This window comes from Sphingobacterium sp. Mn56C (genome assembly GCF_049319645.1).
GTDB lineage: Bacteria > Bacteroidota > Bacteroidia > Sphingobacteriales > Sphingobacteriaceae > Sphingobacterium.
The window spans coordinates 115,344-173,014 of the sequence record NZ_JBMOUC010000007.1 but is presented as its reverse complement, the minus strand read 5'-3'; the positions used below and the strand labels follow the sequence as shown (position 1 = coordinate 173,014).

The following is a 57,671-nucleotide window of genomic DNA, read 5'->3' as shown; positions in this document are numbered from 1 at the left end:
CCATTTATAGGGTAGGTACTTGCGTGGAGCGCATTAATATTAGGTTTGGCACAGCAGCTGTCTGGTCTCCTCGCTACACCTATAGATATGAAATATAGGTAAGCGACTATTAGCTCGTAGAAAAATATCCCCTGTACACACCGCTTAGCAAGAATATTTAGTTGGGAGGTTAGCCGCCTAAATTAAGCTAGGATGTTTTAAGTTATCCACATTATGTGGATAAGCCTGTGGACAACTTAAACTGCTGCAGCCTGCAAACTGCTCCTTTAGCCATAAGTTGTATACACAGTTATTAACAAAATGTGGATAACCCATGTGTAAAACTCCCCATTTTACTGGGTTTCTTCCTCTGTATCCGCTATCTGTCCGGTTTTTTCTACAGCATCTCCTTCCGATTCTTTTTCCGGCAGGCCAGATTCCGATTGGGCAAGATACTCTGCTTTTTTGTCGGCAAACTCATCGATAAGGGTATGTTTCCATAAAGGCGTACCCGAGAAGTATGCTGCACGACCAATCATATGTGCGGCAATAGGCGACGTTATGAGCAGGAAAAAAATAATGGCGAAAGCCTTTGTACTAACCGATATATCCGGAAAGATAATGGAAGCGCATAACAACAAAAGACCAACCCCCAAAGTTGCCGCTTTAACCGTAACCGATAGGCGTAGGTAAAAATCGGGCATGCGCAGAATCCCTAAAGAGGCAAAAAATATCGCTAGCGCACCAATGGTGCTAATTACTCCTATAATTATATCAGTCATCTTCTTGTTTTTCAATGTAAAATGAAAAGGCTACCGTTCCTAAAAATGCAATAAGCGCCAAGATAATGGCGACATCGAGCAAAACTTTTTGATTGGAACGAATGGTAAAAATTGTAATAATACCAATGCCTATAGTAATAATAAGGTCCAGCGCAATAACCCTGTCGACAACCTTTGGGCCTTTTATTAAACGAATAAAGGTTAAGATCACCGATATGGTTAAGACGGGTAAAATAAAATAATCAAAGTAAGTTGCTAATGTCATCTTAGTGCTTCTAAAAGTCTACGTTCTAATCCTTTTTTGGTGTCTCTAACAAACTTCTCCGGGTCGTTTAAATACATTACATGGATATACATGGTTTTTCTATCTTCAGAGATATCCAATATCAATGTACCCGGTGTTAATGAAATCATCGTGGACAACAGGTTTATTTCCATTTCCGTTTTCGCATTCATTGGATATTTTACTATTCCCGGGCGCATAAAATACTTAGGTGTCATTACATCATAAGCGACCTGAATATTTGCGCGCAACATTTCGTACACAAAATAGAAGACCAAACTGATAATCTGTGGAACCTTATAGAAATACCTTCTATCTTCGTCGGTTCGGTTCATGATCCAAAGAATGGCAAATCCGAGCATAAACCCGAATAAGAAATTCGTATAGTACATGGATCCTGTTAGTGCTACCCAAATAAATGATAGCAATAAGTTCATTAAAAATGTTTTTATCATATTGCTAATTATTTTTTCCCAATACCGCCTCTACGTAAGGGGCAGTATCCATCAACTGATCAGATATTTTATCTACTAATTTTACGATTGCTTCGGCATTTAAACCCACATACAAGGTAGCTAAGCCTAATAAACCTATGGGTAAAACCAACAGAATCTTACGGATTAAGGGCAGTGGCTCAAACTTATTTTCTACGATTTCACCGGGGGGAACATCCTTCCAAAATACCTCGGACCACATTTTTGCGATAACAATAAGGGTAATAAAACTGCCGAAAATTAAGGCAGCGACAAAGAAATACTGCTGATGGCTAAATGCTTCCTGGAAAAGGTATATCTTAGGCCAAAAACCTGATAATGGCGGAATACCTACCAACGAAAATAAAATTAGGGCTATTAAAAGTGATATTTTTGGATATTCGGCATACAAACCGCCTAGTTTTTTCATATCCATCGTACCGCGTAATTGCCGGATTAATCCGGCAATTAGAAACATATTTGTTTTAACCAGAATATCGTGGAAAAGGTAGAAAACGGTGCCCATTAAAGCCAGTTTAGTAAACATACCAATGCCGCCAACCATAAAACCGATATGGCATACAATAAGGTATGAAAATAGCCTACGGATATTTGTTTTCATTAATGCGCCCAAAGCACCCGTAACAATAGTCAGTACGGCAAGTGCCATTAATAGATTTCGCGTAAACTCGTCGGGCACAAAGATTAAACTAAAGGTTCTGATAATGGCGTAAATACCCACCTTCGTTAATAAACCACCGAACGTTGCCGCAACCGCCGATGGAGGGGTGTGGTACGAGGAGGGTAGCCAAAAGTATAGTGGAAATATTGCCGATTTAATACCAAACCCTATCAGAAAGAAGCAGGCCGTAATTCCCACTAAAGATTGGTTTTGTACCTGTTGTATTTTTACCGATAAATCGGCCATATTCAATGAACCCGTTATGCCATACAGAATACCGATACCTGTTAAGAAAAAAGTCGATGCCAGAATATTCATGGCCATATATTTTACGGCACCTTCGAGCTGTGTTTTGCGCCCGCCTAGGGTCATTAGCACAAAAGAGGAGATTATAATTACCTCAAACCATACATATAAGTTGAAAATATCCCCCGTTAAAAAAGCACCGTTTAGGCCCATGACCAAAAAGTGAAAAATCGGAAAATACCCGTACAACATACGCTGTCGATTAAGGCCTGTAGACGAGAATATCGATACAGCTAGTCCTGCGAAGGAGGTGATAAGCACTAAGGTAGCACTCAATAAATCGGCTACAAAAACAATTCCAAATGGAGCCTCCCAATTGGCAGCATTCAAGGTTAGTATACCATTGTCGCTAACTTTGCTCAGTAGTCTTATGGCTAAAAGCACCCCCAAGCTCGATCCAATAACCGAAATAAAACGTTGGGTTACCGTTTTGCGCCAAGCAATAAGTTGTATTATGGCGGTAAAAAGCTGTATAAAGACAGGTGCTAAAATGTGGTTGTCAATCATATATCTTCTTCCTCCGGGGTGTTTAAATCATCTAAATCGTCTGAGTTTACTAAAGCGTAAACTCTTTTTAATAAAACTATGGCAAATGCCGTTAAGGCAAAGCTGATTACAATAGCCGTTAATATCAAGGCTTGTGGAATTGGATCGGCAAAAACATCCTGAAATAATTTAGCATTTTCATCGATTACTGGAGGTTTACCTTTGGTAATTCCACCCAGTAAAAAAATAAGAATGTTGGCTCCACTTCCCAAGCACATTATACCCAGAAGTAGCTTGACCATACTCCGGCGAAGGATAAGGTATACCCCGGCGGCGTAAAGTAAGCCTATTAATATTATAAGTAACAGTTCCATTAATTTTTTTCCTCCAAATTATTTAGTGAAATCGTAAATAAGATGGTCAGCACGACACCGATCACCACTAAGTAAACCCCAAGGTCAAAGAATAACGCCGAGCCTATCATACCGATTACAGGTATAGGTTCTTCAAACCATAATCCTGTCATGGGCGGCATACCAAATAATAAGGGGAAAGTCACGCTAATTGTTGAAAGTGCTAATCCAATAGGAATTAACGATAAGGGTTTCCGTTTTAGCAGCTTCATCGTCGCTTCGGTACCATTAGCGAAGCTATGTAATACAAAAGCAATAGCAGCAATTAAACCGCCAACAAAACCACCTCCAGGGTAATAGTGCCCCCGAAGCAGTAGAAAAAACGAAAACAACAATAATATCGGAAGCATATATTTTGTTGCAGACTGTAATATTGGACTTCTCATCTATTCTCTTTCTGAAGATTTTAAACGTAAACGAATTAAACTGTATACCCCTAGCGCAGCAATACTCAATACTACGGTTTCAAAGATGGTATCTATCCCCCTAAAGTCGACCAATAGAATATTAACCACATTCTTACCTTTCGCCAATAGGTATGCATTCTCGCCATAATAATCGGAAATCTCTCTATCGATAGGCTCACTCCACACCTTTAAGGCGATAAGAGATAAAATAATACCGAAGCCTAGGGATATTATGGCGTCTCGGATAATGACAACCTTACCGGTAAGATTCATGAACGGGGGTAGCTTGTAGAGTACCAGCACAAATAATACGGTTGTCAGGGTGTCGATGGTAAACTGTGTCATCGCCAAATCGGGAGCACTGTAGATCACAAAAATCAAACATATGGCATACCCGATAACACTCATGCCCACCACGGCGGTTAAGCGTGATGCGGTCGTTACAACCAATACCAATGCGCCAATTAAAATTAATACAATAGCCACCTCATAGATCTCCGGATAGTTCATATTCCAGATATCAATGTTGATGGGCCCACTCATCCATAATTTATAACCTAATACCAACTCGGCAAAAATTATAATCTTTAAATGGTAGGAACGCAAGTAACCATTGTGAAACAGGTTAGTAAACCAATCGGCAAAGCGTACAATATCATTGGCGTAGCCCATAATAATACGTTGGGGTGATATCCTATTTAATTTTTCTACAGCCGCAAGTTTCCTGGCACTAGGCTTATTTATTACATACAACAATGTACCCATTGCTAAGGTTACCAAGCTTAGTATTAATACCATATTAAAGCCGTGGTAGATAGCTAAATGGTTATCTATTTTGGCACCAAAAATACTGTTAGCCGTCTGGCTGGTCAGGAAATCACCAATAAAGCCCGGTACCATACCCAATGCAAGACCTAAAATGGCTAAAACCAAAGGCGGCAGCCATAAGGCAGGATAAGGCATATGCAGCTTTTCAAATTGTGAAGGTAATTTTCCGAAGAATGGTTTTATACCCGCCATAAACCCTGCCGCAACAAGACCTATGTTTGTAACCACTGCCAAGCCCGTTAATAGCCAGGCAAATTGGGTAAGAGGGCTATGTAAAGTAGCCTCATAAATAAGATCTTTACCTATAAAACCAAAGGTTAATGGTACCCCGGCACTCGAAATTGCCGCCAGAAAGCCTGCCAATGCAACGGCCGGCATCACACTTCGTAGCCCTGCCAATACAGTGATATCACGGGTATGGGTTTCATGGTCAATAATACCCGTTACCATAAATAATGTCGCTTTATACAAGGCATGAGCCAGGATAAAGACCGATACGGCAACCATGGCCTGTTCTGTACCCAGCCCGAGTAAAAAAGTAAGTACCCCCAATGCCGAAATGGTGGAGTAGGCTAATATTCCTTTCAGGTCAATTCGGAATAAAGCGTGTATTGCGGCATACAACATGGTTATACCGCCAACAAGCATTAAGGTTGTATTCCATAATTCCGTCTGGCCTAAAATAGGCGTAAAACGTGCGAGTAAGTAAATTCCCGCCTTCACCATTGTCGCCGAATGTAAATACGCCGATACTGGAGTTGGCGCTTTCATCGCTCCAGGCAACCAAAAGTGGAATGGAAATTGCGCCGACTTTGTAAAAGCACCCATACATAACAAGCCCACAACCAACGGGTACAAAGGGTCTGCAAGAATCACATCCCTAGAGTTTACTAAATCCGAGATGCTATACGTGCCAGCTATATTGCCCAGTAAAATAAGCCCTGCTAAAAGAAAGAACCCACCAAAACCAGTAATGCCGAGGGCTGTAAGGGCGCTTTTTCGGGAGTCGGCATTATCGTTGTTAAAACCAATCAGAAAAAATGAACTGATACTTGTTAACTCCCAGAATATAAACAATAGCAGGATGTTGTTCGACAATACAACCCCAAGCATGGCCGACATAAATAAAAAGAGATAACCAAAGAAACGATCGTAATAGGCATAGCCAATTAAATATTTACGGGCATAAATAAAGATCGCCGTACCAATTCCTGTGATAAGTAAACTAAATAATAAAGAGAGCCCATCGAGTCTGAAATCAAAGTTTATACCCAGTGTAGGAACCCAACTTATATGTTGGAGTTGCTGGTTGCCCGATGAGATAAAGGGGATGTGTATTACAAATACCAGAAATAATATTGCCGGCAATAGAGGAAGCAAAAGGCTCCACCTACTGTTTAAAAATTTGCCGAATATTACAAGTGAACATGATATTAATAATCCTGATAATACAGTTAATAGCATCTATTCTTTTATATATGGATTTATGGAAAGTCATAAAAATAACAAAAAAACCTTGTTTTTCCAGTATTTTTTCCATTTTGAAGCTATAATTCTACTACTTTAAATTGGATTTTGCCTAGGGTTTTATACGTTATTTTAGTACAAAACAAGAAGTTTAGCATTTTAGTTTTGCTGATGGTAACAAATATGTTGTAAAATTTGCGGTCTCCATAGCGGCCTGCTTTTAAGGCTTGAAAAGCTGCTGCCCAGCGTCGGGCAAAGCCTACTATTTTTCGACATAGGCGCAAGACTACATTTGCGGCAGCAGGCCTATACTGCTGGTAAGCAAAGAAATGACTAAAGAAAAACATAGGCTTTCTCAAGGGGAAAGCCTATGTTTTTCTTTAGTCATAGAGATTTTAAATCAAGGATTACGCCTGGCGTATCTTTTCTGCACCTTGAATTATAGCATCCACAACGGAAGGATCCTGCAAGGTCGACGTATCGCCTAAGCTGCTGAGGTCATCTTCTGCTACCTTACGTAAAATGCGGCGCATAATTTTTCCAGAGCGTGTTTTAGGAAGCTCATCTACAAACTGAATAATATCCGGTTTGGCGATAGCACCAATAATACGAGTTACCGTTTGTAGAATATCCTGCCGCGTTTTCTCGGCATCGATATGATGGTGAGCAATTACATAGGCATAAATACCCTGTCCTTTTACGGCATGCGGATAGCCAACAATGGCCGATTCTACAACATCGGAGTGCATATTAATAGCATTTTCAACTTCGGCAGTACCGATGCGGTGGCCCGAGACATTTAAAACATCGTCTACCCGTCCTGTAATGCGGTAGTAACCTTCAGGGCTTCGGTAACAGCCATCCCCCGTGAAATATTTATCTGCATAGGTCGAGAAGTAAGTCTGTTTACAGCGCTCATGGTCGCCCCAGGTGGTGCGCAACATGCCTGGCCAAGGGAATTTTATACATAAATTTCCAGATACATCATTTCCCTCTATTTCATTTCCATTCTCATCCATTAAACAAGGCTGCACACCCGGCAGGGGTAATAGTGCATATCCCGGCAGCTGTGGCGTAACGCCCGCAATAGAGGTAATCAAATGGCCACCGTTTTCTGTTTGCCACCAGGTATCTACAATAGGGCATTTTCCCTTTCCGATCTTTTCGTTGTACCAGTTCCAAGCTTCCTCATTAATAGGCTCCCCTACGGAACCTAAGACGCGTAGAGAAGAAAGGTCTTTTCCTTCGACAAAGGAATCTCCAAAGGCCATTAACGAGCGTATTGCTGTTGGCGCCGTGTATAAAATATTGACTTTATATTTTTCTACAATATCCCAGAAACGACCCGCATCCGGAAAGGTAGGTACGCCCTCAAACATCAAGGATGTTGCGCCCTGAGAAAGTGGACCATAGACAATGTAGCTATGTCCTGTAATCCAGCCGATATCAGCCGTACAGAAGTACACGTCGCCAGGTGCATATTGAAAGGTGTTGGCAAAGGTGTAACCTGTGTACACCATATAACCACCCGTTGTATGCACCACGCCCTTAGGTTTGCCCGTTGACCCTGAGGTATATAAAATAAACAAAGTGTCCTCGGCATCCATTTCTTCGGCAGGGCAAGGAGGGTTACCCTGCGTTTCTACCTTATTTATTTCATCTTCCCACCAAACATCACGACCTTTTAGCATCGCTATTGGCGTTCTGGAACGCGTTAGAACAATAACTTTTTCCACCGATTGGCATTGCATTAAAGCATCATCTACAATCGACTTCAGTTCCAATACCTTGGTTCCGCGGAACCCCCCATCGGCAGTGATTACTAATTTACATGTCGCATCGTTTATTCTATCGGCAATAGATTGTGCGGAAAAACCGCCAAATACTACCGAATGTATGGCGCCAATACGGGCGCAGGCGAGTACAGCAATAACCAGTTCGGGCACCATGGGTAGGTAAATACACACCCGGTCACCCTTACGTATATTGTTGTTTTTTAATACCGTAGAAAACTGTTCAACCTTATTTAAAAGTTGTTTATACGATAATATCCGGTGTGCTTCAGTTGGGTCATTGGGTTCCCAAATAATCGCCGGTTTGTCGCCGTACTGGTAAATATGGCGATCCAGGCAATTTTCCGTAATATTAACCTTCCCTCCCTCAAACCATTTTATATCAGGCTCTTTAAAGTTCCAGCTAAGCACATTAGTCCATTTTCTTTTCCAGAAGAAATTGTCGGCAATTTCTCCCCAAAACTGCTCAGGATCCTTCACACTTCTTTGGTAAGCATCTTGATACTCTTCAAAAGTTTTAATTTGAAAACTCATTATGACTGCATATAATTTAGAGGTTTATTATTTATGTTTATATTATCCAAAAAAGTCAACTATTTATTTATAGTCGCTAAATTGCATATCGTAATGCCTAATATAATTTTTTTTGAAATCAATTGCTAATTTTAACCCTTTATTCGTAGGGTCGTTTATACCTAATCCTATTCAGCACAGTGATACTGATCAAACAACTGTACCGATTTTTAGTTTTCAGCAATCTATTGATTGCCATGGCAGCTATGGCCCAATGTTTATTAACCTATGTAATTTTAGGGATGCCGATAAATTTCAATATCGTTAGTATAGAAGGTGCGGCAACGCTATTATTATATAACGTAAGTTTACGATTGTCGAAGCCTCAAAATCCACAGCAATCGCCGTATCTGCGTACCCGTTGGGTATTTAAGCATGAGAAACTTCTCTGGTTTAATAGTACTTTGGCCCTTATATTATTGAGCTATGCCTTGCTGGATGTCGACCCGTATACCTGGTTATTTTTGGGTTTTGTCGGCATGATAAGTATGGCGTATAGCGTTCCTATTTTTCGCATCAACGGAAAAAGGGGAGGGATGCGACAAATTCCCGGTCTGAAGGTGTTTCATATAGCATTGGTATGGTCTTTAAGTGGCGTAGGTTTACCTGTAGTAGAGCTATGGGCAAGTGGTTATGCTATAGATTGGTATGTGGCCAACTACCTCGGCATTGTAAAAATCCTTTTTTTAGTGATCTGTACCTTACCATTCGATATTCGTGATATGGCACAAGATTCCTATTATCACCTTAAAACTATACCCACCCTTCTGGGCGAAACAAAAGCAAAAAGACTATGTTATCTATTGCTGTTGTTGCAAAGTCTTTTCGTTATTGTTGCGCCCTATGCGGTGGTTATAAAGGTGGGCTTGTTGGGCTGTAATAGTATAGTTTTCTTTTTACTGCGCTTGGTGTTAAATAACGCCAAGCATTATCATTATGCCTACTTGCTGGATGTAAGTTTAATTCTTCAATTTCTTACGGTATATGTAATGTATTTAGTGGCTTAAATTTTCGTGTTTAATCTACGCTTATACCAGGGCGCTGTATTTCACTAATGAAAATCATTATCCAAATCGCATAACCGGCTGAAGTATATGCGGTCATTTTCGCCATGCAGGCCCGCAGCAACAGTTTTTTCATTGCCCATAAGTGTAATAGAAAGTTTAGAATCTCCAAATTCTAGTATAGCTGTACTCTTATCGAAACTTAAGGTATAGTGGTATATTCTGTTCGTTGGTTTGCCCTGCAGTGGATGTAGCCACAATTCTAAATAATCTTCACGTATAATAAGACCTGCAAAACTACTGCCCATATGCCCTTGGTAAATAGCCGGTAGATTTTTGCGTATGGCATTTTTTTGGGTTTCGCTGTAGTAAAAATTTCCCTTTTTTTGCGAAGTAATAGCAGTTTTTACAGGTGCTGGGCCGGTATAGACTTTTCTATTAGCCGCTTCGATGCTGTTTATGTAGGGGCTGAGGCTAGGGCTGGCGCTCACGCTGCCCGAGCAATAGAATGTCGATAATATACCTAGAACAGCGGCAATAGCACTAAAGTTGTTTGTTTTCATCTTATATTGTTTTTAGTTTACAATCCTTCATGGCGAAGCACTTATTATGTGTTGTGTTTAAAAAGATGGCATCCATCTTTTTAAGAATTTATACTTGGTATGGTAATCATACCTCTTTGATTAATAAGTTTAAATCTATAAAATGGTTGATAAAACAGCTAAATGTATCGTTGTTATTTTAAGACTTTTAATCCGCCGAGGAAAGATAAAATCGTAAGCTTTATCGATTTTAATATATGCGGAGACACAACAAAAAGTAAACTGCTGGTTTTATAACTGTGCCTAAAAATGTTTTTTGTAACAAAAATTAGGAAATGCAGAACTGTAAATACGCTACAGGCAAAAACAGGGAAATTAAAACGAAAGCCTGCACATCGGAGCTATAATCTCGGTTAAAGACCAATGGCATTGAATATCCTTATCCAGGAATTAAGCGGGATAAGGATATTCAAGGTAAAATAGGGTATGACAAGAAGGCTATTTACTTTTCAGTAGGTCAATAATTTTATCAGCCAGTATCTCAGATAGCTTTATATAACTCTCAAAGGTCCAGCCAGCAATATGCGGGCTTAATAGTACGTTATCGCGCTGTATTAAATCCTGATACCAGTTTTGCTCGCCCAATGCCGGAAACTTTTCTATGGGTAACACATCAAAGGCGGCACCTCGTATTTTTCCCTGGTCCATATATTTTAAAACCGATGGTACATCCACAATGGCGCCTCTGGCTCCCATTAAGAAGAAAATAGGTTTACGGAAATGGAATAAGTACTCCTCGTTTACCAAGCCTTTGGTTTCACGCGTTAGCGGGATATGAAAACTTACAATATCAGCCTGTTTTACCACCTCCTCCATAGACACTTCCGTAGCGTAGGCATCCGAGAATCCTGTTTTATACTTATCGTAAGCAATAACCTTAACGCCAAATCCCGATAATTTTTTGGCCATTGCCTGGCCATTGTTACCATAACCAATAAGCGCTACGGTTCTACCCATAAGCTCATACCCCCGGTTCTCCTCCCTGCGCCACTGGCCATGGCGTATCTCTTTGTCCCCCCGGTTTAAATTATTCATTAAACTCAAGAGCATACCAATCATATGTTCCCCTACGGCATCGCGGTTACCCTCATTCGCTGGCAGCAGTATAATACCTTTGGAGCGTGCATAATCCTCATCGATATTGTCCATGCCTGCTCCCGAGCGCCCGATAAGCTTTAACTGTGGTGCAAGGTCGATAAATTCCCGATCAACCTGGAATTTCGAGCGTATGATAAGGCCCTCAAAATCGGGAATAAGCAAGGCCGCCTCAGCGCGGGATAAGTCAGGTTGGTAAGAATAAGGTATACCCTCGTTATCAAACTTTTCAAGTAAGATGGGATGAATGTCATCGACAATTAAGAAGTTCATTATTTCAAGTTTAAAGTTGCATAAAATCTACCGAAAGGAGCTTGTTCAAATTTCTTTGTGCCAGCTGTGCCGGCAATTTCTTCATTATACTGTTGCGCAGGAAAATACCAATTGGATTTTCCCATTGGGCAACCTCTCCAATAAGCTTGGAAGTCTCTGTAATGTATTTTGTACGCTGCAGCCTTTGTTTTTCGAAGGCTATAAATGCGGTCTCTACTGTGCTGTGTTGGCTTAACACCTTTTTCAATACGGCAACATCCTCTAAAGCTTGGCAGGCACCTTGTCCCATATTTGGGGTTGTGGCATGAGCTGCGTCACCAATTAAAAGTATCGCATCGTATGCGAAATGTTTTAGCGGTTTTATATCGATAATATCATTCCATAACAGATCCTTATCTTGGGTTTGCCGTAGTATTTCAGGAATAGGATGGTGATAATCGGCAAAGTGCGTTGCTAAATCAGCAACCGAATACTGGCGGTATTTCGAATTATTAGCGGTTGAATTAATACAAGCATACCAATAAATTCGGTTTCTAACCAAAGGCGTCATGCCAAAACGTCCCTGCTTACCCCAAGTTTCACTGCCTGTTTTTAGCGAAATATTGCTGTTGTCGATGGTAGCACGCCAGCAAGTATAACCCGAATATCGTGGCACAGCAGCAGGCAGCAGCTGCTGCCGTAATGGCGATTTTACGCCATCAGCGATGATCAGATAGCGTGTCTTATGCTGGCTGCCATCTTCAAAGAATAAGGTTATGCCATCGTTATTTTTTTCAAAACGTACAGCCTTTTTGTTCAGCTGTAAATGGTCAGCCTGAATCTTGTCAAGCAGATACAGGTGTAAGTCGGCACGGTGTATGGCAAAATTTTGTTGGTTGTATTTTTTGCTAAGCGCCTTCGTATCCGGAGCAACCAGAATACGGCCTTTTTGATCCAAGATATTATAATGCTGAAGATGCTGGCCTATAAGCTCGACCTCTTTGCGGAGGCCCAATATCTCTAAAGCCTGCATCGCATTGGCTGCAAGGCCGAAGCCCGCGCCAATTCCAGTAAGGACCTTGCTTTGTTCAAACAGCAAGTAATTACGGCCCAGTTGTTGTAAAGCAATAGCGGTGGTTAAACCCGCTACTCCCGCACCAATTATCGTAAACTCGCTTTGAACCTGCATAAGTTAAATATGGCTAATCTCGTTGGTAAGGGTCACAAAATCAGCAACGGTTAAGCGCTCGGCGCGCAATTCATACAGCGGATTGTCGGTCATTTTATCCTTAGGAAGAACGGCAGAAAGTGCGTTGCGCAAGGTTTTGCGGCGCTGGTTAAAACCCGCTTTTACGACCTTCCAGAATAACTTCTCGTCGCAATCCAATTCTTTGACCGTATTTCGTGTCATGCGCATAACGCCGGATAATACCTTTGGTGGTGGGTTAAAGGCTCCTGCTTTTACTGTAAATAGATACTCTACATGATAATAAGCCTGTAGAAAAACACTTAATATCCCATATTCCTTAGCGCCTGGTTTGGCGACACAGCGCTCAGCTACCTCCTTCTGAAACATCCCCGTCATTTGTACTACACGATCTCTTTCGTCTAATATTTTAAACAAGATCTGCGACGATATATTATACGGGAAGTTACCGATTACCGCCATTTTATCGCTAAAATATTTCGAGAAATCCAAAGCCAGAAAATCGCCATGAATAAGTCGGTCTCCGAGTTGTGGATACTTATCGGCTAAAAATTCAATCGATTCATCATCCACATCGATGAGGTAAGTTTCATATTCTGTTTTTTGTAGTAAAAAATCCGACAAGACCCCCATGCCCGGACCTACCTCTAGAACCTGCTGAAAACCTAATGAAGTATCCAAGGCATCAACGATACGTTGTGCTGCATTCTTGTCGTTCAGAAAGTGTTGTCCCAGGTGTTTTTTCGCGCGTACTGTACTCATATATATAGAAATTCATCAAAATTAAAAATTTATAAGCAATTCCGGCGCATTCATCCGTATTAGAATAAACATAAGCTAGCATTGTTCATAGATCTGCCGTAGGGAGGGGGATAGCTGTTATTTAATTGTTGTATCCTATAAATTAAAGGAAGGAGTATACGGCCTTTTCCTAAAAATTGTTATTTTTGGTAACGCAAAGCTAAAAAGACGATGAGTGAAAAATTAAAAATAGGTATTACCACAGGTGATCTTAATGGAATTGGTATGGAGGTTATTATTAAGTCCTTATTGGATAATAAGGTTTTAGACTACTTTACACCAATTGTGTACGGTAATACGAAGAATGCTTCATTTCATCGTAAAGCAAATAACATTAATGATTTTAGCTTTAATGTGATAACCGATGTAGAGCAAGCAAATCCCAAACGTGCCAACATGATAAACTGCTGGCAGGAGGATGTGAAAATTTCTTTGGGCGAGGAGAATGAATTAGGCGGTAAATATGCTTTCATCTCTTTGGAAAAAGCAGTTGAAGACCTTAATAATGGGAAAATTGATGCTTTGGTTACGGCGCCGATAAATAAACATAATATTCAGCAAGAGGGGTTTGCGTTTCCTGGGCATACCGAATACCTACAACATAAAGTTAACGCGGATGATGTATTAATGTTTATGCTATGTGAAGACCTTCGCGTTGGGGTAGTAACGGGGCATATTCCTGTAAAGGATGTTGCAGCACAGATTACCGAGGAAGCGTTATTAAAAAAATTGCGCCTGATGAACAGCAGCCTTAAAAATGATTTCTGGATTCAGAAGCCTAAGATTGCTGTGTTGGGGTTAAATCCACATGCCGGCGATAATGGGGTGATTGGTACAGAAGATGATGCGGTAATTCGTCCGACATTAGAAAAGGCTAACGCCGAGGGGATGTTATGTTTTGGCCCTTTTCCTGCCGATGGTTTCTTTGCGTCGGATGCCTACCTGAAGTTTGATGCTGTATTGGCGATGTACCATGATCAAGGATTGATCCCTTTTAAGCATATAGCCCAACGTAAAGGGGTAAACTACACCGCAGGTTTGCCAATTGTGCGCACCTCTCCAGACCACGGTACTGGGTATGATATCGCGGGTAAAAACCTGGCCTCCCATGAATCCTTTTTGGAAGCCTTATTTGCCGCAGTTCATATCGTAAAAAACCGCCGTGAACAATTGGAGTTGACAGCAAACCCATTACCATTCCGCAAGCTTTCTAAGGATAGAGATTAAGCCTTCCTACAGAATAACCTTTAGGTATGCTATAATATTCCTTTAAAATAAGTAATTTTGCGACTTGTTAGACCTTTGTAGGTCTACATGCGAGAGCTATGACAGAACATTTGCAACATCCTATATTTCCTATAATCCGTGATTTGGCTGATAAGACAAAAACGGAATGTTACGTTATTGGCGGCTATGTACGGGATAGGATTATGGAGCGTCCCTTTAATACAGATGTCGATATCTTAGTTATTGGTAGCGGAACGGAGTTTGCTACCCAACTTGGGGAGATATTACATACAAAGGTGGCCGTATATAAATCTTTTGGTACAGCTATGCTCGTATACGATGGCTTGGATGTAGAGTTTGTAGGGGCAAGAAAGGAATCTTACCGAAGAGACTCACGTAAGCCTATCGTAGAAGATGGTACCCTCGAAGATGACCAAAATCGCCGTGATTTTACCATTAATGCTATGGCGTATTCCCTTAATGCCGAAACATACGGGCAGCTGGTGGATCCTTTTAATGGTGTAGATGACATTTTACATCGAATCGTGCGTACGCCGTTGGAAGCGGAAGAAACATTTTCAGACGATCCACTGCGTATGATGCGTGCCATACGCTTCGCTACCCAGCTTAACTTTAAGATTGATATTAAGGCGATTGATGCTATTGTAAAAACCAAAGATCGCATACGTATAATATCCAAAGAACGTATTGCCGATGAACTCAATAAAATAATTTTAGCTCCGAAACCTTCCGTAGGGTTTAAGTATCTGTTTGATACAGGGCTGCTGCAGTACATCTTTCCGGCAATGTGTGATTTGCATGGTGTCGATGTAATTGATGGGCGAGGGCATAAGGATAATTTCTACCATACGCTGGAGGTTTTAGACAATGTCGCGGCACTATCGGATGACCTGTGGCTGCGCTGGGCGGCTATTATGCATGATATCGCTAAGCCTGCAACGAAGCGCTTCGATAAAAAAATTGGCTGGACATTCCATGGGCATGAGGATAAAGGCGCACGTATGGTGCCCAAGTTATTTGCCGACTTGAAGCTTCCGCTAAACGAAAAAATGAAGTTTGTGCAGAAATTGGTGTTATTGCATTTACGGCCTATTGTGTTGGCACAGGATATTGTAACCGACTCGGCCGTGCGTAGGCTCTTGTTTGAGGCGGGTGACGATATTGATGCGCTGATGATGTTATGCCATGCCGATGTAACCACCAAGAATGAATATAAAAAGAAAAAATACCGGGATAACTTCGAGCTTGTAAAACAAAAGCTTCAGGATGTAGAGGAGCGCGATCATCTACGCAACTGGCAACCTCCGGTTTCTGGTGAGGATATTATGCATGTGTTTAACTTAAAGCCTTGTAGGGAGGTAGGTGTTATTAAAAATGCTATTCGCGAAGCTATTTTAGAGGGTGATATTCCAAATGAAAGAGATGCGGCCTACCAATTTATGATAGAAAAAGCACAGGCTATGAATTTGAAACCCAAGCAAACATTGTCTTTATAGACAGCGAAATTATTTTTATTTTTATACCCGATAATTTAATACTTATCTTCAATTTAGAGATATGGCAATATATAGATTTAGAGTGACGTTTGAGGATTACGAAGATGTATACAGAGATATCGATATGGTTTCTAAAAGTACTTTTTTAGATCTTCACGAAGCAATTCATAAGAGCACGGGTTACCCTACAGATGCATCATCTTCTTTTTATGTGAGTAACGATCAATGGAAAAAAGGTACTGAAATTGCCTTGGCTCCGGCAAAACGTAAAATAGATAGTGGTGTATTATTGATGGAAGATATCCGGTTAAGTAAATTTATTGATGACCCACATCAGAAGTTTTATTATATCTATAATTTCGAACGTCCTTATGATTTTCATGTGGAGTTGATTAAGATTTTAAAAGAAGAAGAAGGCAAAGAATATCCTTCGATATTTAAATCTGTAGGGCAGGCGCCGAGGCTTATTGCAGCAGCAAACTTCCCGACTTCATCCGATGATGACGACGACGATGAGGATATTATTGAAGACGATGGTGCTGAAGAATATGGCGTCGATGCGGAGGACGATTATAGTTTAATGGAGGATGATGACGAGGAAGATTCGGAGCAAGGCGAGGAAGATAATAACGAGTTTAACTCGGGAGATGAGGACTATGATTAATAGTCCTTCCTTATTTAAAATACGCTGTTAATTCATTTCTTGTAATTATTGTATGTCAGAAAAGACTTTAATCGTAGTGGTAGGGCCTACGGCTGTCGGAAAGACTGCCGCAGCTATAGAAATTGCCAAACGGTATAACACAGAAATTATCTCGGCCGACTCGAGACAGTTTTATCGGGAGATGACTATCGGTACCGCCAAACCGGATGCCGCAGAATTGGCCGCCGTACCGCATCATTTTATAAATTCCCACCGTATTGACGAGGAGTATTCTGCGGGCGATTTTGAAAGAGATGCGTTGGCGAAATTACAGGAACTATTTAAAATCCATGATGTTGTCGTTATGGTGGGCGGCTCCGGGCTTTTTGTGCGCGCGGTATGCGAGGGTTTAGATAACCTTCCAAAAGCAGCAGATGACGTACGAGAGCGGTTAAATGCCCGTTTCGCTGCCGAAGGGTTGGAACCCTTGCAGCAGCAGCTGCAAGCGGTGGATCCGGCCTATTACGCGACAGCGGACATCGCTAACCCACAGCGCGTAATACGGGCGCTGGAGGTGTTTGAAGCATCGGGTAAACCCATGTCATTTTTCCAGAAAAAGGATGTAGATAAAAGGCCTTTTAAACAAATTACCATTGGCTTGAATAGGGATCGTGCTGAATTGTACCAGCGTATAAATCTTCGCGTTGATAAAATGATCGAGGCAGGGCTCGTTGAAGAGGTGCAGGGGCTCGTAAAACACAGGCATAAACCTGCCATGTTGACGGTAGGTTATGTGGAGATATTTGATTTTCTGGATGGTAAAATTACCCTAACCGAAGCTATAGATAAGATAAAACAGAATTCGCGTCGCTATGCTAAACGACAGATTACCTGGTTTAAAAAATATGGTAATACCCAATGGTATACAGCAGAGGAAGTCTCAGGTTTGGATTTTAATTAAACTCCAAACCTACTCTTTTTAGGCTGTTAATTCCTTTCTTTGTCGCTGGATATTTACTTTTTTAAAGTATCCATATTCCTTGCCCCCTATATTCAAATTCTCCCCATTTTTTGATTTGTTTTTTCTGTAACTTAGGTGCTACTAAACATTTTAAATTTAATTATGATATTCATGCAGATTAACGTTCCCATGGGGAATGGTGAGGAACTATTTAATAGTGTTCAATTATTGTTAATACAGCTAAAAGTTACGGCTATCGGATATGCACCGAAAATTGTGGGCGCCATTATTGTCTACCTAATAGGGCAGTGGGTGATATCTTATATAGCCAAGCTTTCCCAGCGGATGATGAAAAGCCGCAAGTTTGATATATCCCTACAGAAGTTTTTGGTATCCTTAATAAAGGTAACCCTTACGGTATTGATGTTTCTGGCCATTATAGGCATGCTAGGGGTCAATGTTACTAGTTTTGCTGCACTCTTAGCCGGCGCAGGGTTGGCCATTGGGGCCGCGTTAAATGGATCCTTGGGAAATCTTGCTGGCGGTGTTATGCTGATGATATTTAAGCCCTTTAAAGTTGGCGATTTAATTGAGGCTCAGGATAATGTCGGAGTTGTTACCGAGATTGGGATATTTAATACCGTTATATTGTCGCCCGAAAATAAAACCGTTATTCTCCCCAATGGTGCCTTGTCGACCGGAGTGATCACCAACTTCAATACGCATGGAAATTTGCGTGTGGATTTAAAAATTGCTGTGGCCCTGGATGTAGACCTCGATAAAGCGCGGCAAGTGGCTACCGATGCGATGCTTACGGTGCCAGAGGTATTAAAATCGCCAGCGCCTGAGGTGCATGTATTGGAGGTAGGAAACGGTATGACAACACTAGCTATTCGACCTTATACCATACAAGATCATTACTGGAAGGTATATTTTGAGGTTCAGGAAGTGGTGAAAAAAGCCTTCGATGAGCAGGGTATAGCTGCCCCAGTTCCAACGCGTATAATTATCAATAAAAGCTAATTAAAATGAAGAAGGTGCAATTTTCATTGCACCTTCATTACTTTTATATTTATACAATAAAATTCCATCCGTAAGGATCTGTGATTTTACCGTAACGCAATTCATTTAAATACGTCAACACACGGTTTGAAAAGTCACGTCCTTCCACCGCTGGTAGGGTATAATCCTGACCTTCGAAGCCAATGCGGTCGATATGTGTAATGGTAGCGGCGGTACCTGCAGCAAAGGCTTCGGTAACCGTTCCTGCTTGGATGCCATCAATTAATTCCTGTACAGAAACTTTACGTTGTTCGGCTTTAAATCCCCAAGCTTCGGCCAGTTCCATTATTGTACGACGGGTTACCCCATGTAAAATTGTGTCTCCATGTGGCGTAATAATAGTGTCGCCAATACGGAAAATTAAGTTTGCCGTACCCGCTTCTTCAATATACTTATGCTCGTTAGCATCCGTCCACATAATCTGATCGTAGCCTTCATTATTCGCAAGCTGTGTAGGGTACAACGATAAAGCATAGTTACCCGCATTTTTCGAAAAACCTACACCACCATCTGCGGCACGGGTAAAATGTGTTTCCACTTTTAATGAAATCGGTTTGCTGTAGTATGCCCCAACAGGACAGGTAATAATTATAAATTTATACGATATGGATGGGTGTACGCCTAATGCTGCTTCTGTCGCAAACATAAATGGGCGTATGTATAAAGAGGTGCCTTCTTTAGAAGGAATCCAGTCTCTATCCATATCCAATAATTTTTTTAAGCCACCTAAAAAGATCTCTTCCGGAACTTCCGGCATCTGTAGGCGTGCTGCAGATTTATTAAAACGCTCCCAATTTTTTTCGGGGCGGAATATGCTTACTGTACCATCTTCAAATTTGTATGCCTTAATACCTTCAAAAATAGATTGTCCGTAGTGCAGGGCGGATAAGGAAGGACTAATTGTTATATCCCCGTAAGGGACCAGACTAAGATCAGTCCACTGGCCATTGTTGTATTCAGCCACAAGCATGTGGTCTGACATTATTTGTCCAAATTGTAAATTGTTGAAATCTACCTGCGAGAGTCTTGACTGTTTTGTAGGCTCTACGCGAAATGAAATTTGTTCTAACGCGCTCATGTCAAAATATTTGTCTATGTGTTGCAAGTTAATAAAAAACTTCTAGAGCTGAATGATGTTGGGGCTTTAAATTTTCAGTTTCACCTGTTTTTTACTGTATATCGCTGCTATGGTTTTGGGAAAAAAATGCTATTTTTATAGGGTAAGTTAGCCAATTTTATAAAGATAAACCTAGGAATACACATCCTATCTTAACATGCAGGTTCTGTTGAAGTTGTGTGGCCATAATACATGCTGAAATAATGCCTGTTAACGGCTTTTCATAGGAGATAATCGCATGGGCTATCTTTCTTCTAATATAGTTATATAGTAATATAGTGTAATTGATTTTTATTGAGAAAGGTCTAATGGAAAAACATTCAGAAAGGATTCAGGAATATATTGACGGTCAGTTAGGTGGTGATGAGCTCCGTAGTTTCGAAGCGCGGTTGGCCGTAGATGTGGAATTAAGAAGCATGGTGGCCTTACAACGGGAGGTTTATGCAATTTTATGTAATGATCATGCATTCCATGCACCTAAAGTGCGTATGTCACTGAAAGAGGTAAATGAACAATATCGTATGGCGGATGCCTCCCCAACATTTAACAAGCGCAAATGGTTGCCCCTTGCACTGCTACTTTTCGTGGGTATAATGGGGAGTTTATTTTTCTTCCATACCAACGAGGATTTATACGCGTTGCCCGCTATGCGGTCTGTTATTGTGCGCGAGCCTATTCGGGAAGTATCTTATAAAGATGCGGTAGCAGCCTATACAAAAAAGTCGTATGCCGAGGCCAGCCATATATTGGAGCGCTTGTTAGCCAAGCAACCCGAGCAGATGCAGTATAAGTACTACCTTGGGTTAAGTTATATGGGGCAGGAGCGTTGGTCAGATGCCATTTCTCGCTTACAAGCTGTGGCTGAAAGTAGCACCTGGTTTGCCGATGATGCAAAATACTACCTTGCCGTTATATACATTAGCAAGGAAGAGCGGTCAAATGCTAGGCTTCTATTGGATGATATATCGCCTAATAGCAAGGTAGGCGTTAAGGCAAAGCGATTATTGCATACGTTGAAGTAAGTGCAAGGAAGCAGCAGTACATTACGATGCCTGTATAATTTGCAATAATGTATCCAGATACTCCCGGTTATTGGCCAGGCGCGGCACCTTATTTTGTCCACCAAGTTTACCCCGAGACTTCATCCAGTTGTAGAACGTGTTTTCCGGCGCAATATGAACTATAGGCGGATTTAAAGCCATGTTTTTATACCTTTTCGCATCATAGTCGGAATTTATGTCGCGAAGGGTGTCGTCTAAGATTTTGCAGAAATATTGAAAATCATCTGGTTTCTTTGCGAATTCAATGACCCATTCATGTGCACCAGCATCGGTATCTTTAAAATAAACAGGTCCTGCCGTATAATCCTTAATCGCCGCCGATGTTAATAAGCAAGCCTTACTCAATGCCTTGTCGGCATTATCGACAATAACCTCTTCCCCGAAGGTGTTGATATAATGTTTGGTACGTCCCGAAATCTGAAAACGGTAAGGAGCCAGGGAGGTAAACTTTATGGTATCACCGATTTTATAACGCCATAATCCAGCATTGGTAGAAATAATCAACGCATAATTTTTGCCGATCTCCACCTCATGTAGGGCTAATGTTTTCGGATGATCTTCATTCAGGTTCTCGAAGGGTAAAAACTCATAATAAATGCCATAGTCCAACATCAGCAATAAGTCTTCCGCATCCGACTGGTCTTGAAGGCCAAAATAACCTTCAGAGGCATTATAGTTCTCCAGGTAATACATCTCGTCGGAAGGAATAAGTTTCTTAAACTGGTCCCGATAGGGTTTAAAACTTACACCACCATGACCATAAAATTCAAGGTTAGGCCACACCTCCAGGAGGTTGTTTTTACCGGTAATTTCCAGGATACGGTTTGCCATAACAATATTCCATGTAGGAACGCCAGCAAGGCTTGTAACGTCTTCCTTAATTGTTATCTGCGCAATTTGGTCTATTTTTTCTTCAAAATTTGGGTTTAGGGTAACCTCCAAGTTAGGTGTTCTTTTAAATTCTGCCCAGAAAGGAAGGTTACGGATAAGAATGGAAGAAAGGTCGCCGTAATACGAATCGGGGCTAAAATTATTTATCTGCGACGATCCCCCGATAACCACCGATTTACCCGTAAAAACCTTGTTGTCAGGTTTGTTGTGGCAGTAGATAGATAACATGTCCTTACCGCCTTGGTAATGACACTCCTCTAAAGCCTCCATACTAACCGGAATAAATTTACTCCTATCGGCCGTTGTTCCTGAAGATTTGGCAAACCATTTAATATCCGAAGGCCACAGAATATTCTGCTCGCCTTTGATCATACGGTCTATATACCCCTTAATATCGTCGTAATCGCTTATAGGCACACGGTTTTTATAATCTTCGGGGGTAAGGATACTTTTATAATCGTATTTTTTGCCCCATTCTGTCGCTTCGGCAGTAGCGATAAGATTTTGGAACCATTCCTCCTGCACATCATGCGGATATTTCATAAAAAGCTCAATCTGATGAATGCGCTTTTTCATAATCCAGGTGAATATAGAATTTAGTATGGCCATGGCTTACTCCTTAAATTAGCGATTATTACAGTTTTTTACGGCGTAAAACAAAGTTCTGTCCGAGGTAGAATTTACGGGCTAACTCACTATCCGCAATCTCTTCCGGAGTACCGGTCAGCATTATTTTACCCTCCGCCAATAGATAGGCTCTATCTGTAATCGATAAGGTTTCCTGTACGTTGTGGTCGGTTATTAAAACACCGATATTTTTTGCTTTAAGCTTGGAAACTATAGATTGTATCTCTTCCACCGCAATAGGGTCTACACCAGCAAAGGGCTCATCCAATAAGATGAAGTTAGGGTTGGCAGCCAGCGCACGTGCAATTTCCGTACGTCGGCGTTCTCCACCCGAAAGCAGGTCACCCCGGTTTTTGCGTACACGGTGTAAACTGAACTCCGTTAATAACTCCTCCAGTTTTTCCAATCGTTCCTGTTTATTAGGGTAATGTATTTCTAAAACTGCCAGAATATTATTTTCTACCGATAACTTCCGGAATACGGAGGCTTCCTGTGCAAGGTAGCCAATACCACGCTGTGCACGTTGGTACATGGCATCCTTAGTAATCTCTTCCTCGTTCAAGAATACCTGTCCATCATTGGGTTTTATCAACCCTACAATCATATAGAAAGAGGTGGTTTTACCCGCACCATTGGGGCCTAAAAGGCCTACAATTTCACCCTGCTCCACATAAAAGGAAACATCATTAACAACGGTACGTTGTTTATATTTTTTTATTAAATGCTCAGCCTTAAGTATCATACTTCTTTTTTCGCTCTTTACAAATATATTTTAATATCGTATTGCTTTGATATTTAATTGTAAATTCTTTTTCCCTCTCCAATTATTTTCTTCTATGCTAAAGCAGATATCAAAGCTAGCACCGCTGTTTATAGGGTTGGCAAATTCGGCCAAACCAAAGGCTATACAATCAAAACTTGGTGAACCAGGTTGGAAGGTTGTAAATTTCAGATGATTTGTGCCTACAATAAATGCAGGGCCCAACACCTTCACCTGCCTGGCAACAAAAATTGGCGCTTCATTCTGCGGGCCAAAAGGTTCAAACTGCCGTAAAATCTTATAAAATTTGGCATCAATACGTGCCAGCTCAATTTCCATATCGATGGAAATCTCCTGCTGCAGCATTTCAGGTTTTATACGCTGCTGTACCACCTGTTCAAAACGATCTTGAAAAAGGGGGATATTCTCCTCCCTCATGGTTAACCCGGCCGCATATTTATGCCCCCCAAATTGCTCCAAGAGATCGCTACATTCGCTTAATGCTTCGTAAAGGTCAAAACCTAAAACAGAGCGGGCAGACCCCGCAATATGTCCGTTTGTTTGGGTTAAAATAATCGTCGGGCGATAATATTTTTCCGTAAGCCTAGACGCTACAATGCCGATAACACCTTTATGCCAATCCGATTTATAAAGAACCGTAGTTGTACGCGATTTATTACGCTGGCTACTTTCTATCAAGGCTAAAGCTTCCTCCGTTATTCGGAGGTCGAAGTCTTTACGCTGATTATTTTGATCGTCTACAGCGGCAGAATAGTTTGTCGCCTCTTCCATGGATTTGGAAATAAGCAAATTAACAGCATCTTTCGCATGGTCTATCCTTCCGGCGGCATTTATACGCGGACCAATCTGGAAGACGATATCATTAATAGAAAACACGCCACTTTTATTCGACGAAAGGTTTATTAAAGCTTTTAATCCTACAGAAGGATTAGAATTTAGTTTCTTCAGGCCGAAATGTGTTAACAGTCGGTTTTCGCCCGTTATGGGTACAATATCCGAAGCAATGCTTACCGCAACAAGATCCAAATACTGGTAGGCCTGTTCCATATGCATATCGTTTTTAAGGATAAAGGCCTGAATAATTTTAAAGCCAATACCACAGCCCGAAAGTTCTTTGTATGGGTATAAACAATCTTCGCGTTTAGGGTCCAGTACGGCCACAGCCGCCGGAATAGTATCGCCAGGAAGGTGGTGGTCGCCAATAATAAAGTCAATACCTTTGCGATTTGCATAATCGACCTTTTCTAAGGCTTTAATACCACAATCTAAGGCTATTATTAAGGAAAAATCATTATCAGCGGCATAGTCAATGCCCTGCGTGGAGATGCCGTACCCCTCGGCATACCGGTCGGGGATATAAAACTCAATACGGGAATGGAAAGCTCGAAAGAAACTATAAACTACCGATACGGCCGTGGTACCATCCACATCGTAATCGCCATATATTAGAATCTTTTCATTATTACCTATTGCCTTTTCAATACGCGTAATGGCAACATCCATATCCTTCATTAAAAAAGGGTCGTGCAGATGTTCCAATGCGGGGCGAAAAAATAACCTGGCCTGCTCAAAAGTTTCGACTCCTCTACTCACCAATAAGTTTGCAACAATGTCGCTAACACCTAATTCTTCTTGTAGTTTGCTTACTTTATTGCTATTATTTTTTGGTTTTAGGACCCACCTTTTTTGCATATCTTTGCACCATAATTTGTATGTAAATATACATTTTATAGGTATTGTTACCTAATGTTGTACGGGGTATTTAGATGGTAAAGGTCTAACTATCATATTTACAAGATAATAAAAGATGATACAAGCACACGCGCTATTCGAAGGATCTTTTTCCGTCGATATTACCAAAAAATTTGTTCCTTTTGATCCAGCTGTAGACGACCCAAAGAGTCGTCCGGGATCGCTGTTTGTTCATGTACACCCCTTCCTATTGGAAACAAGTGCCGGACTAGTGTTGTTGGATGCGGGTTTAGGTGGTCGTACTGCTGATGGTGAATTGATAATACGGCATAACATTAAAAAACTCGGCTTTGATCCAAACGATGTGAAGTATGTGTTGATGTCGCACTTACATAAAGATCATACCGGTGGTATGGTCGACTTTAATCACGGTGTAGGGCGTGTAGCCTTTCCGGAGGCTGAATATATTATTCAGCGAGGGGAGTGGGAGTCGGCTTACAGCGGCGAGTCACCCTCTTACCGTACGGAGGTATTTGATGTTTTACAGCGTAGTGGCAACCTAACTTTGGTGGAAGGTGATGGTATGGTGACCAACGAAATCCGTTATGAGCTCAATGGAGGGCACACGGAATTTCACCAAGCTTTTCATATCGAAACCGGTGCGGAGCATTATTTTTTTGGAGGTGATGTTCTTCCCGAGCCTGAGGAGCTTTTTAAAAACTTTATTGCCAAGTACGATTTTGATGGAAGAGCCTCGCGTGATAAAAGAATTGCCTATTGGGAGCAGGGGGCGCCGGAGGGATGGATATTTATGTTTTATCATGGTAAATCGATTTCAATCGGTAGGCCACAATTGCGCGACAACGGGCATTACATATTGGTCGATGCCTCAAATTAAATACTATTCAGTATATTTGTTAGTTATATTTTTTACATTATAAATAAAATAATCATGTCGATAGTTAGAGAAAGTGATCTTATTGGCATAGGTAAGAAATACCAGATTGAAACCGAGGCTGGCGACAATATGGTAGTGGTGATTCATGATGATGGTAAAAGAGAGCTGTATCGCCACGAGAACCTAGAAAACGAAACACATTGTGTCATGACCTTATCCGATGAGGAGTCGCGTCAGGTTGCAGGTATTTTAGGCGGTCTTTCTTATAAGCCGAAAGCATTAGAGACGATTGAGGTCGCCCTGGATGATCTGCGCATCGAATGGTATAAGTTCGAGGCTTTGGATGATGAGGTAAACAAGACCATAGGGCAGCTTGAAGTGCGCCAGCGAACGGGGGTTTCCATTATTGCTGCTATTAAAGCGGGGGATACCGTAATTAACCCGGGGCCAGACTATGTTATTGAGGCAGGGGTTACATTGGTTATTGCCGGTAAGGCAAAAAATATTAAACTATTAAAAGAGATACTATTATAAAAATATGACGCATATTGTAATATTAGAAATTGGAATAGCTGTATTGTTGGTGGCAGGTGTAGGTTTGTTGGCCAATAAGCTTAAATTTTCGGTTATCCCTTTTTTTATTATTATAGGTATGTTGTTGGGAAACCCAGCTTATCCGGAGTTTTTAACTTCTTTTTTAAAGAAAGTAGATAATGCGTCGGTAAGTGCTGCGGTAGACACGGTGTGGACTTTTTTTACGTTTACGGAAAGTAAGCCATTTATCGAATTTATGGGGCGTTTAGGCGTTCTTTTTCTGCTGTTTTACTTGGGTTTAGAATTTTCGGTCGGTCGTTTAATAAAGTCAGGGAAATCTATCGTTACCGGCGGTTCATTATATGTATTGCTGAATTTCCTCTCCGGTTTAATGATCGGTTGGTTAATGCAGCTCCCACTGAAGGAGATGATGGTGTTGTGTGGGTTAATGACAAGCTCTTCTACGGCGATTGTGGCTAAGGTGTTAACTGATTTAAAGCGTACTGCAAATCCGGAAACCGAGGTTATTATGGGTATGATAATGTTCGATGACCTTTTTATTGCCATGCATATCTCTTTTCTATCGGGTTTAATACTGGCGGGTGGCACATCCTTTATGTCGGTGTTAGGTACCTCATTGCTGGCATTAGGTTTTATTTTGACCTTTTTAATTTTGGGTCGTAAACTTATTCCTTTTATAGATAAGATCCTGCAGGAGAAGTCTTCCGAACTTTTTATTCTCATTATCTTTAGTTTACTATTTGTTATTGCGGGTTTTTCCGAGACAATCCATGTTGCAGAGGCTATCGGTGCATTAATGGCGGGTTTAGTGTTTGCCGACTCTAAGTATATTAAAAAAATTGAGGCCATGGTTTTGCCCTATAAAGACTTCTTTGGGGCCATGTTTTTCTTTAGCTTTGGTCTATCGATAGATATTTACACCTTGGGAGGGGCTGTTGGCTGGGCTACACTGGCGGCAGTGGTTACTGTAATTGGCAATGTGGCATCGGGTTATTTTGCGGCGCATTTTTCGAAAATGAAACCGCGTACATCATTCGATATCGGCTTTACGCTATCTGCACGTGGCGAGTTTTCGATTATTATGGCCAATATTGGGAAAGCTGGCGGATTAAATCCTATTCTACAATCTTTTGTTGTGGTTTATGTGCTAATATTATCCATCGTTTCTCCGTTGTTAACCAAAGAATCCCGGAATATTTGGAATGGCTTGTTTGGAAAGGAAAAAGCAACCTCCAAACCTAAAAAAACATTGGCTGATTTGGAGGCTAAAGGGGCCAACAAGGACGGATCTTTATAGAAATCCGAGTTCTAATTTTGCTTCTTCACTCATCATATCGCGATTCCATGGCGGGTCGAAGGTAAGTTCGACTAAGGCTTCTTTTACCTCTTCAATAGCGGCAACCTTGCGTTGTACCTCATCCATAATTTCTCCTGCTACAGGGCATCCTGGTGCGGTCAGCGTCATAACAACCTTAGCTATACCACCTTCTTTGGTAATAATTTCATAAACTAGACCCAAGTCTATGATGTTTGCCGGTTTTAATTCCGGGTCATATACCGTTTCCAATTCTGCCTTTATTTTAGGCGCCAACTGCAACGGATCAATAATTATTATACTCATCTTATTTATGGTTATGTATTGCCGATAAATACAGCTTCTCCAGGCTCTTAATATTTTCTTCAGCAGTATAATTACACGTATAAACCTCCTTACAATTTTGGCTGATACGATACTTCGTTGTATTATCTACCTGCACCCAACTGTCTAAGGTGTTTTGTATGCTTTCTTCCCGGTAGGGATCAAAATGCATGCCTGAATACAAAGGTATAACCATTTGTTGTAATATTCCAAGAGCGCTGCATAAAACTGGCGTTCCTATGGCAAAAGCTTCGATAATAGTCATTGGCATGCCTTCGTAACATACCGAAGGAACGACCAAAGCGCTGCATGTTCTTAGCTCCTCTCTAAGCACGTCCTGCTGCTGGAAGCCCATGTATTCAATGTTTGGAAATTGCGCAGCTAAGGCTTCCACTGCGGTTTGCTGTGGGCCAGTTCCAAATACTTTTATGCGGTGGGGGCTATGGCATATTGCTTGTAACAAGGGTATAATACCCTTTTCAGCAGATAGCCTACCTATATAGACGAAATAATCACCGAATGTTTTTTCGCCAACAGTAACTGGAGGTAGGAAGTTCGGTTTTATGCTGTATTTTTCTGCTGCCAATCCAAGCGGTGATTTTAGAAAAAGTTGGCGTGCAAAATCAGATAATAGCAGGTACTGGTTTACCTGCTGCCAGGTACCTATTTTGCGGTGCCACCAATAGGTGAAAGCAGTGACAAAGGTTTTTAGGGTAGAGCCATCCAAGACCTTATTTTTCACTGCAGACCAGGGGAAATCTTGTTTCAGGCTGTCTAAAAATAGCCGGTCGCCGTAAAATAAAGTGGCAGAAGGGCATATCAATCGGAAGTTGTGTAAGGTCATTACCACCTGGAAGCCATGTTTACGCAAGGCACGTATCAGCCAAGGGCCGCTGGCATAATGAAGGTTGTGGATATGAACAATATCGGCTTTAAATGCCTTAGCCGTCTTTACAACGCGCTTGGCATAGCTCCAATTAATGGCGTACAAACTGAACTGGATTAATCCTTTAAGGCCTTTTTTGTTTTGGATCGTCAGTAATTTAACGTCGTGATTTTTGCGAAGTTCCGTTATTTCCATTTTTACAACGCTATCTTCACCACCAGCATGCTGGTAAAAATTATGGATTATAAGGATACGCATAGATTTTGTTTTTACAAATATATCATTTCCTTTATGCAATCTGTTACCGGTTCAGGTCTAGAATAATATAAATGCGTATCTTCGCCTATTATTTGTTGAAACATGATGTTTGGAAATCCCCTTTTTGCACAGATTATCGATAGCGCACTCGCACAAAGCAGTTTCCCTGCTAAGCCCGAAAACTTATATCAGCCTATTGCGTATATTCTTTCCCTTGCGGGTAAACGAATCCGTCCACAATTAGTTTTACTGGGTGCAGACTTGTTTGGCTATAAAAATATAGAGGCAGCAGTTCCTGCTGCATTAGCGATTGAATATTTTCATAACTTTTCGCTTATACACGATGATATTATGGATAAGGCACCTATACGCCGTGGAAAAGCTACTGTTCATCAGCATTGGAACGACAGTGTAGCTATTTTGTCGGGCGATGCTTTGTTGGTAAAGGCTTATGAGCAGTTGAGCAATTGCCCGGTTAACACCATTGCGCCCTTATTAAAGACCTTTAACCGTATTGCTTTGGAGGTATGTGAAGGGCAGCAGCTGGATATGGATTTTGAGCTGGAGGAGCAGGTTACGGAGGCGCAGTATATTGAGATGATCCGTTTAAAGACCTCTGTACTTCTAGGTGGTGCACTAGCCTTGGGTGCGATTATTGCAGATGCGGATGTCGAGGAACGCGAGAAAATCAATGCTTTCGGTGTCAACTTAGGGATAGCCTTTCAATTACAGGATGATATTCTTGATGCATATGGCAACCCCGATACCTTTGGGAAGCAGGTTGGTGGGGATATTCTAGTCAATAAAAAAACCATATTGCATATATTGCTAAAACGTGTTTTAGATGCTGCGGATAGGCCGAAGTTTGATGCCTTATTGGCCTTAAAAAATGAGGAGGGCGATAGAAAAGTGCAAGGGATGAAGGAGCTGTATAATGCATATGCGGTACGCGAACTTGCTGAGGCATTGAAAGAGCAATACATGGTTAAAGCTTACCAGTATTTAGCGGATGTTACAGTAGAAGAGGGCCGAAAAACGGATTTATATCAATTAGCGGATACATTAATGCATCGTGCTCGTTAACCCTGTACTTTTATAGGATAATTTATTTTTATTTATTAAATTCGGCTAATCTAAAGATTGTATTTTATTCATGGAGCCCATAAAAATCACCGTATTTCAAGCTTATCTATTCTGGGAGAATGCAGAAAAAAACTTACAGAATCTACGCTTACGCCTTTCTACGCTGAAAGAAAAGACAGATTTAATATTATTACCCGAGATGTTTAATACGGGTTTTACTATGAATGTTCAGAAGTGTGCTGAACGTATGGATGGGATGACTATGCGGTGGATGTATGAAACAGCAAAATCGTTTGATTGTGTTGTTGCGGGTACGTTGATTATTGAAGAGCATGGACATTATTACAATCGGTTTATTTGGATGTCGCCAGATGGTAGCTTTGTACATTACGACAAAAGACATCTGTTTGGGTTAGCCAAAGAAGATCAGGTGTTTACGCCGGGGAATTCCAGGATATTATTACAGCTTAAAGGATGGAAGATATGCCCGATGGTATGTTATGATTTACGGTTCCCTGTATGGTCGCGAAATCAGGAAAATGGTTACGATCTATTGGTGTATACAGCAAGTTGGCCTGATAATCGCTCGGCGCATTGGCGTACATTAATCCCAGCACGGGCGTTGGAAAACCAAGCCTTTGTTGTCGGCGTAAACCGTGTAGGGCATGATGGCAATGAGATTTATTATTCTGGAGGGTCCATGTGTATATCGCCGTTAGGAGATGTGGTTTATTATAAACCAGAAGATGAAGATCTATATACCTTTACCTTAAACCCAAAAGATCTGGAGGATGCGCGGAAGCATTTTCCTGTTTTAAAAGATGCCGATAAATTTTCTATTATCTAATAAAAAGACTCCCTATACAATACCCTGTCGGCCGACAGGGTTTTGTATAGGACCTATGCTTAACCGCTGTTTTCAATTTAAATTTACCGCTTCCCATACTGCCTAGCTTCTTCCATTCCTATTGTATTTCATTGCTGATATTACAATGTTTTATTGATATAAGGTTACTTTTCTTATTAATTATATTAACAATAATTTTATTTTTAACATAATTTTTAAGCTTTAATTGAAATAAACATAGAACGCATTTCCTTTACTACTATTTTACGATATTAATTTAATAATTAGTTGTAGGTGAATTCTTTATGCCTGGAGATATACCATAAAGAAAATACAGGATCGTATACGGAACACTGGAAACTTGTTACGCTATTGTATTAGGCACGATATGGCTTATTATTTATAAGGTCTTTCTAAGATAATAGACTGAATAACAGCTTGACGCAAATCAAATGTTGTATTTGTTTTTTCTGTATTGCTTGTAGGTGCTGCTTTTACCTCCGCTTTTTTCTTTTGTAACAATTGCTGTTCTCTTTGTTTGCGGATTCGTAGTACCTCATCGGGTATTTGTGCCTGGTTTGTGGGTTGCTCTATGCTATCCCAAGTATTGTATTTCGGGTCTTGTGCAATGGGAGGCGGTATATTGGCTTTTGGGTAAATTGTTTTAGCTTTATCAATTGTGGTTTTGCCTGCCGGTGGATACTGTGGGCTGCGTTTTGCAGCAGCGGCTTGCTCTTTCTTAAAATTCGTATAAATTTTATAGATAATAGCAACGACGAATACGAGGACAACCAAGGCATTTTCCATATCCTAAAAATATAAAAAAAGACAGTAAAAGGAAAAATTATCGATTATTATTTGCAAAATATAATCCAATTTAGTTAATTGCAATAACAACCTTAAATTAAACTAACAATGAACCTACAATCTAACATTGCAGAGGACTTTTATTCTTTTCTTTCGGGAAAGGCAAGTTCGGCAATTTCGCGTCGCTTACAGCGAAATTTAAAAGAATTGGAAATTAACATTACCGCAGAACAATGGAGTGTGCTGTATTGTTTATGGCAAGAGGAGGGACTTACCCAGCAAGAGCTGGCGAATAAAACTTTTCGCGATAAACCCTGTATTACACGCCTAATAAACAATTTAGAAAAGATGGATTTGGTAATCCGTGTAAACGATAAGAACGATAGACGTTCCAACCTTATTTATTTGACGAAGGAAGGGCGCCGTTTGCGTGATAATGGCATGAAACAGGCTACAAAAACCATAACAGAGTCTTTAGATGGTATTGATCCGGAGAGCATTAAAATTGCACAGGGCATTCTGGATAAGGTGTTTTTAAATTTAAAACGTTAAGTATTGAAGCTGTAATAACGTTATATAAAGTATAAAACTATAAAAGTATAAAACTATAAAAGGCCTTAGGTGTATATACCTAAGGCCTTTATGTTTTGTCTGCTTTTGCTTAGTCCAAGAACTCTTCCCTGGCGAAGGTGTTTTCCTTCTTATTAAGTTTGCCTGTATGCTTAAAATAAATATCCTGGAAACTTAAGGTGGTGATATTATCTACCTTACGGAAGAATTTATCTGCAGTTACATCATCCAGCGTTTTAAAACCACAGGCCTCCATTATTTCTACAGTTGCGCGTAGCGTATTTCTATGGAATTGAGCGACCCTAACGTATTTATCCTCTACATCCAACCCTTTGTATAAGTGTGGTTTTTGTGTTGCAACCCCAACCGGACAAACATCCTCATTACATTTTAAGGCTTGAATACAACCCAAGGCAAACATCATTCCACGGGCGCTGTAACATGCATCTGCACCCAAGGCAATGGCTTTTAGCAGGTCGAAACCTGTTACCACGCGACTGGAAGCTATTAATTTAATATGTTTCTTTAAACCGAAGTTTATTAAAGTCGTTGTTACAAAGGTCAAGGCATCATACAGTGGCATACCTAAGTTGTCGGTAAATTCTAATGGTGCCGCCCCTGTACCGCCTTCCGAACCGTCGATAGAAATAAAGTCAGGAAAGATTTGAGTCGTCTGCATGGCATTACAGATATCAATAAATTCCTGTTTATCGCCGATACAGATTTTAAATCCTATAGGTTTACCATTGGAAAGTTCGCGTAGACGTTGAATGAAATACATCATTTCCAATGGGTTCTTAAAGGCGCTATGTGCCGGTGGCGACATAACATCTGTGCCCGGTACGACATGGCGTATAGCCGCCACTTCTGGAGTATTTTTGGCTGCAGGAAGAATACCTCCATGACCAGGTTTTGCGCCCTGGGAGATCTTTAATTCCACCATTTTAACGTAAGGTCTATTTGCTTTTTCGGCAAAAAGCTCATCGTTAAAATAGCCAAAATCATCACGACAACCAAAGTAACCCGTTCCCACCTGCCAGATTAAATCTCCACCGTTGATATGGTAATTACTAATTCCCCCTTCACCGGTATTATGTGCAAAGTTCTGTAAGGCTGCGCCCTTGTTTAAGGCTGTAATTGCAGTTTTACTTAAGGCACCATAACTCATCGCCGAGATATTGTATACACTCAAATCATACGGTTGTGCGCACTGGCTATTTCCAACACGGGTACGTAAATCGTGGTTTTCAATGTGCGTAGGGAACATTGAGTGTGCAATCCATTCATTGCCGATAGCCTGCGGATCAGTTTGCATACCAAAAGCAACGGTTTCACGTTGATTTTTTGCACGTTGGTAAACAATGGAGCGTTGTCTTCGGTTAAAAGGGCGCCCATCGGTATCCGACTCCCAGAAGTATTGCCTTAATTCGGGGCGGATGGATTCAAAAATATACCTAAAGTAACCCACTAAAGGATAGTTTCTTAAAATCGCGTGGTGCGTTTGCGTACTATGGTAAATCGCAATGCCAAGTAAAGGTGCCGGTATTAGCAGCAACCAAAACCATTGAGGGGTAAAAATAATACCAAATGAGATGATAATTAAGTTTACAATAATAATCGATACTAGAATTAATTTTCTAACAGCCATGATTCCTAATGTAGTTATTCTATGAACAAACGTAATACCTTTAGGTTTGTTTTTATTTACAGCAAAATTAGTAAGTTAATTGGGCTTTAAAATACAGGAATAAATTTTTATATTTTTTGTAAGCAAAGCGCTATTTATCTCTGCTTTTAATAATGAAATCTGTTATACATTGATAGATTTCGGTAACTGTATTTGAATAAGCTAAGAAATTCAAATGTGTATTTATCGTATTCCTGTCATTTCGCTGTGCCGGCCCTGTTTGAACCTGCTTAGGAAGGTTGTTTTGGACTTTTTGCGCTGTCTCTAAGATAATTGGTCGTAGCAGATCGAAGGGTAGATTTTCTTTTTCCAGTACTTGTTGTGCTATCTGGTATAAGGCATTGGGAAAATTATTAACAAATACGGCGGCAATATGCAATGCAAGGCGTTGCTGGCTGTTGCAAGCAAAACTTTGGGGAGCAATAGGCTCCATAAACTGTTGTAGGCTATCTAAATTGGCTGCTGTATTTGCTTCCAGCGCAAAGGGTATACCCGATATATCTGCTGCAACGGTTTTATTCAAACTTTGTGGGGGATAGATAACCCCATAATTTCTAAATCTATCCAACACCGTCATGGGGGTGGCCCCAGAGCAGTGTACGACCATTCCCTGTAGGTCCGGAGGCAAGCTATTGGAAAGTGTCGTAATCGCCGAATCGGAAACCGCAATAAGATAGAGGTCAGCCTTAGGGTTTACATCACTAATATGCGCTAAGGATACGGCAGAAACTGCATCAGCCAATGCACGGGCATTGGCTGATGTTTTACTGTATACCTGCAGGATATTATGTCCTGCACTATGGAACGATGTTGCTAAATGTGTCGCAATATTACCACTGCCAAAAACAACTATATTCATTTTTATACCTGTTTACTATGGGCAAGTTTCGCATCCTTTATTCGGCGTATGATGGCCATAATAAAGCCAAGGGTCATGATAATTGTTCCAAGCCAGAAGAAATTAATGTATGGAAATTTAATTGCCTTAAATACAATCCATTTCTTTTCGGGTAATGGCTTTTGGTATACCATGATTTCCAGTTTATCTTTTTGCGGTAAAATATTAGTAAACCTGAACTTCAACCCCTGTTCGTTGACATCCTTATTGAAGTCGTAGGCATGACCATCCTTAAGCAAGAATGTAGGCTCTGCCTGATACTCCTTTTTATCTGCGGCAATAACCTTGATTTTTAGGCCTACCAACACATCATTTTCCTTTAACGGGATTTTTTCCAGCTTCGCATTTTTATTGATACCTTCAATTACAAAAACCCCGTTTCTATAGCGTAAGGTATCACCAATATTTACCTGATAGGTAGCAGGCTCATCGTAATCTTCAAAGCCTGTTTTATCGTCTGCATTGTCTTGCGGTGTTACAGCAGCCTGCGATTCTGCTGCTGCTGCCGTAATCAACGTATACACATCATGTGATACATAATGTTTCGTTGCTGGCGTACCTATTAATCCACCCATCTGGGGGTTGTTTTGAGCAAAAGGACTTAGCGTAAAATGCTCTTTTACCTTACCACTTTCCTCATCCAAGCGCTCGTATTTAATATGATAGTAAACATTAGGTGCGACAGCACTATCACCCATATAGGTAATTCTATATTCCCCCATTTGCACCGGCTCGCCTTCGGTTAAGAAAAGATTCTCGCCTGGGTCTGTAAATTTATCACCATCCTTACCAAAGCCCTGCACGCCGATATAACCACTATCGTTTACCGATATCACCTCGTTTGTGGCTGCGGCAATAAGTGCGCCCAACAGCAGCAAGCCAAAGCCGATATGCGAAACTGCAGACCCTGTAAGGCGCCACTGTCCTTTAATGGCATCGCCTAATATTTTAAGGTTTGCAATAACACAGAAAATTGCTGTGAAGGCGATTAAAATAAACATAACATTGGTGTACACCTTCGTAAAGTAAATGGCAATTGCCGATAACAGCAAAGCCATAACAAAAGACGCTAAGGTCGAAGCCCAGAATTTTTTACTTGTAGTACGTTTATATTTTAAGAACTGTGTAAAAGCCGTAAGTAATAAGATTACCACTGCAAAAGCACCCTGCCATTGGTTGTAATGCGCAATAGGGTCTAATGGAGGCGCTACTTTGGTGCCAAATATCGCATTGAATACCGGAATGGAGGTTGTAGCAATCATCTGCACACAAGCCACAGTAAGCACCAATGCTCCGATAAACATCCAAAACTCTCTGGAATAAATATCCTCCTCTTTGCTGGTACGCGGCATATCTTTTCGCCGCCATACCAATAAAGCGATGGCAATAGCGAGGAAAGCCAGGTTAAAATAAATCAACTGCCCAGACATACCTAAACTCGTAAACGAGTGTACAGAGGTTTCCCCAAGAATACCACTCCGCGTAAGGTAAGACGCATATATTACCAATACGAAACTCACCAGCGATAGTAATGTTGCGGTAAAGTAGCCATGCCCAGAATGTTTAAAAGCTATAATAACGTGTACAGCAGCAATTAAGGTAAACCATGGGATGATGGATACATTTTCTACCGGATCCCAAGCCCAAAAACCACCAAAGTTTAAGGCTTCGTAAGCCCAGAAGGACCCCATAATAATACCAGCACCCAAGATCATAACTGCGAATAAGGCCCAAGGTAAACCCGGGTTCATCCATTCTTTAAAGCGTTTCTGCCATAATCCTGACGCAGCATAAGCGAAAGGAACGATCATAGAGGCAAAGCCTAAAAATAACGTAGGCGGGTGTATGACCATCCAATAGTTCTGAAGCAGCGGATTTAACCCCCTACCATCAGCAATCATGGATAGATAATTAGGATCTTTAAGGATAGGGAAGTCCATGGCATCGCGTAATAAGATGAAAGGAGAGCTCCCCAATCTATAACCAAATACCTCCACACCCAATAACATGCTGGCTAAAAACAGCTGGCATAACATCACAAACGTCATAACCGGCGTTTCCCATGATTTTGCGCGGAACACTAAAATGGATCCTAAAACCGCTTGCCAGAATGTCCATAGCCAAAAACTTCCTTCCTGTCCTTCCCAGAAAGAAGAAATAATATAGTACGTAGGAAGCGATCGCGAAGAGTGCGACCAGGCATAGTGGTACTCGAAAAAGTGGTTGTAAATAATATAGAAGAGTGTAGCACCAATTACTACGACAGATGTTGCGTTCAGAAAAAATCCAATACGACCCAACTGTTTCCAATATTTCTCTTCCGGATTCTTTGTTGCAAAGAAATAGCTAATAAGTGAGAGCAAAGCAGCGCCAAAAGATAGCACAACAAAAAATTGTCCTATTTTTCCCGGTAGTAGGTGCTCTCCAATGTAATTAATATCCATTTATATGTGTTAAAAGTAGTGCTTATAAAGCAGCGTTTGTTGCCGTAACTTCCGAAACTTCGAGCTGATCTTTATTGTATTTTGAAGGGCACTTCATTAATATTTTTGTTGCATGGAAAACATCGCCTTCCATTTTTCCGGTAAGCACCAGTTTCTCCGATCGTTCGATATCCTGAGGTTTAGAACCCAAGAAAACAACTTCACACTCTTTACCATCGTTGTCAAACATAAAAAAGGAAAAATGATTGGCATTTTTAACCGGATCATATACCAATGCCTTCTCCTTATTCAAGACGCCTGTAACATAAAGCTCCGTCTGTTTTTCCTTTGCTTGTGCAAAAGTCGAATAGGTACTCGAATCGGTGTAAATAACTAAAATCATCGCTATGGCTATAGCAATAATAACAATTAAGATAATTGAACTTTTTTTCATACTGTGATTGCACTAATTCAACCGCAAAATTACAAAATGTGTGCTGAAACAAGGAATTTACCAAACTATACTGTCTATTTAGAGCCAATCTAAATAGTTTTAGTTTGCTTGTTAAGTGGCTGATTCATAGTTTTTAATAAATAAGATGTTCTAGGGAAAAAGACGCATATGCAGGTTATTATCAGAATAAGCCTATAATCATGTAAAATTTATGAGATATAGGTTTAATAATTTGACTTTTCCCCACTGAAACGTTGTACAAGTAATGCCGCCATTGTATCGCCTGTTGCATTTAATACTGTGGCTAAAGGATCCACCAGTGCGCCAATAATTAAAACCGCAGGAATAGCTTCATTCGGTATACTGTATACCGAAATCATTAACATTTCGCCAATGAAACCACCATTGGGGATCCCACCCGCCACAATACTGACGAGTAAGGTGATACCTACAGCTGTAATCAAAGTTGTAGGTTCAAAAAAATTCCAGTTTAAAATGGCGAAGGCCACATAAATCTTCAATATAGAAGAAATCGAAGAGCCATGTTTATTCAAGGTGTTGCCGAGCGGAATAACCACATGCGCCACGGTATCAGGAATACCCATCTTTTTGGCGGCAATAAGGTTGCTGGGTAGGGTAGCGAGGCTGCTGCAGGTGCTTACAGCAGTTAGTGCAGGGGTGATGTTATACCTCCAATAGGTTGCAGGCCCCTTCCTGCCACGTGCAATAAAGGCATAAAAGCTAAACATCAGTACAAAAAATATAAATCCGAAGATATAATAAAATGCCAATGGCTTAACATAAAAGCCCATAATTTCAGGACCTAAGGTATGGATCTGATAGGCAAAATAAGCACCGAGACCCAGGGGAGCCAATTTCATAAGGATTGCCAGCATATTTTTCATAACCTCATTACCTGCTATAATAAAGTTCAAGAAAGGCTTAGCACTATCGCCACTTTTGCGTATGGCAATACCCATTAAAAATGAAAAAATAACAAAAGCCAGAATATTTTGTCGGCTAAGGAGGTTTACAAATTCGCCTACCGACACAAAACGTACAATTCTGTCGCCCCAACTCTCGTCGTTAATATTTTTAAGCTCCGCTGTCAGTCCGTCGCCACCGGCAACCGCTGTAACCGGGTATATGGCCAGTGCGATAATCGTTAACAGTGCCGTTAAGCTAATGGTAATTACAAAAACTACCGACATTACAAAAAGAATTTTACCCAGTTTACCTTGATCCTCTATACGGGCAATAGCGGCGGTAATAGCAAAGAACAATAAAGGGATAACAGCAACAAATAATAAATTTAGAAATATATCACCTATTGGCTTTAGCCATGCAACAGCTTGTGGAATATATACACCAACTAAGCTTCCAAGACCAATACCTAAAAGAAGTAAGATTATGCCGCTATAATTTTTTAAGATGCTGCTCATAAAGCCTAATTGGGTTTTACGAATTTACTTTTTTTATTTTAGATTTGACCAAAATATAAGCGAATGGATATAGTAGTAACAGCTGATGGGTCGCGCACCCTGTACCACGCAGCAGTGGGCGAAAATTATCACTCTAAACATGGAGCAGAGCAGGAAAGTAAGCATGTGTTTCTGAAATCGGGATTGCAATTTTTTCTCACTAAAGATAAGGTATCCAAGGCTGCAATATTAGAAGTCGGTTTTGGAACAGGTTTAAATTTTATTTTAACAGCCGAATACTGTATGGCACATAATATACAGTTGGACTACTGTGGTATTGAAGCTTATCCATTACCGCTGGAAACTATATCGCAGTTGCAATACAGCGATTTAGTGCCCGAAAATATAGGGCTGGATTTTCAAAACGCCTACCCAAAGGCACTGCTGCAAGAAACGGTAGTAAACCATAATATACAGCTGCAGGTTGCACATACCCTGGTTATGGACTTTAATAGCTCCAAGCAATTCGATGTAATCTATTTCGATGCCTTTGCTGCTGTCCATCAGCCTGAAATGTGGTCCGAGGAAACCTTGACGCATGTTACCAAGTTTTTGAAGCCTGGCGGTGTTTTTGTAACCTACGCTATTACCGGAAACCTTAAACGCGCTATGAAGGCACTAGGTTTTACCATAGAAAAAGCGCCCGGCGCTCCTGGAAAAAGGGAAATGTTACGCGCCATAAAGCTCTAAGTTATACGGGGATGGCAACAGTCCCCCTTTTTTATAAGCTTAACGTATGCTTAACAGCTTCTTAACGCTATAGTTATATTTCGTTTACATATTTGTAGAATGAATGTTAAGCATAAGAAGTACGTTTTTTACTTTCCGTATCTTTTCTTCATACTGGCCCTAAGCTCCTGCAGCAGTAGCGACCATTCCATAAAGATGAAAGGATCCGATACGGAGGTAAATTTGGCTGTAAATTTGGCTGAAAAGTATACCCCATTAGACCCTTCCTTTAGCATTGCTATCTCTGGTGGTGGTTCTGGATTGGGTATCACCTCCCTTTTAAATGGGCAAGCAGATATTGCCAACTCCTCCAGGCCCCTATCTGAAAAAGAAGCTGCCGCATTTAAGACCAAAAATATTACCTTAAAAACCATTATTTTTGCGGAAGATGCTACAGCATTCGTGGTACATAAGGATTTACCTATCTCGCAGGTAGATGTCGCTACTTTGGGGCGCATTATGCGTGGGGAGTATAAAAATTGGTCTGAAATTATTCCCGAGGTAAACTTACCCATTAATATTTACGGCCGACAAAGTAGCTCGGGTACCCATTCCTTTGTCAAGAAAAAGCTAAACATAGAATTTGCAAATACCGCGAAAGAAATGACGGGCAATGCCCAGATCTTAGAAGGTATAAAATCCGATAAGTCAGGGATTGGTTATGTCGGTGCTGGGTACGTAAGCAGTGATATAAATGCCCGGCAAGGGGTGAAGGTGTTAAAAATTAAAGGCCCCACAGATTCCCTCTATTATTCGCCCTTAGATCCTGTGGTAATCAACCAAAGTCTATACTACTTCCAACGGCCCTTATACCAATTTGTGGTCGCCGATTCCTGGGAAAAGGTAAAACCCCTTATAGATTTTGAGCAAAGTGAAGCCGGTCGTCAACTTATTCGGGAGCACGGCTATTACATCATTGAAAACTAATTGTATGAAATATCAAGCACGCCTCTCTCTGGATGTACTGTTCAAGTTTATCTTTAAAATTACCGGTTTACTGGTGTTGTTATTATTGGGCGGTATCTTAACCATGTTGGTATACAATTCCTTTTCTTTCTTTTTGGATGTTAAGCCCTTGGATTTTATTACCGGGTTAGCATGGAATCCTACAGGAAGCTCCCCCACATTCGGGATGTTGCCTTTAATACTGAGCACTACGCTCGTTACCATCGGCGCAATGTTGCTAGCTATACCAATAGGCATTGGTACGGCCACCTTTATTTCCGAGTATGCTAGCCCAGGGGTTAAAAATATATTGAAGCCTGCAATCGAAATACTGGCGGCGATCCCCTCTGTGGTAATTGGTTTTTTAGGTATTGTTGTATTAAGTCCCGGATTGGCCAATCTTTCCAATCTTCCCAATGGCTTAAATGCGTTAAATGGTGCTATTCTATTGGCTGTAATGGCATTACCCACTATAATCACCGTCGCTGAGGATGCGATACATGCGGTGCCGAAGTCGTATAAAGAAGCCAGTTATGCCGTCGGAGGAACCAAATGGCAAACGGTATATAAAGTTAGTATTCCTGCTGCTGCACCGGGTATTATTGCGGCGGTGATGCTGGGAGTCGGGCGTGCAATTGGCGAGACGATGACTGTCCTGATGGCCACAGGGAATGCATCGATGATGCCTACAGGATTTTTTGATTCTGTAAAAACCATGACAGCAACTATTGCGATAGAAATGGGCGAGGTGCCTTACCAGACAACGCACTATTATGCCTTGTATGCTATTGCTACTGTTCTATTTTTTATGACGCTGTTGGCAAATCTTTTAGGCGAGTTTTTTATTAACCGTTTCCGTAAATATCATGCAGCATAGAAGATTTAGACTTAGTTCGGTTATCGAATGGGGAACGCTGTTGTTAAGCACCTTGTTGGTATGTTTTTTTCTCGTCGTTATTGTTGGCGATATTATCGTGAAAGGCTTGGGGATGCTGTCCTGGGAGTTTATTACGGAGGTTCCGACCCATGGCATGACTCAGGGGGGTATCTTAACTCCGATTATTGGGACTGTATTACTCACGCTATTGACGGCATTATTTTCTATTCCCTTTGGGGTATGCTGTGCCATATACCTAAACGAGTATGCCGAGAATACCTGGCTTACACGCACTATCCGAGCTTCTATCCGTAACCTATCGGGCGTCCCTTCTATTATTTATGGTCTATTTGGTTTGGCGTTGTTTGTACAAGCCTTAAATTTTGGTACCTCCTTATTGGCCGCTGGATTAACATTAGGCTTATTGTCGTTACCCTATATTATTACGACCACAGAAGAAGCGCTATTGCGTATTCCTAACAGTACACGGGAGGCCGCACTGGCGGTGGGGGCCACCAAATTTGAGACGATTAAAGATGTGGTTATTCCGTCGGCGATGTCGGGGATATTAACAGGGGTGGTGTTAACCTTGTCGCGGGCAGCAGGTGAAACGGCGCCCATATTATTTACTGGAGCAGCATTTTATATCAACGGAAGTACAGGCTTCTTAAACCAGGAATTTATGGCACTGCCTTATCACTTATATATGCTATCCACGCAACATCAATCTATCGATGAGGTACGTCCTATTGCCTATGGAACAGCCTTGGTGCTTATTATCGTGGTATTCCTTTTAAACTTAACCGCATTTTATATCCGGTATAAATACAGAAAAAATGAAAACTAAACTTTCGGCAGAAAACTTGGCCATCAGCTTTGGCAGCAAACAGGTGTTAAAGGGGATAAATATTACATTTGCAGCCCATGAAGTTACCGCCTTAATTGGTCCTTCCGGATGTGGAAAGAGTACCCTGCTTCGAAGTTTTAACCGTATGCACGACCTTTCACCCGATGCCAAAATTACAGGGACCCTGCGTTTAGAAGATATGGATTTGTATAGCCGAAATGTTCCGGTAACTGAAATACGTAAACGTATAGGGATGGTTTTTCAGAAAGCTAATCCATTTCCGAAGAGTATATATGATAATATTGCCTATGGCTTGAAAATAAATAATCTCCCCGCGGGTAAGGAAGTTATAGAAAAGGCACTTCGTGAAGCCTTTCTTTGGGAGGAGGTAAAAAATGATCTTAAAATGCCGGCCACGCGGCTTTCTGGGGGGCAGCAGCAGCGGTTATGCATTGCGCGTGCTGTAGCATTACGGCCTGAGGTAATTTTGATGGACGAGCCTTGCTCGGCATTGGATCCGGTGAGCACCCTGAAAATTGAAGAGCTTATTGTACATCTGAAAGAAAAATACACCATTGTTATTGTTACGCACAATATGCAGCAGGCACAGCGTATTGCTGATAAAACCGTGTTTATGTATCTCGGTGAGGTAAAGGAGGAAGGAGACACTGATCAAATATTTAATAACCCCAAGCATGAGATGACCGCGAATTATGTGAACGGTCAGTTCGGGTAGTATCCAAAATATAAAATGTAGAGCCTAAAAAAAAGGACAGCCAAAAACGAATTAGGTTGTCCTTTTTTAATGTATTAAAAGTTACGAAGGCTTAGTGCGCTTCGTTTCCGTCGATACCATGTGCATGACCGTGAGAAAGTTCCTCTTCAGTAGCTGGGCGAACCGCTAAAACTTCGATATCGAAGTTTAAAGTTTTACCCGCCATAGGGTGGTTTAAGTCTGCAATTACAGCTTCAGGGCTCACCTCGATAACAACGGCACGGAATTGGTTTCCTTGGTTGTCTTGTAAAGGAAGGATTTCTCCAACTGGAGGAATACCCGTTTCTTGGAACATTTCAGCAGGCAATTGAGCAACAGCCTTATCGTCACGCTCGCCATACGCATCAGCAGCAGCCAATTCAAAAGATGCTTTATCACCTACATTAAGGTGCTGTACATTTTCTTCAAATTTAGGGAGCATCATACCAACACCAAATAAGAAAGTTAATGGGTTTTCGTTTGTTGTTTGCTCTACAAAAGTTTTCTCACCATTTTCTTCCACAGTGTGAAGGATGTAGTTTAACGTTACTACGTTGTTGTTTTCTATTGCCATTTTCAATTGTTTTTGGGAAAGTATTCCCGTTATTGTTTAATTAATTCAATAAGCTGTGCAATCGACGGTTGAGGAAGACTGCAGGTTTTGTTACGACAAAGGTAGGCTTTTGAATCCAAACCTTGTCTATTTGCTAACAAAGGAAGTGTACTTTTTGTTCCGCCCAATGTAACTTTATTGGGTAAATATACGCTGCGGTCCAGCTCCTGCCGCCAGGCTTTAGCATTTTCGCCAGTCAGAGCAATCTCATGTACACCATAATAATGCGCTAAAAGTTGTATAGCCCAGTTAGAGTAGGCTGATCCATAGCTTTTAATATGCGGAAAAACATTCGCGAATACCTGATCTGCAATAGCGGTAAAATCATTATTATCCCCTAGTAAACCCAATCTATAGAGCTGCCTTACGAGGGTAGAAGAGGATGCCGGGATAACATTATCCATAACCTCACTTTTGCGGGCAATTAAAGTTTCCGCCTCCGTGCTGGTGTAATAAAATGTTTTGGCTTCCGTATCGTAAAATAAAGCGATAGTCTTATAGGCTAAATCCCTAGCTTTAAAAAGCCATTTTTCATCAAATGTCGCTTCATATAAATCTATCCATGCCTCCATGGTAAATGCATAGTCGTCGAGAAAACCTTTTATCTGCCTATTATTGTCGGCAGGTTGATGTAGTATGTTTCCCTCAAACATACATTCTGTTTCGATAAAGGCAGCAATCTGAAGCGCTAATGCTAAATAATGCTCCTTATCAAAACTTCGGTAAGCATCCAGCAACCCCTTAAGTAAGATAGCATTCCAGGTCGTGAGCTGTTTGTTGTCCAAACCCGGACGTATACGTTGCGCTCTATAGTTTAAAAGCGTAGCTTTTATCTCTTTTAGTTTTTCGGCCCAGGCTTCAGGGCTATATCCGGCCTGTTCAACCGCTATTTTGCTCTGTGCGTTGACCAAAAGGATATTGGTTTGCTCTTCTTCCCAGTTTCCGGCAGGGGTACAGTTATAGTATTGTTTAACCAAAGCTGCCTGTTCACCAAGTATATCTAACTCATGTTCTTCGAAAGTATAAAACTTGCCCTCCACACCCTCGCTATCGGCATCCAGCGCACTGTAAAAGCCACCGTTATCGGCACGCATTTCCCTTTCCAGCCAGGTAATGGTCTCTTCGACTACAGTTTTATACAAGGGCTTCGGAGTCTGCTGGTAGGCCTCACTATACAGGGAAATCAGCTGCCCATTATCGTAAAGCATTTTTTCGAAATGAGGCACATGCCATTGTGCATCCACGGCGTAGCGTGAAAACCCACCACCGATATGGTCATAGATACCACCATTTGCAATTTTTTCCAGCGTGAAGTGTACCTGATCCAAACAATCGCTATCGTTTGCCAGTACAGCATACCGCAAAAAGAACAACCAGTTGTTCGGTAGCGGAAATTTTGGCGCTCGGCGGTAACCGCCATCGCGGAAGTCAAACTGCTCTTTCCACGGTAATACTATTGATTTTATATCCGAAAGGGTATATTGTTCCGGAATTTCAGTAATCGGTAAGCGTTCTGCTTTATGAATTCCTTCGGTTAGTTTTTCGGCATAGTCAAGTGCAGTTTGTGGGCTCTCTTCCCACATCTGCGCGATTTGTAACAATATACTCTGCCAATCCTGAGGTTTAAAATACGTACCTCCATAAATGGGTCTTCCGTCGGGTAAACAGATTACATTCAAAGGCCAGCCACCCGCATTCGTCATCAGCTGTACCGCGATCATATAAATCTGATCAATATCAGGTCGTTCCTCACGGTCTACCTTAATGGAGACATAAAACTTGTTCATGGTTTGTGCTATCGCCTCGTTCTCGAAGCTTTCACGTTCCATAACATGGCACCAATGGCAGGCAGAATATCCTACACTGATGATGATAAGTTTGTTTTCGGCTTTGGCTTTCGCTAAAGCTTCATCAGTCCAGGGCATCCAATGTACCGGGTTGTGCGCATGCTGTTTTAAATATGGAGAGCTTTCGGCTTGCAGTTTATTTCCCATAGGGAGTAAAGTTACGATTTTAGGCTGTTAAAATATTTTTCAAATGTGCGGTGCCTCCAGAAAGTTCACGGAAATCTAGTCCCTCCTCGAGTTCAATGCAAGCCACATGTGCTGTTTTTAAGTCAATGCAGGTATCGCATATATAATTGGATAGATCCGAAAGCCCGGGGTTATGGCCAAAGACAAGCAGGTTTTCCACAGTGTTAGGAACTTTGTTGATAACTTCGAGTATGGTTTTGTAATGTGCCTCGTAAATGGATTGTTGCTGTTGTATATTCTCCAAGGGATAGCCTAAAATAGTGCCGAATAGTTCTGCTGTTTGCAGAGCACGGTTTGCCGTTGAAGAAATAACAAGTGTATTTGCCGTTATTTTAAGCCTGTTTTTAAGGTCTAAAGCAATTTGTTGGGCGCGTTTAATCCCTTTATCCATCAGGTTCCGGTCGTAATCGTCCTTTAACAAAGAGGGGAATTCTGCTTTAGCATGGCGTATGATATATAAACGTTTCATATTTGCTACATTAAAAGATTGTATAGGATGTTATTTTTTAACAGCCTTGTGCAAACTATATTATTACACTAATTTAGCCAAAATTATTAACGTAAAATAATACGGACTGTAGCATAAAATCCCTAATACCCGTATAATAAATTATTTTAGTACAATACGTATGCACATAAAGCTTATCCTAGTTATGTTTATTACCCCATTCATAAGAGCTGCTGGAAAGAAAATCTTTGATTGTATAACCTGTAATCAAAGCGCTACAATTTTCCACTTTTATAAATTCGGACTCCCAATACCAGCGTTTTCTATAGCGTTGAACAGAACCTAGCTATACTAGCTATACTTGTGTTAATTGTTTTTTGGAAATTACCAAATTTTAGTTTTTCAATTGATGATATACATCTTACGCTAAACGGCATTTCCTTTGGGGAGTTGAACAGGAACAGGGAGAAATGAAATGGGCCAATTTCATTTAGATTAATATTTGGTGTTGAAAGTTATAAAATTGAGCATATGATTCCATTGGTAAGTATTGTAATTCCGGTGTATAATGTTGAGAAATATCTTAAAGAAACATTAGAGAGCTTATTAAGTCAGCATTTGACGGCTTTTGAGGTCATTTTGGTGAATGACGGTAGTACGGATAATTCTGCGGAAATTGCGCTGTCATTTGTACAGAAAGATGAGCGTTTTAGTTATGTATACCAAGATAATAGGGGCGTATCTGCGGCAAGAAATGAGGGTTTACAAAGGGCTAAAGGTACTTTTGTTTTTTTTATGGATGCCGATGACACTTTAGATGTTAATTTTCTTCAAAGTAGTGTAGATGTTGCCCAAGCGGGTGCATATGATCTGGTGGTTTTAGGGGAAAATTTATCTCATCGCATACCTAAACTTACGGCATTGCCTACATGGGGGCAATTCTTGAGGAAGGAATTTTTAGATCAACATCCTGATGTTTTATTTCCAATCGGCATTCAGCCTGCGGAGGATGGTCTTTTCTCCCATCAGTTATTAGCATTTTCTCCTAAAATTGGTTGTAATAAAAAAGCGATATATCATTATCGTTCGCATGAAGGTCAAAATACTAAAATGATCTTAAAGGATCATTGGAAGGTTTTACATAGTATCCAAGGATGGTTTGATATATTAGTAGATTTCTATACACGGCATGCTATGTTGGAGGAAAAAGCCTTACACTTAGCCAGGTTTATTGAACACGAACCTTTTGAATTTAGGTATTTGAAAACAGAATTGGATAGTGCTCAAAAAGATTACCTTTTTAAGCTTATTCATAATTTTTGTTCAATCTACGTACTTCCCTATCTTCAAGCAAGTGATCAGGATAAGTTAAGTGAGCGCTTTCGTACTTTTCTACAGGTGGAAAATCACCAAGAGTTTGACACCTTTTATCTACAGTATACAATGCGGGTAAAAAAAATGCTAAAACTGAAGTTGCTGCTTGCGAAATTTATTCCTATTTCTAGCCTTCGTCGGCAGGTTAGATATAATTTGAACCTAAAATATGGAATATGAGGAGTCTTTTGTGTAGGCACGATAGGTTGTTAGATAGTTCGGGAGGACGCGGAAAGAATTTCATGATCACGCTTGAAAATGTCGATGGTAAGGTCATGTTTCCTTTGGAAAATGGGGTGAAAGTGTAAGCAATTTATAACCCTAAAATTGTTCAAGAATAGATGAGAATCTTGTTTGTTTTCTTAGGACGAAATCCATTTTTATGGGGTAAATATAAACGGATTAAATAATGGATACGCTACCATAACCATAAGTTGTTAAAGAAATTTAAGGATTTCCCTGCTATGGTTTTATTTACTATGGGGAAAGGGCAAAGTGTACAGCAATAAATTAAAAAATTTACAGCAGAAAAGGTGTCACAAGAATGGATGAATTTTTGTGAAAGAGACAGTCGAAGAATAGAAAAGTAAAATGAATAACATTACAAAAAAAAGAGTTTTGTATTTTATGCCTGATAATCCTGTTGCGAGTAAAGGCGGAAGTGTGACCCGTACTACACAGTTATTGGATTATTTTGGTCAGCATGCTGATGTGTTGGAAGTTGATTTTTCCTCTAAAAAATATTGGAATGAATGGACCGAAGAGGATATCAAGAACTTTAAAAATAGGTTTCCTAAGATAGGGTTGAAGATTATTGATCAACGGATGAAACCTAAGGATTTATTTAATTATTTGAAATATTATAAGATTCCAAGACTTTGTGCTCGTATATTTCCTAAAAAAAAACATATTGATTCTTCTTGTTTGGTTTTTAAACATAGGATGCGAAAGCTTATCAAGGAAAAAAAATACGATATTGTTATTATAAGTTATGTATCCTGGGGTAATTTTGTGAATAAAAATCTTGATGCTTATTTTATATTAGACTCTCATGATTTTATGACTGTTCAATATTTACAGAAGGAGGCAATCGGGAAAAAGTTGGATATCGGTCGTGAGTTTTCTGCTGAAATCGATATCTTAAAAAAATTCAATGAGATTTGGACCTATTCGATTGAGGAAGAGTATATTTTTGAGCAATTTACAGGTAAAAAGGTAAATCTTATTCCCATATCATTTAAAGCGGATGCAATAAATAACTTCGCTCAAGCCAAATACCCTGTTGTGTATGTTGCCGGGAATAACCCCCATAATGTGGTCAGTGCAAAATGGTATGTTGATCAAGTTGTACCGCTATTGGGTGATATAAAGACCTATGTGGTAGGATCCATATGTGATAAAATGGATGATCATCCCAATATTGTGAAATTGGGAATCGTTGAAGATTTGGATGCCTTTTATAAACAAAGTAAAATAAGTATTTGTCCGATGCTAACGGGAACAGGGGTTAAAATTAAAGTCTTGGAAGCTTTATCCTTTGGCATACCTGTTGTGACGTCTCGTCGTGGGGTAGATGGTTTGTTAAACAAGACACAGAATGGCTGTTTAGTGTCGCAGACGGAGTTTGAATTTGCCCGGAACATTAAAAATTTGTTGGAAGATGAGGCATACCACAGAGAAATAGCTGCACAAGGCTATAGTTATTTTAAAGTTAATCACGCAGAAGAAAAAGAAAGAAAATTCTTAGATGCTATTTTTTTAAATAATAACGATTAAGGGAAAGTAGAAATGAAGAAAAAAAAGGTTTTATATTTTGTGCCTGAAAATCCTCTAGTAGGAAAGGCAGGAAATTTAACCCGTTTCAAAAAATTACTATACTATTTTATCGATAATAAGGCAGATTTTGATATCGATCTTTTATCGGTAAGGTATTGGGATGATAATGGAAATTGGCAGCCAGCGGATTTGGAGCTATTCAAACAGCAATTGCCTGAGGTTAATTTACATATCTTTAATAGAAAGCCTCCGAAAACTCGTTTTTTTCAATACCTATTTAACTATAAATTACCCTTATTATGGCATACGCTATTTGTGAAAAAGAAAACATTGGATGTCACCACGTTTTATTTTAGAGAACAGATGCATAAATTATTGCAAACGCAAAAATATGATGTAATTATTTTAAGTTACGCTAATTGGGCCAATTTATTGAATAGAACCCCGGATAGCCCTTACCTGATTTTGGATACGCATGATTTTCTTACTCTTCAACAAAAATTCAACACCCCTGATTTAGGGGATGTAATTTTTACAAGTTTACAGGAGGAGATCAACGAATTGAAAAAATTTGATGAAGTCTGGTCTTATTCTACCGAAGAGCAATATATATTTGATCAATTTACAGAGAATCTTAACGTGAAATTTTTTCCGGCTTCTATTCCGGTAGCGAAATGTCGAAGGACTGAAACGAACAAATATGACCTGCTCTATGTTGCGAGTGATAATGGGCATAACATAAAAGGTATTAATTGGTATATTGAACAGGTATTACCCTTTCTTCCGGACGACGTAACCACTTATATGGCAGGAGCGATATGTACTAAAATCGGTGATCATCCGAGGATAGTTAAATTGGGGGTAGTTGAGGATATTGACACCATTTATCAGGAAACAAAGATAGTCATCTGTCCAATGTTGACCGGAACAGGGATCAAGATCAAAGTGTTAGAGGCTTTATCCTATGGTATACCAGTGGTAACGAACCGAAGGGGGGTAGATGGTTTATTAAATAAGGTGCAGAATGGCTGTTTGGTCATGGATAAGGCTGAAGATTTTGCCCAAGGGATTTTAGCGTTGTTAAATGATGCTAATTTATATAACAAACTCGCAGAACAGGGCAAAACCTATTTTGAACTTAACCATAGCCCTGAAAAGGAAAAAGAATTTTTAGACTCCGTATTCTATAAGGTATCGTAAAAAGAATTTTGTGCCCGTTGTCTTTTAATTTCTTTTGGGTGGTGTAAACAATAATCGTAATTGTTTTTCGGAAGTTTTTTTCGTTTTTTGAAGTTAGTCAATACTTCATGAACTTTATTTTTCCAAGTAATTTGTCCATTTAGCTTAAAGATACGTGGTTGGTAATCTGGGAAATTGATGTAGTTGTCTGCATTTATTTTCCAGTTCCATTTCTGTACATCAGCCTCGGTAATACCCGCTACCGTATTGATGCGGGGAACAAGAATCGCATCGGCAAACCAACGGGTAAAGAGAAACCATTTTAATTTTTTAATTAAAGTAATTTGCGGATATTCGTCGGCATCAATCTGAAATAAGTATTTTTTTGAAGCCTGCTTAATGAGGTTGTTCTTAAAGTTTGCAAAATCACCATTTAACTGTGCTTGAATATGTTTAACTGTTGAATATTGGGCTATCAAGTTGCTTACTTCTTGATTTTCTACAGTTATATCTTGAAGAATAAGTATTTCATCTTCTGCATCGATTAATGGCATTAGAGTTTGTAAAAGATGGGTTAATTCATTTACTTCGTTACATACTGTAATACCATAGCTAATTGTAGGCAGGGCAAATAATTTTTTAATCATATTGTCTTAGAAAATAAATGAGATTTCTAGATTAATCCGTACAAACGTTATGGTGTTAAACCAAAGTCCGTCCAAACCGACTTGTTCATTTTGGTCTGCTCACGGATAGATTTATTGTTGGCCAGATCCGTATCGTTTACATAGGAGCGGGCATGATCGAGGTGTATACAAATAGCTTTATACCTAACCTGCAGGCCTCGTAAACCATTATTCATTAAGCGTTCTCCCAGCTCGCGGTCCTCACCACCATATTTCATGCGTTCATCAAAACCATTTACAGCAACGATATCTTTTCGCCATCCAGAGGCATTATGCCCGTTCCAGGTGGGTTTGGTGGTTGTAAATTCATTTAAAAAACTCGTTACCGTTGTATTTTTTGATAATTTGCTATTTTTAAAGGAGTTATTAAGACCATTTTCCTTTAACCAGGAAACATCAAAACAATGTTGCATTTGTATATCCGCTAAGGATATCAATTGGGAAATATCCATCGGAAGCTTAAAATATCCGCCAGATAAGAAACAGTTTTCCCTTCTATTTTGTAAATGAACGGCTACAAAGTCTTTCCTCGGAATGCAATCGCCATCGGTAAAAATAAGATAAGGTGAGGTGGAGGCCAGTATGGCTTTATTTAAAATCTGACACTTCTGAAAACCATTGTCGGGGTGCCAGATATGCTTAAGCGATTTAAATATAGGTTGATATTTTTCAATTAACGTTTTTGTTTCTGCTGTTGAACCATCATCGGCAATAAGGATCTCAAAGTCTTGATTCGTCTGTATAGAGAAACCGATTAAAACTTTCTCTAACCATAGTGGAGAATTGTAAGTGCTAATTATTATTGAAGCAAGCATATATGGGCTTAATTTAAATATTTATCAATACCGTTAGGGATAAAGGTAATATTAAGGTCTACCGTTTTTCGATAAATTGATTCATTTCTGATTTCTTTTTCTTTTGATGCCGAATAGTGCCAAATATGATAAACAATGCCAGCGAATTTTAAAAACTTTTTACGACAACCCCTTTGTATCATGCGAGCAAAGAGTTCTTTGTCTTCACTTCCCCAGCCTGTCATATCTTCATTATATCCATTTACAGCGATAAAATCTCTCTTCCAATAGGCCATGTTACAACCTCTGGTGAAGTCCCGGTGACGACCTTTCGTTTTGTAATGGTTAGCAAAAATAGCGCTAAACATAGGAATATGTAAACTGTTGAAGTAATTTGTACTATTGAATTGTATTGCTCTAAGACTAGGCAGAATGCCGGATACTAAAATATCTTGGGAAAAAGCCTTGTCGCAATTGACCCTACTACCAGTTACAATGTTTTCGGTTTGTGCAATTGCAAGATGGTCTCCAATAAATGCGGGATGTAACATAACATCTCCATCAATTTGAATAATATAAGGAAACTGAGCTTTGGCTACGGCCTTGTTACGGATTTGTGTTAGTCTAAAGCCATTATCTTCATGCCATACGTGAACTAAAGGTACCAAAGATTTCTGTTGGTAGCTGGCTATAAGTTCCTGTGTTTCTGCCGTAGAACCATCGTCTGCAATAATAATTTCATTGGGCAAAACATGTTGTTTCATAATACTCTGTAAACATAGCTCTAATGCTGCTGGCCAATTGTATGTCGATATTATAAGGGAACATTGTACGGTCATTCTCGAACTTGTTACTATGGATTATTATGGTCAGATTTTTGCTCTATATTATAAAGCAAAAATACATAATAGTTTGTTGGATAAGACATATTAATGGCGAATTCATTGAATTTATTTTTCGTATTTTTGGTTATTATTTGCGATATATTATATGGGATTGATGTGTTCTTTACTTGTTTCTACCTACAACTGGCCAGAGGCGTTGGAGTTATGCCTTACCAGTGTATTGAAACAAACTGTCTTGCCGGCTGAAATTATTATTGCGGACGATGGTTCTACAGATGATACACGTGTGCTTATCGCTAAATATCAGTCGATTAGCCCAGTTCCTATCAAACATATATGGCATGAAGATCAGGGATTTCGTAAGTGTCTTATTCTTAATAAAGCGATTCATCAGGTAAGTAAGGATTATATTGTACAGATTGATGGAGACATTATCTTAAATCGTAATTTTATAGAAGATCATATTGCTGTTGCTGAGAAGGGATGCTTTGTTCGCGGCACACGTACGCTGATTACGGAGGCAATGGCTACTGAGGTTTTAAGTAACAAGAAAATTGATTTTCACTTTTATTCAAAGGGTTTAAGAAATCGTTTTAATGCCATTCGAATTCCCTTTTTAGCTGGACTTTTAACCAAAAGACTCTTATCTGGTGCCAATGTTCGGGGATGTAATATGGCCTATTGGAAAACAGATTTTATAAAGGTTAATGGTTACAATAATGACCTACAGGGATGGGGGCATGAAGATGAGGAACTTGCTATACGGCTCGTAAATAGTGGTGTCCTAAAAAAGGCTATAAAATGGCGATGCATTCAATATCATATTCACCACAAGTTAGCCTCGAGAGAGCAGGAATTTGTCCATCACCAGAAGTTAGATGCTGTGCGGGTAAAAAGACTTATAGAATGTGAATTTGGGTATAAAGAATCCGTATTTTAGCTTAGAAAACGGAGCTGATATTGCAGGCATCTTGACTTTTAAATTTTCTTATATTTTTTAGCCTTAAAACCATATCTTCTTTGAAGTTTATTGAAGTTCAGCTAGATAAGAAAATTCTTGCCTGATTGGTATAGAGGGAAAGTTAGCTAGCAATGCATTTGTGCTTATACATGGCATGGCTTTCTCTTTATAAACATATACTGAAATGTAATTAAAGGTTTTATAATGTAGTATGTATTTACTAAATAAGGTCTAAACTTAAAATAAACCACAGGATATTTATTTTAAGTTTAGACATAAAATAGTCATAACTATTATAAAAAGTAGATTTTTATTTAAATGCACTTTTATTATCAGTAGAGAGGGAACTATTGTTACGCTATTTTTATCTAGTCTCTCCTACAAAATGGGTCTATTTTTTTTGTTTTGCGGCACAAAAGTCTACATCCCTTAATTATTTTCCAAAAGCCACGAAGAATTTATTACATCGAATCGATTAGGATCTTTAATCGATTTAAGATATTTGGCCAATGATAATTTGTTTTTACATAATTTTTGGCCCTTTCTTTATTTTTTTCTATCAGTTCCGGATTGTCTAAATATTTATTTAGTACTTTCTGAAAATCCTTTTCTTTAAGATAATACTCCGTTGCAAATCCACTTTTAAGGGCATGACCTTTCATCACATCGGATTTACTGTTCACAATTACCGTTTTTCCGAGGTTCATGGCTTCCAATAATAGGAGAGAAAGACTTTCATTCTTTGACGGATTAATAATCAACGTTGCATTTTTTATAAGAACAATTTTCTCTTCATCACTGACAAAACCAGTATACTGTATGTCGGGTAAATTTACTTTTTTTTGGAAAATCCTTCCCGTAAGAACCAACTTGATATCGCTTGGATATTGTTTTTTATAGTTTACAAACCAAGGGATAAGTTTATCCATTTTAGAATCACATATCCTCCCGAAATAATGGATATAACGAGGTGGCAAATTAAATTTCTGGCGGATACTATCCTCAGATACCGTTTGCTCAAAATCTGTTTCAATTCCTACGGCAACAATACTGCTTGCCGACATATGTTTGCCATAAATATTTCTAGACAAATTTTCCTCTTCTTCGGTATTAAAGGCAATATGTTTTACCGAGGTAAAAAGTTTCGTTTGTATACCACGAAATGCATCACTCTCATTATGTATCGTAGGGATTAGAATGGTTTTCTCAGGGGCAATCCTAGATCCAAAAATAGCATGTGGATTATGGTAAGAGATCGGTATAATAGCTTTGTACTTATCTTTATTTTTTTCAAGATATTCTAGCATTTGAGGTGAATAAAAACCGTGGTGCTTTGCTAATTCTTCTTCAGTTTTTAAACCCCAAGACCAAATCGGGAAAAGATTTGCTACATATTTTAGTATACCCATGCGAAATAAGGTACGCCGGAATTTTCTAGTAATTTTAGTTTTCTTTTTAAAGTTCTTGAACAGTTTATCATTGTAAGGTTCACAATCAAAACGTATAATATTGACACCATTAAGCATCTCATTATTATTTGAATAAAAAGGCTCGAATGAATGGTAATTTATCATTTTACTGGTTAATACATCAACATGATAGTCATCTTTTAAGCGTTCGGCGAGCATTCTACAATGGTATTCCGCACCACCATTCACTTCCATCCCGTATTGACAAACTAAAAAACAAATTCTTTCCATATAAATCTATTGGTACTGATTTTCTTAATTTAAAGTTATGGTTTAATAAATAAATTTGGTGTTGTTAATGATAAAGTAATTATCTGCTAGATAAAATTTTATCAATCACCATTTCCGGGGTTACCAAATCTATAGCCTCAACACCGTCGCATAAGCAGGGTTTATTGCCATAGATAGAACTCGGTCTGTTGGGGTGGTCAACCTGTATACAGTCGTCGAAGGACTGCCCATAGCCCAGGAAACCGGTATATGGATGCGTTGCTCCCCAAATCGACAGACAGCGAATGCCGACTAATGATGCCATATGCATGCCCGAGCTATCCATACTAACCATGAGGTCCAGATTTGCTATTAAATCCAGTTCCTGTTGTAAAGGAATGGTTCCTATGGTATTTACAACATTTTTATATTTTGCACACCATTTATCCACGATATCTTTTTCCTGCTGTCCGCCGCCAAAAATAAAAATATTAAAACGCTGAGCAGAAAGATTTGCTACAACCGCTTCCATTTTTTCTAACGGAAAAATTTTGTAGCTATGCTGTGCAAAGGGCGCAATACCAATTTTTTTACTATCGTTGGTAAAGAAATGCTGGTACAGAGCCGGTAAAGGGCGTTCCGCTTTATGGAGTTTATGTGCTAAGGTCAAATGAAAACCCAACTTCCGGAATACATCCGCATACCGTTCTGTTGTAGGCTTTAGCGGTATTTTCCGCCTACTGCGCTGTTTTAAAAACTGCTCTTTTTCCTTTCTGCCTTTAAAGAGAATAGCGGTTTTAAACCCCCAAAGTTTAAAGAAAAAGTCGAGGGTACGCGAGCGTAAATTATTATGTAAATCAGCAACATAATGCGGTTTATAAGCACTCAGTTCTTGGAATAAGGCAAATAATCCTTTTACCCCTTTGTGTTTACCATGTGGGTCCAGCTCATGAAACCTGAGGCGAGGAATACCATCAAAGAAAGCTTTAAAAAGTTTTCTCGATACCATAATAATCTCCAGGTCAGGCTGCTGAGCTTGCAGTTCCTGAAGAACAGAAGCCACCATGGCCACATCGCCCATAGCAGAAAAGCGGGTTACGATGATACGCTTCATTTCGAGATAACTATTTTTGGACGCCGTATAGAACAGGATTTAAGGAAGGATCATTATACATTTTCATCTGTTTGTATACCTTCATAAATTTCCTTCCCGAAGCAATATCTTCCAAAAGCTCATCAATACTTTGAGAAAGGTCCTTCCGTTGTTCCAATAAAACATTTAATTTTTCCTGACAGGCAAGTATATGCGCCTGCTCCACATCCTGGCGTAAGGTTTCTTGCTCCATATGATACACCTTTAAAGCTAATATCGATAACCTATCGATAGCCCATGCAGGGCTTTCCGAGTTAATTTTGGCATCAGCAGCAGGTCGCACAGCAGAAAATTTCTGCAAGTAGTAGCTATCAATAAATTCGACATTATCGGTTCTTACCTGGTTTTGTTTGTCGATGCGTCTTTTCCAATATAAACCCTGTGCCGGGTCAATATCCGGGTTACGCACCACATCTTCCATATGCCATTGTGCCGTATCAATCCAGCATTTCAAGTACAATAAATGTTCTAAAGAGTCGC

General features: G+C 40.0%; 56 protein-coding genes (1 of these 56 only partly in view). 23 read left to right on the top strand and 33 right to left on the bottom strand.

The features are described 5' to 3' along the window. Window positions 1-332: 332 nt before the first annotated feature. The 8 genes from mnhG to acs form a co-directional block, all read right to left on the bottom strand. Window positions 333-761 carry a monovalent cation/H(+) antiporter subunit G gene (mnhG, locus tag ACL9RF_RS15700; protein ID WP_422801586.1) on the bottom strand — a complete coding sequence of 143 codons (429 nt, stop codon included), beginning with the start codon at window positions 759-761 and terminating at the stop codon, window positions 333-335. Next, complete coding sequence (locus ACL9RF_RS15695) at window positions 754-1,026, bottom strand: monovalent cation/H+ antiporter complex subunit F (RefSeq protein WP_422801585.1); 273 nt, start codon at window positions 1,024-1,026, stop codon at window positions 754-756. The genes mnhG and ACL9RF_RS15695 overlap by 8 nt, the downstream gene beginning before the upstream one ends. Continuing rightward, entirely contained in the window at window positions 1,023-1,499 is a 477-nt protein-coding gene (locus ACL9RF_RS15690) for a Na+/H+ antiporter subunit E (protein ID WP_422801584.1), read from the bottom strand. The genes ACL9RF_RS15695 and ACL9RF_RS15690 overlap by 4 nt, the downstream gene beginning before the upstream one ends. 4 nt (window positions 1,500-1,503) lie before the next feature. Continuing rightward, a complete protein-coding gene (locus tag ACL9RF_RS15685) occupies window positions 1,504-3,012 on the bottom strand; it encodes a proton-conducting transporter membrane subunit (RefSeq protein ID WP_422801583.1) in 1,509 nt (502 codons plus the stop codon). Then, entirely contained in the window at window positions 3,009-3,365 is a 357-nt protein-coding gene (locus tag ACL9RF_RS15680; RefSeq protein ID WP_422801582.1) for a Na+/H+ antiporter subunit C, read from the bottom strand. Before ACL9RF_RS15680 ends, ACL9RF_RS15685 begins: the two co-directional genes overlap by 4 nt. After that, window positions 3,365-3,790, bottom strand: a complete 426-nt coding sequence (locus tag ACL9RF_RS15675; RefSeq protein WP_422801581.1) for a Na+/H+ antiporter subunit B — start codon at window positions 3,788-3,790, stop codon at window positions 3,365-3,367. Before ACL9RF_RS15675 ends, ACL9RF_RS15680 begins: the two co-directional genes overlap by 1 nt. Next, complete coding sequence (locus ACL9RF_RS15670; protein ID WP_422801580.1) at window positions 3,791-6,103, bottom strand: putative monovalent cation/H+ antiporter subunit A; 2,313 nt, start codon at window positions 6,101-6,103, stop codon at window positions 3,791-3,793. 410 nt (window positions 6,104-6,513) lie between these two features. Next, a complete protein-coding gene (acs, locus tag ACL9RF_RS15665; RefSeq protein ID WP_422801579.1) occupies window positions 6,514-8,433 on the bottom strand; it encodes an acetate--CoA ligase in 1,920 nt (639 codons plus the stop codon). A gap of 179 nt (window positions 8,434-8,612) precedes the next feature. On the opposite strand from acs, the gene ACL9RF_RS15660 reads away from it, so the two are divergent. After that, window positions 8,613-9,479, top strand: a complete 867-nt coding sequence (locus tag ACL9RF_RS15660; protein WP_422801578.1) for a hypothetical protein — start codon at window positions 8,613-8,615, stop codon at window positions 9,477-9,479. Between the two features lie 44 nt (window positions 9,480-9,523). Here the strand turns inward: ACL9RF_RS15660 and ACL9RF_RS15655 are convergent, their stop codons facing one another. From ACL9RF_RS15655 to rsmA, 4 genes are all read right to left on the bottom strand, one after another. Further along, window positions 9,524-10,039 (bottom strand): hypothetical protein, encoded by a 516-nt coding sequence (locus ACL9RF_RS15655; protein WP_422801577.1) that lies wholly within the window; start codon window positions 10,037-10,039, stop codon window positions 9,524-9,526. Between the two features lie 477 nt (window positions 10,040-10,516). Beyond that, complete coding sequence (locus tag ACL9RF_RS15650; protein WP_422801576.1) at window positions 10,517-11,446, bottom strand: NAD(P)-dependent oxidoreductase; 930 nt, start codon at window positions 11,444-11,446, stop codon at window positions 10,517-10,519. Window positions 11,447-11,456: 10 nt separating this feature from the next. Beyond that, window positions 11,457-12,614, bottom strand: a complete 1,158-nt coding sequence (locus ACL9RF_RS15645) for an FAD-dependent monooxygenase (RefSeq protein WP_422801575.1) — start codon at window positions 12,612-12,614, stop codon at window positions 11,457-11,459. A gap of 3 nt (window positions 12,615-12,617) precedes the next feature. Next, on the bottom strand, window positions 12,618-13,394 hold the full coding sequence (gene rsmA / locus ACL9RF_RS15640; protein ID WP_422801574.1) for a 16S rRNA (adenine(1518)-N(6)/adenine(1519)-N(6))-dimethyltransferase RsmA: 777 nt from the start codon (window positions 13,392-13,394) through the stop codon (window positions 12,618-12,620). 210 nt (window positions 13,395-13,604) lie between these two features. Here rsmA and pdxA point away from each other — a divergent pair, with 210 nt between their 5' ends. The 5 genes from pdxA (at window position 13,605) to ACL9RF_RS15615 (ending at window position 18,804) form a co-directional block, all read left to right on the top strand. Beyond that, entirely contained in the window at window positions 13,605-14,660 is a 1,056-nt protein-coding gene (gene pdxA, locus ACL9RF_RS15635) for a 4-hydroxythreonine-4-phosphate dehydrogenase PdxA (protein ID WP_422801573.1), read from the top strand. A gap of 98 nt (window positions 14,661-14,758) precedes the next feature. Next, window positions 14,759-16,177 (top strand): CCA tRNA nucleotidyltransferase, encoded by a 1,419-nt coding sequence (locus tag ACL9RF_RS15630; protein ID WP_422801572.1) that lies wholly within the window; start codon window positions 14,759-14,761, stop codon window positions 16,175-16,177. A 61-nt stretch (window positions 16,178-16,238) separates the two neighbouring features. Next, window positions 16,239-16,841 carry an IS1096 element passenger TnpR family protein gene (locus tag ACL9RF_RS15625; RefSeq protein ID WP_422801571.1) on the top strand — a complete coding sequence of 201 codons (603 nt, stop codon included), beginning with the start codon at window positions 16,239-16,241 and terminating at the stop codon, window positions 16,839-16,841. Between the two features lie 52 nt (window positions 16,842-16,893). Next, window positions 16,894-17,781, top strand: a complete 888-nt coding sequence (gene miaA, locus ACL9RF_RS15620) for a tRNA (adenosine(37)-N6)-dimethylallyltransferase MiaA (RefSeq protein ID WP_422801570.1) — start codon at window positions 16,894-16,896, stop codon at window positions 17,779-17,781. 171 nt (window positions 17,782-17,952) lie between these two features. Further along, window positions 17,953-18,804, top strand: a complete 852-nt coding sequence (locus ACL9RF_RS15615) for a mechanosensitive ion channel family protein (protein ID WP_422801569.1) — start codon at window positions 17,953-17,955, stop codon at window positions 18,802-18,804. A gap of 49 nt (window positions 18,805-18,853) precedes the next feature. Here the strand turns inward: ACL9RF_RS15615 and ACL9RF_RS15610 are convergent, their stop codons facing one another. Beyond that, window positions 18,854-19,921, bottom strand: coding sequence for a branched-chain amino acid aminotransferase (locus tag ACL9RF_RS15610; protein ID WP_422801568.1), 1,068 nt, complete (start codon window positions 19,919-19,921; stop codon window positions 18,854-18,856). Between the two features lie 347 nt (window positions 19,922-20,268). Between ACL9RF_RS15610 and ACL9RF_RS15605 the strand changes: the two genes are divergently transcribed. After that, entirely contained in the window at window positions 20,269-20,982 is a 714-nt protein-coding gene (locus tag ACL9RF_RS15605; RefSeq protein WP_422801567.1) for a tetratricopeptide repeat protein, read from the top strand. 21 nt (window positions 20,983-21,003) lie between these two features. On the opposite strand, the gene ACL9RF_RS15600 is transcribed toward ACL9RF_RS15605, so the two are convergent. The 3 genes from ACL9RF_RS15600 to recJ are packed head-to-tail and all read right to left on the bottom strand — an operon-like array spanning window position 21,004 to window position 25,012. Then, window positions 21,004-22,521: a GH3 auxin-responsive promoter family protein gene (locus ACL9RF_RS15600; protein ID WP_422801566.1), complete on the bottom strand. Its 1,518-nt coding sequence runs from the start codon at window positions 22,519-22,521 to the stop codon at window positions 21,004-21,006. Between the two features lie 25 nt (window positions 22,522-22,546). Then, window positions 22,547-23,281, bottom strand: coding sequence for an LPS export ABC transporter ATP-binding protein (gene lptB / locus ACL9RF_RS15595; protein WP_422801565.1), 735 nt, complete (start codon window positions 23,279-23,281; stop codon window positions 22,547-22,549). Window positions 23,282-23,311: 30 nt separating this feature from the next. Beyond that, window positions 23,312-25,012 carry a single-stranded-DNA-specific exonuclease RecJ gene (gene recJ, locus ACL9RF_RS15590; protein ID WP_422801564.1) on the bottom strand — a complete coding sequence of 567 codons (1,701 nt, stop codon included), beginning with the start codon at window positions 25,010-25,012 and terminating at the stop codon, window positions 23,312-23,314. Between the two features lie 115 nt (window positions 25,013-25,127). On the opposite strand from recJ, the gene ACL9RF_RS15585 reads away from it, so the two are divergent. The 3 genes from ACL9RF_RS15585 to ACL9RF_RS15575 are packed head-to-tail and all read left to right on the top strand — an operon-like array spanning window position 25,128 to window position 27,762. Further along, complete coding sequence (locus tag ACL9RF_RS15585; protein ID WP_422801563.1) at window positions 25,128-25,910, top strand: MBL fold metallo-hydrolase; 783 nt, start codon at window positions 25,128-25,130, stop codon at window positions 25,908-25,910. Between the two features lie 54 nt (window positions 25,911-25,964). After that, window positions 25,965-26,444 (top strand): cation:proton antiporter regulatory subunit, encoded by a 480-nt coding sequence (locus ACL9RF_RS15580; protein WP_422801562.1) that lies wholly within the window; start codon window positions 25,965-25,967, stop codon window positions 26,442-26,444. 4 nt (window positions 26,445-26,448) lie between these two features. Further along, the gene (locus tag ACL9RF_RS15575) at window positions 26,449-27,762 is read left to right on the top strand and encodes a cation:proton antiporter (RefSeq protein ID WP_422801561.1); all 1,314 of its coding nucleotides are present in this window, start codon (window positions 26,449-26,451) and stop codon (window positions 27,760-27,762) included. On the opposite strand, the gene ACL9RF_RS15570 is transcribed toward ACL9RF_RS15575, so the two are convergent. Next, the gene (locus ACL9RF_RS15570) at window positions 27,757-28,071 is read right to left on the bottom strand and encodes a metal-sulfur cluster assembly factor (RefSeq protein ID WP_422801612.1); all 315 of its coding nucleotides are present in this window, start codon (window positions 28,069-28,071) and stop codon (window positions 27,757-27,759) included. The two genes, ACL9RF_RS15575 and ACL9RF_RS15570, sit on opposite strands and share 6 nt — an antisense overlap. Before the next feature lie 16 nt (window positions 28,072-28,087). Continuing rightward, a complete protein-coding gene (locus tag ACL9RF_RS15565; protein ID WP_422801560.1) occupies window positions 28,088-29,248 on the bottom strand; it encodes a glycosyltransferase family 4 protein in 1,161 nt (386 codons plus the stop codon). A gap of 102 nt (window positions 29,249-29,350) precedes the next feature. Here ACL9RF_RS15565 and ACL9RF_RS15560 point away from each other — a divergent pair, with 102 nt between their 5' ends. Together ACL9RF_RS15560 and ACL9RF_RS15555 are read left to right on the top strand one after the other, a co-directional pair. Beyond that, on the top strand, window positions 29,351-30,331 hold the full coding sequence (locus ACL9RF_RS15560) for a polyprenyl synthetase family protein (RefSeq protein ID WP_422801559.1): 981 nt from the start codon (window positions 29,351-29,353) through the stop codon (window positions 30,329-30,331). A 70-nt stretch (window positions 30,332-30,401) separates the two neighbouring features. Then, window positions 30,402-31,178, top strand: coding sequence for an amidohydrolase (locus ACL9RF_RS15555; protein ID WP_422801558.1), 777 nt, complete (start codon window positions 30,402-30,404; stop codon window positions 31,176-31,178). A 396-nt stretch (window positions 31,179-31,574) separates the two neighbouring features. Here ACL9RF_RS15555 and ACL9RF_RS15550 read toward each other — a convergent pair whose 3' ends face one another. Then, window positions 31,575-31,985 (bottom strand): hypothetical protein, encoded by a 411-nt coding sequence (locus ACL9RF_RS15550; protein WP_422801557.1) that lies wholly within the window; start codon window positions 31,983-31,985, stop codon window positions 31,575-31,577. A gap of 108 nt (window positions 31,986-32,093) precedes the next feature. Here ACL9RF_RS15550 and ACL9RF_RS15545 point away from each other — a divergent pair, with 108 nt between their 5' ends. Beyond that, complete coding sequence (locus ACL9RF_RS15545; protein ID WP_422801556.1) at window positions 32,094-32,537, top strand: MarR family winged helix-turn-helix transcriptional regulator; 444 nt, start codon at window positions 32,094-32,096, stop codon at window positions 32,535-32,537. Between the two features lie 109 nt (window positions 32,538-32,646). Here ACL9RF_RS15545 and ACL9RF_RS15540 read toward each other — a convergent pair whose 3' ends face one another. The 5 genes from ACL9RF_RS15540 to ACL9RF_RS15520 all read right to left on the bottom strand — a co-directional run bounded on the left by ACL9RF_RS15540 (window position 32,647) and on the right by ACL9RF_RS15520 (window position 39,459). Then, window positions 32,647-34,203: an FMN-binding glutamate synthase family protein gene (locus ACL9RF_RS15540; RefSeq protein WP_422801555.1), complete on the bottom strand. Its 1,557-nt coding sequence runs from the start codon at window positions 34,201-34,203 to the stop codon at window positions 32,647-32,649. Between the two features lie 130 nt (window positions 34,204-34,333). Beyond that, window positions 34,334-35,101 carry a Rossmann-like and DUF2520 domain-containing protein gene (locus ACL9RF_RS15535; protein WP_422801554.1) on the bottom strand — a complete coding sequence of 256 codons (768 nt, stop codon included), beginning with the start codon at window positions 35,099-35,101 and terminating at the stop codon, window positions 34,334-34,336. A 2-nt stretch (window positions 35,102-35,103) separates the two neighbouring features. Further along, entirely contained in the window at window positions 35,104-37,584 is a 2,481-nt protein-coding gene (ccsA, locus tag ACL9RF_RS15530; protein ID WP_422801553.1) for a cytochrome c biogenesis protein CcsA, read from the bottom strand. Between the two features lie 22 nt (window positions 37,585-37,606). Further along, window positions 37,607-38,017, bottom strand: coding sequence for a cytochrome c maturation protein CcmE (locus tag ACL9RF_RS15525; RefSeq protein ID WP_422801552.1), 411 nt, complete (start codon window positions 38,015-38,017; stop codon window positions 37,607-37,609). 224 nt (window positions 38,018-38,241) lie between these two features. Beyond that, complete coding sequence (locus ACL9RF_RS15520; RefSeq protein ID WP_422801551.1) at window positions 38,242-39,459, bottom strand: dicarboxylate/amino acid:cation symporter; 1,218 nt, start codon at window positions 39,457-39,459, stop codon at window positions 38,242-38,244. 63 nt (window positions 39,460-39,522) lie between these two features. Here ACL9RF_RS15520 and mnmD point away from each other — a divergent pair, with 63 nt between their 5' ends. The 5 genes from mnmD to pstB all read left to right on the top strand — a co-directional run bounded on the left by mnmD (window position 39,523) and on the right by pstB (window position 43,632). Next, entirely contained in the window at window positions 39,523-40,188 is a 666-nt protein-coding gene (mnmD, locus tag ACL9RF_RS15515; RefSeq protein WP_422801550.1) for a tRNA (5-methylaminomethyl-2-thiouridine)(34)-methyltransferase MnmD, read from the top strand. Between the two features lie 99 nt (window positions 40,189-40,287). Then, a complete protein-coding gene (locus tag ACL9RF_RS15510; RefSeq protein ID WP_422801549.1) occupies window positions 40,288-41,154 on the top strand; it encodes a substrate-binding domain-containing protein in 867 nt (288 codons plus the stop codon). A 4-nt stretch (window positions 41,155-41,158) separates the two neighbouring features. After that, complete coding sequence (gene pstC / locus ACL9RF_RS15505) at window positions 41,159-42,049, top strand: phosphate ABC transporter permease subunit PstC (protein ID WP_422801548.1); 891 nt, start codon at window positions 41,159-41,161, stop codon at window positions 42,047-42,049. Continuing rightward, entirely contained in the window at window positions 42,039-42,896 is an 858-nt protein-coding gene (gene pstA, locus ACL9RF_RS15500) for a phosphate ABC transporter permease PstA (protein WP_422801547.1), read from the top strand. The genes pstC and pstA overlap by 11 nt, the downstream gene beginning before the upstream one ends. Further along, window positions 42,886-43,632 carry a phosphate ABC transporter ATP-binding protein PstB gene (gene pstB / locus ACL9RF_RS15495; protein ID WP_422801546.1) on the top strand — a complete coding sequence of 249 codons (747 nt, stop codon included), beginning with the start codon at window positions 42,886-42,888 and terminating at the stop codon, window positions 43,630-43,632. Before pstA ends, pstB begins: the two co-directional genes overlap by 11 nt. Before the next feature lie 91 nt (window positions 43,633-43,723). Here pstB and ACL9RF_RS15490 read toward each other — a convergent pair whose 3' ends face one another. The 3 genes from ACL9RF_RS15490 to ACL9RF_RS15480 are packed head-to-tail and all read right to left on the bottom strand — an operon-like array spanning window position 43,724 to window position 46,765. Further along, window positions 43,724-44,224, bottom strand: a complete 501-nt coding sequence (locus ACL9RF_RS15490) for an FKBP-type peptidyl-prolyl cis-trans isomerase (RefSeq protein WP_422801545.1) — start codon at window positions 44,222-44,224, stop codon at window positions 43,724-43,726. Window positions 44,225-44,253: 29 nt separating this feature from the next. Beyond that, the gene (locus ACL9RF_RS15485) at window positions 44,254-46,257 is read right to left on the bottom strand and encodes a thioredoxin domain-containing protein (protein ID WP_422801544.1); all 2,004 of its coding nucleotides are present in this window, start codon (window positions 46,255-46,257) and stop codon (window positions 44,254-44,256) included. 19 nt (window positions 46,258-46,276) lie between these two features. Then, window positions 46,277-46,765: a SixA phosphatase family protein gene (locus ACL9RF_RS15480; RefSeq protein ID WP_422801543.1), complete on the bottom strand. Its 489-nt coding sequence runs from the start codon at window positions 46,763-46,765 to the stop codon at window positions 46,277-46,279. A 510-nt stretch (window positions 46,766-47,275) separates the two neighbouring features. Here ACL9RF_RS15480 and ACL9RF_RS15475 point away from each other — a divergent pair. The 4 genes from ACL9RF_RS15475 (at window position 47,276) to ACL9RF_RS15460 (ending at window position 51,094) form a co-directional block, all read left to right on the top strand. Next, complete coding sequence (locus ACL9RF_RS15475; protein WP_422801542.1) at window positions 47,276-48,298, top strand: glycosyltransferase family 2 protein; 1,023 nt, start codon at window positions 47,276-47,278, stop codon at window positions 48,296-48,298. Beyond that, window positions 48,295-48,426, top strand: a complete 132-nt coding sequence (locus ACL9RF_RS15470; protein ID WP_422801541.1) for a hypothetical protein — start codon at window positions 48,295-48,297, stop codon at window positions 48,424-48,426. Before ACL9RF_RS15475 ends, ACL9RF_RS15470 begins: the two co-directional genes overlap by 4 nt. 283 nt (window positions 48,427-48,709) lie before the next feature. Then, window positions 48,710-49,894, top strand: coding sequence for a glycosyltransferase (locus ACL9RF_RS15465; RefSeq protein WP_422801540.1), 1,185 nt, complete (start codon window positions 48,710-48,712; stop codon window positions 49,892-49,894). A gap of 12 nt (window positions 49,895-49,906) precedes the next feature. After that, a complete protein-coding gene (locus tag ACL9RF_RS15460; protein ID WP_422801539.1) occupies window positions 49,907-51,094 on the top strand; it encodes a glycosyltransferase family 4 protein in 1,188 nt (395 codons plus the stop codon). On the opposite strand, the gene ACL9RF_RS15455 is transcribed toward ACL9RF_RS15460, so the two are convergent. Genes ACL9RF_RS15455 through ACL9RF_RS15445 form a run of 3 tightly spaced genes read right to left on the bottom strand, consistent with a single transcriptional unit; the run spans window position 51,079 to window position 53,392 of the window. Next, the gene (locus ACL9RF_RS15455) at window positions 51,079-51,720 is read right to left on the bottom strand and encodes a hypothetical protein (protein WP_422801538.1); all 642 of its coding nucleotides are present in this window, start codon (window positions 51,718-51,720) and stop codon (window positions 51,079-51,081) included. The genes ACL9RF_RS15460 and ACL9RF_RS15455 overlap by 16 nt on opposite strands. A 47-nt stretch (window positions 51,721-51,767) precedes the next feature. Then, window positions 51,768-52,574: a glycosyltransferase family 2 protein gene (locus ACL9RF_RS15450; protein WP_422801537.1), complete on the bottom strand. Its 807-nt coding sequence runs from the start codon at window positions 52,572-52,574 to the stop codon at window positions 51,768-51,770. Window positions 52,575-52,582: 8 nt separating this feature from the next. After that, window positions 52,583-53,392: a glycosyltransferase family 2 protein gene (locus ACL9RF_RS15445; protein ID WP_422801536.1), complete on the bottom strand. Its 810-nt coding sequence runs from the start codon at window positions 53,390-53,392 to the stop codon at window positions 52,583-52,585. A gap of 160 nt (window positions 53,393-53,552) precedes the next feature. Here ACL9RF_RS15445 and ACL9RF_RS15440 point away from each other — a divergent pair, with 160 nt between their 5' ends. Further along, window positions 53,553-54,338 carry a glycosyltransferase family 2 protein gene (locus ACL9RF_RS15440; RefSeq protein WP_422801535.1) on the top strand — a complete coding sequence of 262 codons (786 nt, stop codon included), beginning with the start codon at window positions 53,553-53,555 and terminating at the stop codon, window positions 54,336-54,338. 482 nt (window positions 54,339-54,820) lie between these two features. Here the strand turns inward: ACL9RF_RS15440 and ACL9RF_RS15435 are convergent, their stop codons facing one another. From ACL9RF_RS15435 to ACL9RF_RS15425, 3 genes are all read right to left on the bottom strand, one after another. Continuing rightward, entirely contained in the window at window positions 54,821-56,059 is a 1,239-nt protein-coding gene (locus ACL9RF_RS15435; RefSeq protein ID WP_422801534.1) for a glycosyltransferase, read from the bottom strand. 79 nt (window positions 56,060-56,138) lie between these two features. Then, the gene (locus tag ACL9RF_RS15430; RefSeq protein ID WP_422801533.1) at window positions 56,139-57,152 is read right to left on the bottom strand and encodes a glycosyltransferase family 9 protein; all 1,014 of its coding nucleotides are present in this window, start codon (window positions 57,150-57,152) and stop codon (window positions 56,139-56,141) included. A gap of 10 nt (window positions 57,153-57,162) precedes the next feature. Next, window positions 57,163-57,671: the 3' portion of a DUF4254 domain-containing protein gene (locus ACL9RF_RS15425; protein WP_422801532.1), read on the bottom strand. The gene runs 97 nt beyond the window's last position; only the last 509 of its 606 coding nucleotides appear in the window; the start codon falls outside the window, past its right edge; its stop codon occupies window positions 57,163-57,165.

Excerpts from the sequence above, each read along its gene's own strand:
- mnhG (WP_422801586.1), bottom strand. The coding sequence starts at position 761 with ATGACTGATATAATTATAGGAGTAATTAGCACCATTGGTGCGCTAGCG.
- ACL9RF_RS15695 (WP_422801585.1), bottom strand. The coding sequence starts at position 1,026 with ATGACATTAGCAACTTACTTTGATTATTTTATTTTACCCGTCTTAACC.
- ACL9RF_RS15690 (WP_422801584.1), bottom strand. The coding sequence starts at position 1,499 with ATGATAAAAACATTTTTAATGAACTTATTGCTATCATTTATTTGGGTA.
- ACL9RF_RS15685 (WP_422801583.1), bottom strand. The coding sequence starts at position 3,012 with ATGATTGACAACCACATTTTAGCACCTGTCTTTATACAGCTTTTTACC.
- ACL9RF_RS15680 (WP_422801582.1), bottom strand. The coding sequence starts at position 3,365 with ATGGAACTGTTACTTATAATATTAATAGGCTTACTTTACGCCGCCGGG.
- ACL9RF_RS15675 (WP_422801581.1), bottom strand. The coding sequence starts at position 3,790 with ATGAGAAGTCCAATATTACAGTCTGCAACAAAATATATGCTTCCGATA.
- ACL9RF_RS15670 (WP_422801580.1), bottom strand. The coding sequence starts at position 6,103 with ATGCTATTAACTGTATTATCAGGATTATTAATATCATGTTCACTTGTA.
- acs (WP_422801579.1), bottom strand. The coding sequence starts at position 8,433 with ATGAGTTTTCAAATTAAAACTTTTGAAGAGTATCAAGATGCTTACCAA.
- ACL9RF_RS15655 (WP_422801577.1), bottom strand. The coding sequence starts at position 10,039 with ATGAAAACAAACAACTTTAGTGCTATTGCCGCTGTTCTAGGTATATTA.
- ACL9RF_RS15650 (WP_422801576.1), bottom strand. The coding sequence starts at position 11,446 with ATGAACTTCTTAATTGTCGATGACATTCATCCCATCTTACTTGAAAAG.
- ACL9RF_RS15645 (WP_422801575.1), bottom strand. The coding sequence starts at position 12,614 with ATGCAGGTTCAAAGCGAGTTTACGATAATTGGTGCGGGAGTAGCGGGT.
- rsmA (WP_422801574.1), bottom strand. The coding sequence starts at position 13,394 with ATGAGTACAGTACGCGCGAAAAAACACCTGGGACAACACTTTCTGAAC.
- pdxA (WP_422801573.1), top strand. The coding sequence starts at position 13,605 with ATGAGTGAAAAATTAAAAATAGGTATTACCACAGGTGATCTTAATGGA.
- ACL9RF_RS15630 (WP_422801572.1), top strand. The coding sequence starts at position 14,759 with ATGACAGAACATTTGCAACATCCTATATTTCCTATAATCCGTGATTTG.
- ACL9RF_RS15625 (WP_422801571.1), top strand. The coding sequence starts at position 16,239 with ATGGCAATATATAGATTTAGAGTGACGTTTGAGGATTACGAAGATGTA.
- miaA (WP_422801570.1), top strand. The coding sequence starts at position 16,894 with ATGTCAGAAAAGACTTTAATCGTAGTGGTAGGGCCTACGGCTGTCGGA.
- ACL9RF_RS15615 (WP_422801569.1), top strand. The coding sequence starts at position 17,953 with ATGCAGATTAACGTTCCCATGGGGAATGGTGAGGAACTATTTAATAGT.
- ACL9RF_RS15610 (WP_422801568.1), bottom strand. The coding sequence starts at position 19,921 with ATGAGCGCGTTAGAACAAATTTCATTTCGCGTAGAGCCTACAAAACAG.
- ACL9RF_RS15605 (WP_422801567.1), top strand. The coding sequence starts at position 20,269 with ATGGAAAAACATTCAGAAAGGATTCAGGAATATATTGACGGTCAGTTA.
- ACL9RF_RS15600 (WP_422801566.1), bottom strand. The coding sequence starts at position 22,521 with ATGGCCATACTAAATTCTATATTCACCTGGATTATGAAAAAGCGCATT.
- lptB (WP_422801565.1), bottom strand. The coding sequence starts at position 23,281 with ATGATACTTAAGGCTGAGCATTTAATAAAAAAATATAAACAACGTACC.
- recJ (WP_422801564.1), bottom strand. The coding sequence starts at position 25,012 with ATGCAAAAAAGGTGGGTCCTAAAACCAAAAAATAATAGCAATAAAGTA.
- ACL9RF_RS15585 (WP_422801563.1), top strand. The coding sequence starts at position 25,128 with ATGATACAAGCACACGCGCTATTCGAAGGATCTTTTTCCGTCGATATT.
- ACL9RF_RS15580 (WP_422801562.1), top strand. The coding sequence starts at position 25,965 with ATGTCGATAGTTAGAGAAAGTGATCTTATTGGCATAGGTAAGAAATAC.
- ACL9RF_RS15575 (WP_422801561.1), top strand. The coding sequence starts at position 26,449 with ATGACGCATATTGTAATATTAGAAATTGGAATAGCTGTATTGTTGGTG.
- ACL9RF_RS15565 (WP_422801560.1), bottom strand. The coding sequence starts at position 29,248 with ATGCGTATCCTTATAATCCATAATTTTTACCAGCATGCTGGTGGTGAA.
- ACL9RF_RS15560 (WP_422801559.1), top strand. The coding sequence starts at position 29,351 with ATGATGTTTGGAAATCCCCTTTTTGCACAGATTATCGATAGCGCACTC.
- ACL9RF_RS15555 (WP_422801558.1), top strand. The coding sequence starts at position 30,402 with ATGGAGCCCATAAAAATCACCGTATTTCAAGCTTATCTATTCTGGGAG.
- ACL9RF_RS15550 (WP_422801557.1), bottom strand. The coding sequence starts at position 31,985 with ATGGAAAATGCCTTGGTTGTCCTCGTATTCGTCGTTGCTATTATCTAT.
- ACL9RF_RS15545 (WP_422801556.1), top strand. The coding sequence starts at position 32,094 with ATGAACCTACAATCTAACATTGCAGAGGACTTTTATTCTTTTCTTTCG.
- ACL9RF_RS15540 (WP_422801555.1), bottom strand. The coding sequence starts at position 34,203 with ATGGCTGTTAGAAAATTAATTCTAGTATCGATTATTATTGTAAACTTA.
- ACL9RF_RS15535 (WP_422801554.1), bottom strand. The coding sequence starts at position 35,101 with ATGAATATAGTTGTTTTTGGCAGTGGTAATATTGCGACACATTTAGCA.
- ccsA (WP_422801553.1), bottom strand. The coding sequence starts at position 37,584 with ATGGATATTAATTACATTGGAGAGCACCTACTACCGGGAAAAATAGGA.
- ACL9RF_RS15525 (WP_422801552.1), bottom strand. The coding sequence starts at position 38,017 with ATGAAAAAAAGTTCAATTATCTTAATTGTTATTATTGCTATAGCCATA.
- ACL9RF_RS15520 (WP_422801551.1), bottom strand. The coding sequence starts at position 39,459 with ATGAGCAGCATCTTAAAAAATTATAGCGGCATAATCTTACTTCTTTTA.
- mnmD (WP_422801550.1), top strand. The coding sequence starts at position 39,523 with ATGGATATAGTAGTAACAGCTGATGGGTCGCGCACCCTGTACCACGCA.
- ACL9RF_RS15510 (WP_422801549.1), top strand. The coding sequence starts at position 40,288 with ATGAATGTTAAGCATAAGAAGTACGTTTTTTACTTTCCGTATCTTTTC.
- pstC (WP_422801548.1), top strand. The coding sequence starts at position 41,159 with ATGAAATATCAAGCACGCCTCTCTCTGGATGTACTGTTCAAGTTTATC.
- pstA (WP_422801547.1), top strand. The coding sequence starts at position 42,039 with ATGCAGCATAGAAGATTTAGACTTAGTTCGGTTATCGAATGGGGAACG.
- pstB (WP_422801546.1), top strand. The coding sequence starts at position 42,886 with ATGAAAACTAAACTTTCGGCAGAAAACTTGGCCATCAGCTTTGGCAGC.
- ACL9RF_RS15490 (WP_422801545.1), bottom strand. The coding sequence starts at position 44,224 with ATGGCAATAGAAAACAACAACGTAGTAACGTTAAACTACATCCTTCAC.
- ACL9RF_RS15485 (WP_422801544.1), bottom strand. The coding sequence starts at position 46,257 with ATGGGAAATAAACTGCAAGCCGAAAGCTCTCCATATTTAAAACAGCAT.
- ACL9RF_RS15480 (WP_422801543.1), bottom strand. The coding sequence starts at position 46,765 with ATGAAACGTTTATATATCATACGCCATGCTAAAGCAGAATTCCCCTCT.
- ACL9RF_RS15475 (WP_422801542.1), top strand. The coding sequence starts at position 47,276 with ATGATTCCATTGGTAAGTATTGTAATTCCGGTGTATAATGTTGAGAAA.
- ACL9RF_RS15470 (WP_422801541.1), top strand. The coding sequence starts at position 48,295 with ATGAGGAGTCTTTTGTGTAGGCACGATAGGTTGTTAGATAGTTCGGGA.
- ACL9RF_RS15465 (WP_422801540.1), top strand. The coding sequence starts at position 48,710 with ATGAATAACATTACAAAAAAAAGAGTTTTGTATTTTATGCCTGATAAT.
- ACL9RF_RS15460 (WP_422801539.1), top strand. The coding sequence starts at position 49,907 with ATGAAGAAAAAAAAGGTTTTATATTTTGTGCCTGAAAATCCTCTAGTA.
- ACL9RF_RS15455 (WP_422801538.1), bottom strand. The coding sequence starts at position 51,720 with ATGATTAAAAAATTATTTGCCCTGCCTACAATTAGCTATGGTATTACA.
- ACL9RF_RS15450 (WP_422801537.1), bottom strand. The coding sequence starts at position 52,574 with ATGCTTGCTTCAATAATAATTAGCACTTACAATTCTCCACTATGGTTA.
- ACL9RF_RS15445 (WP_422801536.1), bottom strand. The coding sequence starts at position 53,392 with ATGACCGTACAATGTTCCCTTATAATATCGACATACAATTGGCCAGCA.
- ACL9RF_RS15440 (WP_422801535.1), top strand. The coding sequence starts at position 53,553 with ATGTGTTCTTTACTTGTTTCTACCTACAACTGGCCAGAGGCGTTGGAG.
- ACL9RF_RS15435 (WP_422801534.1), bottom strand. The coding sequence starts at position 56,059 with ATGGAAAGAATTTGTTTTTTAGTTTGTCAATACGGGATGGAAGTGAAT.
- ACL9RF_RS15430 (WP_422801533.1), bottom strand. The coding sequence starts at position 57,152 with ATGAAGCGTATCATCGTAACCCGCTTTTCTGCTATGGGCGATGTGGCC.